Source organism: Pseudomonas sp. zfem002, from assembly GCF_032621685.1.
Taxonomy (GTDB): domain Bacteria; phylum Pseudomonadota; class Gammaproteobacteria; order Pseudomonadales; family Pseudomonadaceae; genus Aquipseudomonas; species Aquipseudomonas japonica.
Window position 1 is genome coordinate 57672 of record NZ_JAVYJH010000024.1, and the last position, 54911, is coordinate 112582.

Consider the following 54911-nt stretch of genomic DNA (forward strand, 5'->3'; position numbering starts at 1 on the left):
TGCACGGCACTGCTCAGGTAGGCGCTGGCCTGTTCGCCGAACTGGCGCTGGACGACGTCCTTGTGGCTGCTGTTGGTCATTTGCAAGTCTCCGGGGCCTCATCGCGGGCAATGCCCGCTCCCACAGGTGTTGTGTACACCACAGCCCCTTGTGGGAGCGGGCGTTGCCCGCGACGGGTTCAACACATCATTTGGCGTCGCGGAACAACCATGGCTGGCTGGCACGGTGACGAGTCTCGAAGGCACCGATGGCATCGCGGTCCTGCAGGGTCAGGCCGATGTCGTCCAGGCCGTTGAGCAGGCAGTGCTTGCGGAACGCATCGATCTCGAAGCCCAGCACCTTGCCGTCGGGACGAGTCACGGTCTGCGCCTGCAGGTCGATGGTCAGCTGGTAGCCCGGGTTGGCCTCGACCTGCTTGAACAGCTCATCGACTTCCGCGTCGCTGAGGATGATCGGCAGCAGGCCGTTCTTGAAGCTGTTGTTGAAGAAGATGTCGGCGTAGCTCGGCGCGATGATGCTGCGGAAACCGTACTCTTCCAGGGCCCACGGGGCATGCTCGCGGCTCGAGCCGCAACCGAAGTTCTCGCGGGCCAGGAGCACGCTGGCGCCCTGGTAGCGGTCGTGGTTGAGGACGAAGTCCGGGTTCTTCGGGCGCTTGCTGTTGTCCTGGTACGGCTGGCCGACATCCAGGTAGCGCCATTCGTCGAACAGGTTCGGACCGAAACCGGTGCGCTTGATCGACTTCAGGAACTGCTTGGGAATGATCTGGTCGGTGTCGACGTTGGCACGGTCCAGCGGGGCGACGAGGCCGGTGTGTTGGTTGAAGGCTTTCATGCTGCGCTCCCTTGGATCAACTCGCGTACATCGATGAAACGACCGGTGACGGCGGCGGCGGCGGCCATGGCCGGGCTGACCAGGTGGGTACGACCACCGGCACCCTGGCGCCCTTCGAAGTTGCGGTTGGAGGTGGACGCGCAGTGCTCGCCGCTCTCCAGGCGGTCCGGGTTCATCGCCAGGCACATGGAGCAGCCCGGTTCACGCCATTCGAAGCCGGCTTCGAGGAAGATCTTGTCCAGGCCTTCCTTCTCGGCCTGGGCTTTCACCAGGCCCGAGCCCGGTACCACGATCGCCTGCTTGATGGTCGCGGCGACCTTGCGGCCCTTGGCGATTTCCGCGGCGGCGCGCAGGTCTTCGATCCGCGAGTTGGTGCAGGAACCGATGAATACGCGGTCCAGCTGGATGTCGGTGATCGCCTGGTTGGCGCTCAGGCCCATGTACTTCAGGGCGCGCTCGATGGAACCGCGCTTGACCAGGTCGGACTCGGCAGCCGGATCCGGCACGCGCTGGTCGACCGCCAGGACCATTTCCGGGGAAGTGCCCCAGCTGACCTGCGGCTTGATCTGCGCAGCGTCCAGCTCGACCACGGTGTCGAATACCGCGTCGGCGTCGGACACCAGGTCTTTCCAGGCCTCGACGGCCAGGTCCCACTGCTCGCCCTTCGGCGCGTACGGGCGACCCTTGACGTATTCGACGGTCTTGGCATCGGTGGCCACCAGGCCGACGCGGGCGCCGGCTTCGATGGACATGTTGCAGATGGTCATGCGGCCTTCGATGGACAGCTCGCGGATGGCGCTGCCGGCGAATTCCATGGCATGGCCGTTACCGCCGGCGGTGCCGATCTTGCCGATCACGGCGAGGACGATGTCCTTGGCGGTGACGCCAACCGGCAACTGGCCTTCGACGCGCACCAGCATGTTCTTCATCTTCTTGGCGACCAGGCACTGGGTGGCGAGCACGTGCTCCACCTCGGAGGTGCCGATGCCGTGGGCCAGCGCGCCGAAGGCGCCGTGGGTCGAGGTGTGCGAGTCGCCGCAGACCACGGTCATGCCCGGCAGGGTGGCGCCCTGCTCCGGGCTGATGACGTGGACGATGCCCTGACGCACGTCATTCATCTTGAATTCGGTGATGCCATACTCATCGCAGTTCTCGTCGAGGGTCTGCACCTGCAGGCGCGACACCTGGTCGACGATGGCCTCGATGCCGTTCTTGCGCTCCGGCGTGGTCGGTACGTTGTGGTCCGGGGTAGCGATGTTGGCATCGATGCGCCACGGTTTGCGCTCCGCCAGGCGCAGGCCTTCGAAGGCTTGCGGCGAGGTCACTTCGTGGATGATGTGGCGGTCGATGTAGATCAGCGCCGAACCATCGTCGCGCTGCTTGACCAAATGCGAATCCCAGAGCTTGTCGTAGAGCGTTTTGCCAGCCATCAGGCGTTCCTCATCAGCGTCTTTCTATGCCAATAACCACTTGGCTTGTGCGGCTGATGGTATGGCGATAGATTGGATAACTCAAATTCATAATTTTTATGCTTTGGATAACCAGAGGGAATCCGAAACCGTGGATCTGGCCAATCTCAATGCCTTCATCGCCATCGCCGAGACCGGCAGCTTTTCCGGCGCCGGCGAACGCCTGCACCTGACCCAGCCGGCGATCAGCAAACGCATCGCCGGGCTCGAACAGCAGCTCGACGTGCGCCTGTTCGACCGCCTCGGCCGCGAGGTCAGCCTGACCGAGGCCGGCCGCGCCCTGCTGCCGCGGGCCTACCAGATCATCAACGTGCTGGACGACACCCGCCGCGCCCTGACCAACCTCACCGGCGAGGTCAGCGGGCGCCTGACCCTGGCCACCAGCCACCATATCGGCCTGCACCGCCTGCCGCCGCTGCTGCGGGCCTTTACCCGGCAGTATCCGGCTGTCGCCCTGGACATTCAGTTTCTCGATTCGGAGGTCGCCTACGAGGAAATCCTCCACGGCCGAGCCGAAATCGCCGTGATCACCCTGGCCCCGGAGCCCCACAGCCTGGTCCGCGCGGTGCCGGTCTGGGACGACCCGCTGGATTTCGTGGTGGCCCCGGAACACCCGCTGGCCCGCAAGGAAGCCGCCGGTCTGGAGGATATCGCCCACCATCCGGCGGTTTTCCCCGGTGGCAACACCTTTACCCACCATATCGTCCGGCGTCTGTTCGAGGCCCAGGGCCTGACGCCGAACATCGCCATGAGCACCAACTACCTGGAAACCATCAAGATGATGGTCTCCATCGGCCTGGCCTGGAGCGTGCTGCCGCGCACGATGCTCGATGAACAGGTCGCTTCCATCACCTTGCCGGGCATACAGCTGACTCGCCAGCTAGGCTACATACTTCATACGGAACGAACATTATCGAACGCAGCCAGAGCCTTTATGGCGCTGCTCGACAGCCATGCGAGAAAACCCTGAGGCCGCCGGTCGCTCCGGGAAGGCCTGTACCAAGGAAGCGTATTCGCCAAAGGTCTGGTATCGATGCCCAAATCAACACGTTTTCCGCGCCTTCCCCGTATCCACGCGGCCGATCCCCAGGAGTCGGAGCAGACCTGGGACAATGCCCCGCAGCTGCTGGCCGCCCTCAACGGCGCCCGCCTCGGTGCCTGGTTCTGGGATGTCGAGAGCGGCCGGATCAACTGGTCCCGCGGCACCCAGGCGCTGTTCGGCTATGACCCGCGCCAGCCGCTGCCGCAGGACCTCGACTACCTCGACCTGCTGCCGCCGGAGGACCGCACCCGCACCCTGCAGGCGTTCCACGCCGTGCTGGCGGGCGAACCGCAGGAACAGGCGATGCGCCATCGCATCCGCTGGCCCGACGGCAGCCTGCACTGGCTGGAGATCAACGGCAGCCTGACCCAGGACCGGCAAGGCCGGCCGCAGATGATCGGGGTGATCCGCGAGATCACCGCGCAGCGCGAGCGGGAAACCGCCCTGATCAACTCGGAAAAGCGCTTTGCCACGCTGTTCCAGCTCAGCCCCAACGTGGTGCTGCTCAGCCGCCGCTCCGACGGGCTGATCCACGAGGTCAACGAGCACTTCGAAAAGAGCCTCGACTGGCCCGCGCGCGAGGTCATCGGCAAGACCACCACGGAAATCGGCCTGTGGGCCAATCCGCAGCACCGCCAGCAGGTGCTGGACGCCACCCGCGACAGCAATGCCGGCCCGGTGATCCTCGAAGTGCAGTTCCGCGCCCGCGGCGGCCAGGTCCATGACGGCATTCTCTCCACCCAGACCATCGAACTGGAGGGCGTGGCGTACCTGCTCAGCACCTTCATCGACACCAGCGAGCGCAAACGCGCCGAACAGGCCCTCAAGGACAGCCAGGAGCGCCTCGACCTGGCCCTGGACTCGGCGCAACTGGGCACCTGGGACTGGCACATCCCCAGCGGCATGCTCTACGGCTCGGCTCGCGCCGCGCAGTTGCACGGGCTGGACCCGGTGCCGTTCCACGAATCCTTCGAGGCGTTCTTCGAAGGGGTGCCGGAAGCCGAACGCAGCAGCATGCGCCAGGCCTACCGCAGCCTGCGCGAAGGCCCCGCGGGCAATTACCAGATCACCTACCGCATCCAGCTGGAGAACGGCAGTTCGCGCTACCTGGAAAGCCGCGCACGGCTGTACCGCGACGAGCAGGGCAATCCGCTGCGCATGGCCGGTACCCTGCTGGACATCACCGACCAGGTGGAGCGGGAACAGCGCCTGATCGCCTCGGAAGAGAAGTTCGCCGGCCTGTTCCAGGTCAGCCCCGACCCGATCTGCGTCACCCGCCAGGACAATGGCCAGTTCATCGAGATCAACCCGGCCTTCACCCAGACCTTCGGCTGGAGCGCTGACCAGGTGCTGGGCCACAGCGCCGAGGAAATCGGCCTGTGGGCGGAATCGGCGGAGCGCGCCCGGCGCATCGAGCAGGTCATTCGCGACCAGGCGCTGAACAACGTTGCCGTGGTGGTCAACCACAAGAACGGCCAGGCCCTGACCTGCGTGATCTCCAGCCGCCTGATCAAGGTCGACCAGCAGACCTGCAGCGTCACCACCCTGCGCGACATCACCCAGCAGCAGCGCGCCGAAGCGGCATTGAAGGCCAGCGAGGAGAAGTTCGCCAAGGCCTTCCACTCCAGCCCCGACGCCATCACCATCAGCGAGCGCGACACCGGGCACTACGTCGAGGTCAACGACGGTTTCTGCCGCCTGACCGGTTACGCCGCCGCCGAAGTGCTCGGCCGCACCGCCAACGAGGTCGGCGTGTGGGCCGACGACAAGCAGCACGACATGCTCGAGGCGGAAGTCCGCGAGCGCGGCCGGGTCAACCATCGGGAAATGCTCGGGCGCAGCAAGAATGGCGACCTGCTGACCCTGGAAGTCTCGGTGGAGCCGATCACCCTCAACGAAACCGACTGCCTGCTGCTGACCGCCCGCGATGTCAGCCAGTTGAAGAACGCCCAGGCGCAGATTCGCCACCTGGCCTACCACGATCCGCTGACCAACCTGCCCAACCGTGCCCTGCTGATGGACCGCCTGAGCCAGCAGATCGCCCTGCTCAAGCGCCACAACCTGCGCGGCGCCCTGCTGTTCCTCGATCTCGACCACTTCAAGCACATCAACGATTCCCTCGGTCACCCGGTGGGCGATACGGTGCTGAAGATCATCACCGCGCGCCTGGAAGCCAGCGTGCGCATGGAAGACACCGTGGCGCGCCTGGGCGGCGACGAATTCGTGGTGCTGCTCAGCGGTCTGGAAGGCAGCCGCGAGGAGGTGACGGACAAGGTCCGCGAACTGGCCGACACCCTGCGCGAACTGCTGGCCGAACCCATGTCGCTGGATGGCCAGCGCCTGCAGGTGACGCCGAGCATCGGCGTGGCGCTGATCCCCGACCACGGCTCGACCCCGGCCGACCTGCTCAAGCGCGCCGATATCGCCCTGTACCGGGCCAAGGATTCCGGGCGCAACACCACCCAGCTGTTCCATACCACCATGCAGAAGGCCGCCAGCGAGCGGCTGCGCATGGGGAGCGACCTGCGCATGGCCCTGACCCGCGGCGAGCTGGCCCTGCACTTCCAGCCCCAGGTGGATGCCCGCGACAACCGCATCGTCGGCGCCGAAGTGCTGTTGCGCTGGCATCATCCGCTGCTTGGCCAGCAGCCACCGGCGCAGTTCATCCAGGTCCTGGAGGAAAGCGGGCTGATCCTCGAAGTCGGCAACTGGATCCTCGACGAAGCCTGCGACGCCTGCTCGCGAATGCTCCAGGACAACCTGATCGACGCCGAGGACTTCAGCCTGTGCGTCAATATCAGCCCGCGGCAGTTCCGCCAGAACGACTTCGTCGAACGGGTGCGGCGCAGCCTCGACGATTACCGCCTGCCCTACCGCGTGCTCAAGCTGGAGATCACCGAAGGCATCGTCATCCAGAACCTGGAAGACACCATCAGCAAGATGCGCGAGCTGAAGGCGCTGGGCGTCAGCTTCGCCATGGATGACTTCGGTACCGGCTATTCCTCGCTGACCTACCTCAAGCGCCTGCCGGTGGATGCCTTGAAGATCGACCAGTCCTTCGTCCGCGATGCGCCGGTGGACCCCAACGACGCGGAAATCGTCCGCGCCATCGTCGCCATGGCCCGCAGCCTGGACCTGGCGGTGATCGCCGAGGGAGTGGAGTTGTCGGAGCAGCTGGATTTCCTGGAGCGCCAAGGGTGCCATCTGTACCAGGGGTATCTGCACAGCCGGCCGTTGCCGTTGAATGCCTTCCGGGCGTTGCTGCTGGAGGCGCCGGCCGATTACTGAAGCCGGTGTTTTGCCCACTCCGTAGGAGCGCGGCTTGCCCGCGAAAGGACCGCAACGCGGTCCCGGGATTCAGGTTGACACCACCTTTGGGGACCGCGTTGCGGTCCTTTCGCGGGCAAGCCACGCTCCTACGGGGGGATGGCCCTCATCAACGAAAAAGGGCGCCGATTCGGCGCCCTTTCTGCATCACCCGCGACTCAGTTCAGCGCAGGCTTGTCCCCGTTGATCGGGATCCGCTTGGCCTTGGCCTCTTCCGGCACCACGCGCAGCAGGTCGATGCTGAGCAGGCCGTTGGCCAGGCCCGCCGACTTGACTTCGATATGGTCAGCCAGGCGGAAGGACAGCTTGAACGCACGCTGGGCAATGCCCTGGTGCAGGTAGGTGACGCTGGCGTTGCTGCTGTCGCGCTTGCCGCCAGTGACGGTCAGCACGCCCTTTTCCACTTGCAGGTCGAGGTCCTGCTCCTGGAAACCGGCCGCGGCAACGACGATTCGATAGTGGTCATCGCCATGTTTTTCGACGTTGTAGGGTGGGTAGCTGCTACCCGACTCATTACGCGCCGCGGATTCGAACAGGTCGTTGAAACGGTCGAAACCAACGGAATGGCGGAACAGTGGAGCCAGAGAAAAAGCGGTAGTCATGGATACATCTCCTGAAAATCAGCGAGTTGGGATTACTACGCGACCCGACTTCGGCATCGCGTACTCCCTAGATGTGGACCACCGAAACGATTTCAAGCGCCAGTATGAAAATTTTCCTGCACGGCGCCGACAGGCGGTGCGACACCGAGCAACAGGCCGACGCGATCGCAGTCGGTTTCCCGGCGCAGCTCGCCGAACAGCGCGGTCGCTTCCGGGTAGGTGCGGGTCAGCATCGCCACCCACTGCTTCAGGCGCCCCGGCGCGGAGCGCGGGGTCAGCTCGACGCGCACCCGGCGCCAGAAGTCCTGGATCAGCGGCAGCAGCGCCTGCCAGTCCATCGGCACGACCTCGACACCATCGCGTACCGCGGCGATCTGCCGGGCCAGGTCCGGACGCGAGACCAGGCCGCGCCCGAGCATGATGTCCTCGACCCCGCTGACCTCGCGGCAGCGCCGCCAGTCGTCGAGGGTCCAGACCTCGCCATTGGCGAACACCGGAACCTTGACCACATCCTGCACCCTGGCCACCCATTCCCAATGCGCCGGCGGCTTGTAGCCCTCGACCTTGGTCCGCGCATGCACCACCAGGTGCGCCGAGCCGCCTTCGGCCAGGGCGCGGCCGCAATCCAGGGCGCCGTCCGGACTGTCGAAGCCCAGGCGCATCTTCGAGGTCACCGGGATATGCGCCGGCACCGCCTTGCGCACCTCGCTGACGATCTGGAACAGCAGTTCCGGCTCCTTGAGCAGCACCGCGCCGCCACGGGACTTGTTCACGGTCTTGGCCGGGCAGCCGAAATTCAGGTCGATCACCGGCGCGCCCAATTCGCAGGCCAGCGCCGCGTTGTCGGCCAGGCAGACGGGGTCGGAGCCCAGCAACTGCACGCGCATCGGCACCCCGGCAGCGGTCCGCGCGCCCTGCTCCAGCTCCGGCGCCAGCTTGCGGAAGGTGGCTTCGGGGAGGACGCGGTCGCAGACACGGATGAACTCGGTAACGCACCAGTCGATGCCACCGACACGGGTCAGAACGTCGCGCATGACGTCGTCGACCAGCCCCTCCATCGGGGCCAGGGCAATTTGCATGGGGAAAGACCTCGGAAAAATTGCGCACATGGTAAACGGGTTTGGCGCAAACGGAAGGGCTGTGCGGGACGCCGGATGATCGGTCAGTCCAGCGCCTTCTCCATGAACACGCGGTTGAAGCCGTGCTCCATACCACGATGGGTTTCGCGGTAACCCAGGCGTTGGTAGAGAATCACGTTCGCCTGCATGGCGGCATTGGTGTAGAGGCGGATCAGCGGCAGATCGAGCGCGCGGGCACGGGCCTCGGCGAAATCGATCAGTTGCCGTCCGTGACCATGCCCCTGATACACCGGATCGACCGCGACATTGACCAACAGCATCGCCTGCGGCTCGGGGCTGAGCACCAGCACCGCACGGATGGCGTCGCCCTGCTCCAGCAGCCAGACCTGCTGCTGGCGGATCATCTCGGCGTAGTCGTCATCGAGCGGCCCCGGGCGGATGCCGATGCTGTCGACATAAGGCAGGTAGGCGGCCCGGACCACAGCGACGACGCCCGCTTCGTCCTCGACCCGCGCCTGGCGAATCACCCCTGTGTCTCCAGCAGCGCCTGGCCGTAACCGTCGAGAAACGCCTGCGGCATGCGCTTGGGCTTGCCTGTGGACAACTCGATGCAGACGAAGGTGGTCTGCGCGCGCAACAACGTGGTGCCGTCGCTCGGGCGGACCAACTGGAAGCGCCGGGTCATTTTCAGGCGCTGGTCCCAGTCGACGATCCAGGTCGCCAGTTGCAGCTCGTCGTCTTCGTAGGCGCTGGCGAGGTAGTCGATTTCATGCCGGACCACCGCCATGGCCCGGTCCAGACGCCGGTATTCGGCCAGGTCCAGGCCCAGGCGCTGGGAGTGGCGCCAGGCGCAGCGCTCCAGCCAGGTGACGTAGACCGCATTGTTGGCGTGCCCCAGTCCGTCGATATCTTCGGCAGCGACCCGCAGGTCGATGACGAATGGCGTTGCCAGATCCCAGCTCATGCCCGCTCCCGTTTGTGATGAACGGGCATGAGTGTAACGGATGATTACGCCGATTGGCGCACCGACCTGACGCTGCGCTGCAGCAGATCGAGAACCCCGGCCACCACCCGCGGATCGGCCAGGACGCGCTGGTGGCCGCCCTCCTCCAGCATCAGCAGGCGGCTGTCGAACCAGGCGTCGTGGATCAGTTGCGCTTCGCTGGCGGGCACCAGTTGATCGTCCATGGCGTGCACCACGAGGCCGGGCAGGTCCAGTTGATAACCGCTGACGTCGAGGCGATCGATCGCCACACCCACATCCCGCTCGATCTTGCGGATGAACGCCGCCCGCGCTCGCGGCGGCATGTTCAGGCGGCGGGCGAAGCCGCGCACCACCCCCAGCAGGCGGGACGGCGCGGCGATGCTGACCACGGCTTCGGCGCGCAGGCCCCACTGCAGGGCAAGCAGGACACTGGCACCGCCCATGGAATGACCGATCACCGCCTTCAGCGGCGGCAATTCCGCGGCGGCTTCCAGCATCGCCCGGGCGAACAGACCGACATGCGCCTCATCCCCAGGCGAACGTCCGTGTCCCGGACCGTCCAGGGCCACGGCGGTGTAGCCCGCCTCGACCAGGGCGTCGATCAGCCGCGCGAACTGCGTTGGCCGCCCCTCCCAGCCGTGCATCAACAACACGGTCGGCCCCTGCCCCCAACGCAGCGCGGAAAGCCCGAAGCGCAGGGTGATGCGTTCGGCCCGCCCCAGCACCGGCAATTCCCAGTCGCGCGGTGGTTGGGTGTAGGGCGTGGTGAACGCCCTGTGCATCTTGCTGGCGATATGCCCCGGGATCAGCCGCCCCAGGGTGCCGTTCACGCCACGAATCCAGCTCAAGGTGTTCATCGCTTCGCTCCAGTGGGGAGATTCAGATCACCGCCGTTTTGGCGGCACGCAGAATGCGGTCGGACAGCTCATCGGTACCCAGGGCACGAGCCAGGGCCAGGCCGCCGACCATCAGGGCGAGGTCGGCGAAAAACTTGTCGGTTTCTTCCGGACTGTCCACCAGCTTCGCCGCCATCAGCTCGATATGCTCGGCCAGGACTTCGCGGAAGGCGTCGGGCAGACGGGTCATTTCGCTCAGGGCATTGGGCAGCGGGCAGGCGTCTTCGGTGGAATCGCGGTGCTTGCGCGACAGATAGAAGGCCGCGACCAGGGCGCGCCGGGACTGCCCGTCCAGCGCGGGGTCGACCTGCGCCAGCAAGGCACGGCGCTCGCCGAGCAATTCGCGGAAGGCTTCCAGCATCAGCGCTTCCTTGCTGTCGAAATGGGCGTAGAAACCGCCCACGGTCAGGCCGGCAGCGCTCATCACCTGATTCACGCTGGGGTCCGCGGGCCCGCGCTGGATCAGCGCGCAACGTGCGGCATCGAGAATGCGTTCGCGGGTCTTGGCTTTCTTGTCGTTCATGGCAGGGCACCGGAAATATTATGTAAGTAATATTATGCTCATAATATTTAAAGGCAAGCCCTGAACCGGCCATTTGTTGGGCCGGGACAAGATTTTTTCGGGGGAAAAAACAAAAGGCTCATTCAATAATCGAATGAGCCTTGAAATTCCGCATAGCGGATAAATTGGCGTCCCCTAGGGGACTCGAACCCCTGTTACCGCCGTGAAAGGGCGGTGTCCTAGGCCACTAGACGAAGGGGACTTGTAACCTTCGTGCAGATCCGTTTTCACGAATCCTGGCGGAATTGGTGGAGCTAAGCGGGATCGAACCGCTGACCTCCTGCATGCCATGCAGGCGCTCTCCCAGCTGAGCTATAGCCCCGGATTTCTAGCCTCTCGGCCCAGCGACCTCTTTCGACATCGCTTGTGCAACACTGGCGTCCCCTAGGGGACTCGAACCCCTGTTACCGCCGTGAAAGGGCGGTGTCCTAGGCCACTAGACGAAGGGGACGCAACCCTTCTACCATTGACCGGCTCTTCGAACCGATCGGATCGCAGTCGCTGGAATTGACTGCAGATCTGGAAATTGGTGGAGCTAAGCGGGATCGAACCGCTGACCTCCTGCATGCCATGCAGGCGCTCTCCCAGCTGAGCTATAGCCCCACAATGTCGCTTTGAACTTGATCCGCTTGGCTGGGTGCTTCGCGTTTCGTTTTCGTTCATCGCTGTGGACGGGGCGCATATTAAGATCGGATTGCAGACCTGTCAAATATATTTTCAACAAAATTCAAAAATTTTTCCCCGGATAACAATCACTTACCGCCCTCCCCTGGCAAAAGCCCCGTATTTGCGGGGGATTGACGTCGTGCGCCAGGCCGCGCAAACGCCGCGGGGCGAACCCCCTGCCCCGGTACAAAGCCCCAGGCAGCGGATTCGCCCCGCGAAAAAACAGGCGACTGCGATCAGGCGATGGTGCCCAGCAGCTTCTCCCATTCCTTGTTTTCTTTCTTCGAAACGCCGCCCAGCAGGTCCAGGGCCTGGCGCAGGCGATAGCGGGTCAGGTCCGGGCCGAGGATTTCCATGGCGTCGAGCACCGAGACCGAGCTGGCTTGACCAGTGATCGCGGCGAACATCAGCGGCATGGCATCACGCAGCTTCAGTTCCAGGGCCTCGACCACGGCCTGGATACAGCCGGTGATACGGTCCTTTTCCCACTGGCGCAGGCTTTCCAGCTTCCACAGGATCAACTGCATGACCTGGCGCACCTGGTCGGCGGACAGCTTCTTGTGCTCGAACAGTTTCGCATCCAGCTTCAGCGCGCCTTCGAAGAAGAAGCCGCCCAGCGGCGCGATCTGGCTGAAGGTTTCCACCCGGCCCTGTACGTGCGGGGCGATCTTCATCATGTAGTCGCTGTTGAACGCCCACTTCTGCACGCGCGCGGCGAACGCTTCCACCGGCAGGTCACGCAGCCACTGGCCATTGAGCCAGGACAGCTTCTCGATATCGAAGATCGGCCCGCCCAGGGATACGCGGGACAGGTCGAAGTGCTCGACCATCTCGTCCAGGGAGAACTTCTCGCGCTCGTCCGGCATCGACCAGCCCATGCGCCCCAGGTAGTTGAGCATGGCTTCCGGCATGAAGCCCATGCGCTCGTAGAAGGTCACCGAGGTCGGGTTCTTGCGCTTGGACAACTTGCTCTTGTCCGGGTTGCGCAGCAGCGGCATGTAGCACAGCTTCGGCTGCTCCCAGCCGAAGTATTCGTAGAGCTTGATCAGCTTCGGCGCCGAGGGCAGCCACTCTTCGCCGCGCAGGACGTGAGTGATGCCCATCAGGTGGTCATCGACCACGTTGGCGAGGAAGTAGGTCGGCAGGCCATCGGTCTTCATCAGCACCTGCATGTCCATGCGGTCCCACGGGATCTCGACGTCGCCACGCAGCATGTCCGGCACCACGCAGACGCCTTCGCTCGGCACCTTCATGCGGATCACGTGGGGCTCGCCGGCGGCCAGGCGACGCTGCACTTCCTCGGCCGACAGCAGCAGCGCGCGACCGTCGTAACGCGGGGTCTCGCCACGGGCCATCTGCTCGGCACGCATCTGCTCCAGTTCCTCGGCGGTGCAGAAGCACGGGAACGCATGGCCCGCATCCACCAGTTGCTGTGCATATTGCTTATAGATCTCACCCCGCTCGCTCTGCCGATACGGACCGTGCGGACCGCCGACATCCGGGCCTTCGGCCCATTCGATGCCGAGCCAGCGCAGGGCATCGAAGATCTGTTGTTCGGATTCGCGGGTCGAACGCAACTGGTCGGTATCTTCGATACGCAGGATGAACTCGCCGCCGTGCTGCTTGGCAAAGCAGTAGTTGAACAGGGCGATATAGGCGGTGCCGACGTGAGGATCGCCGGTAGGCGAAGGCGCGATGCGCGTGCGAACGGTGGTCATGAGAGTCTCGAACAAGAGGTGAAACAAAGCCGGGATGTTAACAGGGAGCGGGCGCCGGGCTCCAGTAATGGGCGCGATCGTCACTTGCACCCTCGGATCCAATCTTTGTTAAATTTGCTTACATTTCTGGAACGATCGTCCCCATGCCTGCCCAACTCAAGCGTCGCCTGCTGATTTTTCTCTTCCTGGTTCTCCTGATTTCCCTTGGTTTCCTGGCTCACTGGTATCTGAAAGGCCGCTTCTACGAAAGCACCGACAATGCCTACGTGCAGGGCGAGATTACCCGGGTCTCCAGCCAGTTGAGCGCGCGTATCGATGCGGTCCTGGTGCAGGACAACCAGCACGTGAACAAGGGCGACCTGCTGGTGCGCCTGGAGGCCGACGACTTCCGCTTTGCCGTGGAACGCGCCCGCGCCACCCTCGATACCCGCGAGGCCGAGCGCCTGCAGGCGGAAAGCCGCCTGACCCAGCAATCGAGCCTGATCGCCGCCGGCCAGGCCCAGGTCTCCGCCAGCCAGGCCACCCTCGGTCGCGCGCAGCTGGACCTGAATCGCGCCCAGGCCCTGCGCAAGCCGGGCTTCGTCTCCGAGGAACGGGTCACCACCCTTTCCGCGGAAAACAATGTCGCCCGCTCCCAGGTCAGCAAAGCCCAGGCCGATCTGCAGGGCCAGCGCCAGCAGGTCAGTGCCCTGGAAGCCGAACTCAAGCGCCTCGACGCGCAGATCGCCACCGCCCGCACCGACCTGGCCCAGGCCGAACTCAACCTGACCCGCAGCGAAATCCACGCGCCGATCAGCGGCATGATCGGCCAGCGCAGCGCCCGCGATGGCCAATACGTGCAGAACGGCGCCTACCTGCTGTCCATCGTTCCCGACCAGGACATCTGGGTGCAGGCCAACTTCAAGGAAACCCAGATCGGCAAGATGCAGCCTGGCCAGCGCGCCGAGCTGGTCTTCGACAGCTACCCGGACACCCCCATCGAAGGCCGCGTCGACAGCCTGTTCGCCGCCTCCGGTGCGCAATTCAGCCTGCTGCCGCCGGACAACGCCACCGGCAACTTCACCAAGGTCGTACAACGGATTCCGGTAAAGCTGACCTTCAGCGCCGACAACCCGCTGCAGGGCCGCATCCGTCCGGGCATGTCGGTCACCGCCACTGTCGATCTGCGCAGCGATGGCCGGTGATCAACTGATCCGTCCCGTCGGCGAACCGAGCCGACGCGACTGGATCGCGGTAATGAGCGTGATGCTCGGTGCCTTCATGGCCGTGCTCGACATCCAGATCACCAACTCCTCGCTCAAGGACATCCAGGGTGCGCTGTCGGCGACCCTGGAAGAGGGTTCGTGGATTTCCACCTCCTACCTGGTGGCCGAGATCATCATGATCCCGCTGACCGCCTGGCTGGTGCAGCTGCTCTCGGCGCGGCGCCTGGCGGTATGGGTGTCGCTGGGTTTCCTGGCGTCCTCGCTGCTCTGCTCCATGGCCTGGAACCTGGAAAGCATGATCGTGTTCCGGGCCATGCAGGGCTTCACCGGCGGCGCGCTGATCCCCCTGGCATTCACCCTGACCCTGATCAAACTGCCGGAGCACCACCGCGCCAAGGGCATGGCGATGTTCGCCATGACCGCCACCTTCGCCCCGTCCATCGGACCGACCCTGGGTGGCTGGCTTACGGAAAACTGGGGCTGGGAGTACATCTTCTATATCAACATCCCGCCCGGCCTGATCATGATCGCCGGTTTGATGTACGGGCTGGAGAAGAAGGAGGCGCACTGGGAGTTGCTGAAAAGCACCGACTACGCCGGCATCGTCACCCTTGGTGTCGGTCTCGGCTGCCTGCAGGTGTTTCTCGAGGAGGGCCATCGCAAGGACTGGCTGGAATCGAGCCTGATCGTCTGCCTGGGCAGCATCGCCCTGGTCAGCCTGATCACCTTCGTCATCATCCAGTTCTCCAGGCCCAATCCGCTGATCAACCTGCGCATTCTGCGCAACCGCAATTTCGGCCTGTCGAGCATCGCCAGCCTGGGCATGGGGGTTGGCCTGTACGGTTCGATCTATCTGCTGCCGCTGTACCTGGCCCAGATCCAGAACTACAACGCCCTGCAGATCGGCGAAGTGATCATGTGGATGGGCGTGCCGCAGCTGTTCCTGATTCCGCTGATTCCGCAGCTGATGAAGGTGATTTCACCGAAGATTCTCTGCGCGGTCGGCTTTGGCCTGTTCGGTCTGGCCAGCTTCGGCTCCGGGGTGCTCAACCCCGACTTCGCCGGCAGCCAGTTCAACCATATCCAGATCATTCGCGCCCTCGGCCAGCCGATGATCATGGTGACCATCTCGCTGATCGCCACCGCCTATATCCAGCCGCAGGATGCGGGATCGGCGTCGAGCCTGTTCAATATCCTGCGCAACCTCGGCGGCGCGATCGGCATCGCCCTGCTGGCGACCCTGCTGGATGCGCGGGCCAAGGTGTATTTCGATTACCTGCGCGAGTCGGTGGTGCCGAGCAACCCGGCAGTGGCAGAGCGCCTTGCGCAGTTGGCGGAGCGACTGGGCAGTGACAATGCCGCCCTGGGCAAGCTGAGCGAGATCACCCATCAGCAGGCGATGATCATGGCTTACAACGATGCCTTCCACTTTGTCGGGATCGGCTTGGCGATCAGCATGGTTGCGGTCTTGTTGACCCGGAAGTTGCCGCAGGGATTGAAAGCGGGAGAAGCTCACTAAGTGCGAACTCCCCCTGTAGGAGCTGGCTTGCCTGCGAAGGGCCGCGCAGCGGTCCCTGACAGCGGTGAAATCTAGGACCGCTACGCGGTCCTTCGCGGGCAAGCCACGCTCCTACAGGTGAAATGAAGCGCTCGCCGGTCAAGCGGTAATCAGCTTCTCACGCAACTTGGCAATCTCGTCACGCATCTGCGCCGCCGCCTCGAACTCCAGATCCCGCGCCAGCTGGAACATTTTCTCTTCGAGCTGCTTGATGCGCTTGGTGATCTCCGCCGGCGAACGCAACTCGGCCTCGTAGCGCGCGTTCTCCTCCGCCGCCTTGGCCATGCCCTTGCGCTTCTTGCTGCGCGAACCGGGCACGTTGGCGCCTTCGAGGATGTCGGTGATGTCCTTGACCACCCCCTTGGGCACGATGCCATTGGCTGCGTTGAAGGCGATCTGCTTGTCGCGGCGGCGCTCGGTCTCGTCGATCGCCCGCTGCATCGAGCCGGTGATCTGGTCGGCATAGAGGATCGCCCGGCCATTGAGGTTGCGCGCGGCGCGGCCGATGGTCTGGATCAGCGAACGCTCGGAACGCAGGAACCCTTCCTTGTCCGCGTCAAGGATCGCCACCAGCGACACCTCGGGCATGTCCAGGCCTTCGCGCAGCAGGTTGATCCCCACCAGCACGTCAAAGGTGCCGAGACGCAGGTCGCGGATGATCTCGACCCGCTCCACCGTATCGATATCCGAATGCAGGTAGCGCACCCGCACATCGTGATCGGCGAGGTAGTCGGTGAGATCCTCGGCCATGCGCTTGGTCAGGGTGGTGACCAGCACCCGCTCCTCCATGGCCACGCGCTTGCGGATTTCCGAGAGCAGGTCGTCGACCTGGGTCAGCGCCGGACGGATCTCCACCTGCGGGTCGACCAGACCCGTCGGGCGCACCACCTGCTCGACGACCCGCCCGGCGTGCTCGGCTTCATACGGCCCGGGGGTGGCGGACACGAAGATGGTCTGCGGGCTGACGCTCTCCCACTCGTCGAAGCGCATTGGCCGGTTGTCCAGCGCGGAAGGGAGACGGAAGCCGTACTCCACCAGGGTTTCCTTGCGCGAACGGTCGCCCTTGTACATCGCCCCGACCTGCGGAACGCTGACATGGGATTCGTCTATCACCAACAGCGCGTCCGGCGGCAGGTAGTCGTACAGCGTGGGCGGCGGCGCCCCGGCTGGCCGGCCGGAGAGGTAGCGCGAGTAGTTTTCGATACCGTTGCAGTAGCCCAGCTCGAGGATCATCTCCAGGTCGAAGCGGGTGCGCTGCTCCAGGCGCTGCGCCTCGACCAGTTTGTTGGCCTTGTGCAAGTACTCCAGACGGTCCTTGAGCTCGTCCTTGATCCCGTCCACCGCCTCCAGCAGGGTTTCCCGCGGGGTGACGTAGTGGCTCTTGGGATAAAAGGTGAAACGCGGCAGTTTGCGGATCACTTCACCGGTCAGCGGATCGAAGGCGGCGAGGTTCTCCACTTCGTCGTCGAACAGCTCGATACGGATGGCTTCCAGGTCGGATTCCGCCGGGAACACATCGATCACATCGCCGCGCACGCGGAAGGTGGCGCGGGCAAAATCCATTTCGTTGCGGGTGTACTGCAGGTCGGCCAGGCGTCGCAGCAGGGCGCGCTGGTCGAGTTTGTCGCCACGGTCGACGTGGAGGACCATCTTCAGGTAGGTCTCCGGGCTGCCCAGGCCGTAGATGCACGACACCGTGGTGACGATGATCGCATCGCGGCGCTCCAGCAGTGCCTTGGTCGCCGACAGGCGCATCTGCTCGATATGGTCGTTGATCGAGGCGTCCTTCTCGATGAAGGTATCGGACGACGGCACGTAGGCCTCGGGCTGGTAGTAGTCGTAGTAGGAAACGAAATACTCCACCGCGTTGTTCGGAAAGAACGCCTTGAACTCGCCGTACAGCTGCGCGGCCAGGGTCTTGTTCGGCGCCAGCACCAGGGTCGGACGCTGCACCTGGGCGATCACGTTGGCGATGCTGAAGGTCTTGCCCGAGCCGGTCACACCGAGCAGGGTCTGGTGCGCCAGCCCCGCCTCGATGCCTTCGACCATCAGGCGGATGGCTTCCGGCTGGTCGCCGGCCGGCTGGAAACGGGTGACGAGCTGAAACTCGGACATGACGGACCTCTGCGCAAGTGCGGATACAGGCAACTGTATTTTTAGCCAGTAGTTATACCCAATTAAAGGCGTCCTGCGCCAGTTTCAACCGAACGCTCGACGGATTTCCCACGGTTGACCGGGGGATTCGACTAACGGTCGAAAAATATTCCCTGAAACAGCGGGAAAAGCTGCGACAGACTGTCGCCGTGACCGACCGGTATCACTATACTGACTCCCCGTTTGTGCACCGCTCTAGTGCATTCGGCTGGAGCGTGCGGACCCTATCACCCTCCATTCAGAGCCAAGGTAATAATGAGCCTGTTTTCCGCTGTCGAGCTGGCACCACGCGATCCCATTCTGGGCCTCAACGAAGCATTCAACGCCGACCCACGCACCGAGAAAGTCAACCTCGGCGTAGGCGTCTACTGCAACGAAGAAGGACGCATCCCACTGCTGCGTGCGGTCATCGAAGCCGAAACCCAACGTGCCGCACAGCACGCTTCCCGCGGCTACCTGCCGATCGACGGTATCGCCGCCTATGACCAGGCCGTGCAGAAACTGCTGTTCGGTGCCGAGTCGCCACTGCTGGCCGAAGGTCGTGTGGTCACCGTCCAGGCCGTCGGCGGTACCGGCGCCCTGAAGATCGGTGCCGACTTCCTCAAGCAGCTGTCGCCGAACGCTGTCGTCGCCATCAGCGACCCGAGCTGGGAAAACCATCGCGCCCTGTTCGAAACCGCCGGTTTCCCGGTGCAGAACTACCGCTACTACGACGCGCCGAGCAACGACGTGAACCGCGCCGGCATGCTGGAAGACCTGAACAACCTGCCATCGGGTTCGATCATCGTCCTGCACGCCTGCTGCCACAACCCGACCGGTGTCGACCTGAGCCTGGCCGACTGGAAAAACGTGCTGGAAGTGGTCAAGGCCAAGGGCCATGTGCCGTTCCTCGACATGGCCTACCAGGGCTTTGGTGACGGTATCGCCGAAGACGCCTTCGCCGTGCGCCTGTTCGCCGAGTCGGGCCTGAACTTCTTCGTCTCCAGCTCGTTCTCCAAGTCGTTCTCGCTGTACGGCGAGCGCGTCGGCGCCCTGTCGATCGTCACCAACGCCAAGGAAGAAAGCGCTCGCGTGCTGTCCCAGGTCAAGCGCGTGATCCGCACCACCTACTCCAACCCGCCGACCCACGGCGCCAGCATCGTTGCTGCCGTGCTGAACAGCGCCGAGCTGCGTCAGATGTGGGAAACCGAGCTGGGTGAAATGCGCGGCCGCATCCACGGCATGCGCAAGCAGATGGTCGATCTCCTCGCCGAATACGGCGCCAAGCGCGATTTCAGCTTCGTCGGCCGTCAGCGCGGCATGTTCTCCTACTCGGGCCTGAGCGTTGAGCAGGTAGCCCGCCTGAAGAACGAATTCGGCATCTACGCCCTGGACACCGGCCGCATCTGCGTGGCAACCCTGAACCAGAGCAACATCCACGTGGTCACCAAAGCCATCGTCGAAGTGCTGTAATCGAGCAACTCCCAAGGGGAGCTTGACTTCCCCTTGGGAATCAGTAAGATACGCCCCAGATTCCGCGATAGCTCAGTCGGTAGAGCAAATGACTGTTAATCATTGGGTCCCTGGTTCGAGTCCAGGTCGCGGAGCCAAATACTGAAAACCTCCAGATGCGCAAGCACTGGAGTTTTTTCATTGCGGCGTGGAAATGCCCTTCTCTCCTTTCGGTGCCCGCCTTCACGGGCACCGCTGTTGCGCTCACTCCCGCCCGATAGGGTAGAACTCGCCCGAACTCCACACCCCCAGCCAGGACTCGCCGGCAATTTCCCGCGAGACCGCCAGATCCACCAGTTGATAGAACACATTGCGGTGAATCAGCGCCTCCAGGTTGGCGCGCATATGCACGTAGGGTGACGGCTCCTGGGTCAGCGGATCGATGACGAAACGCAGTGGGTGCTCGGCGCCAGCCTGGACCCGGTCCTCGACATTGCTGGTGAAGAACAGGGCCTGCTGCTCGCCCTCGCCCTCCACTTCCACACTCACCGCCACGAAGGGCGCGTCATCGACCTTGATCCCGACCTTTTCCACCGGTGTGATCAGGAAGTAATCGTCGCCATCCCGGCGAATGATGGTGGAGAACAGGCGCACCATGGGCTTGCGCCCGATCGGTGTGCCCAGGTAGTACCAGGTGCCGTCGCGGGCGATACGCATGTCGATATCGCCACAGAAGTCCGGATTCCACAGATGGACCGGCGGCAGGCCCTTTTCCGCCTTGGGAATCTGTGCAAGTAGATCGTTGGCCTTGCCTGTATCGACCATATTCCTGTGTCCTCAGCGACTCATGCCCAGAAGGGTTCGAGCGTAATCTTCCAGGGGTGGGCCGAGCAAATCTTCCGGCTTGTTGTCATGGAACGTCAGCAAACCGCCGCGGCTGCGAATCCGTGCGGTGTCGATGAGGTAACGGGTATTGGTCTCGATCAGCATCATCTGCACCACACCGGTATCGACCCCCAGACGGTCGACCGCCTGCTCGTCATACCATTCGTCACCATTGCCGATACGGTTGTCCGCCTTGGCGAAGCGGGCATACAGCAGGTAGTGAGCACCGACCGAGCGCGCCTGGACCAGCGCGTCCTCCAGGCCGACCGGGCCTTCGGCGCGACGCACCAGCGGAAAATACTCGACGAAGCCCTTGAATGCTTCCTCTGCCACCACATTGGGCCGCGGGTAAGCGCCGCCGGGCGGCACGAAAGCCCCCTGGGCGATGAAAATGAACGAGTCGGGTTGCAGGCGCAGCGATATCGAGCGCTGGGTATCGCTATGATCAAGCAGACCCGCATCGCTCATGTGATAGCGGGCACCTTCGCCCATGTCGCTGACATTCATGCAGCCACCCAGCGCGATGAACGCCAGCAGCAGAACCAGGCTACGCATCTTTCCTCCAGAGGCCGGCGACGGAAAACCGGCGAACAGCCCGCTAATGCAGGTTCTGCGCCAGCTTGCCCGCTCAGCCGCCGATGATCTTCATCACCGTGGCGCCGCCGGAGAAGGCCACGCTCTGCTTGTCACCCAGGGCCTTGACCAGCAAGCCCTGGAGGGCCGGCAATGCCTGGTGACGCGGGAGGTCGAGCAGATCGCCGATATAGTGCCGATTGCTCGACGACAGGCAACCGTGCAGCCAACCGGTGGAAGACAGGCGCAGGCGCGAGCAGGTACGACAGAACGGCACGCTTTCGTTGGCGATCACACCGAAGCAGCCCCGCCCCGGAATTCGGTAGCGCAATGCCGTGGCATCCACCGGCGCATCCGCCTGGGCGTATTCGAAGTGCTCGCCGATCACTTGCAGCAGCTGTTCGAGGCCGACGAACTGCTGCAGGAACTGGTTGTTGTCCCGGGCCAGGTGCCCCATGCGCATCAGCTCGATGAAACGCAGCTCGTAGCCGTGCTCCAGGCAGTACTCCAGCAGCGGCAGGACCTGATCGAGGTTCTGCCCGCGCAGCGGCACCATGTTGACCTTGATCTTCATCCCAGCCGCCGCGGCCTGCGCCATGCCATCGAGCACAGTGGCCAGGTCGCCACCACGGGCGATGCCACGGAAGGCCTGGGCATCGAGGGTATCCAGGGAGACATTGAGGCGACGGATGCCGACATCCACCAGCAGCGGCAGCTTGCGCGCCAGCAACTGGCCGTTGGTGGTGAGGCTGATGTCGTCGAGGCCGAAGCCAGCCACGGTTTTCAGGAAGGTTTCCAGCTTGGGGCTGACCAGCGGCTCACCTCCGGTAACCCGCAGCCGTTCGATGCCGGCGGCCTCGATCAGGTAGGCCACCCCACGCGCCAGAGCCTCGGCAGACAACTCATCCTGCGCGGCGACCAGTCGCTTGCCGTCAGGCACGCAATAGGTGCATGCGTAGTTGCAGGCGGCGGTAAGGCTGACACGCAGATTGCGAAAACGCCTGCCTTGACGGTCGACGATCATGGAAAACTCCGGCATGGATGAATCGGGCCCGCAAAACCTGACTCAAAAATCAGGTTTTTGCAAGCCTTGTCTCCAAGTATATTCCTGAGCTGTCGCGCCTAGTAGCGCCGGTGTCGCCCGCGACTATCAGTTGGCGGACGGCTCCGGATCGCGCTTGCGCTTGTTGCCCATGCGCACGCCGATGTCCATCAGGAACTGGAAGAAGCCTTCCTGATCCTCGAGGACATTGCTCCAGAACGGCGAGTGATACAGCGCCACGGCGCCATGCACCAGGGCCCAGGCGGCGCAGTAGTGGAAGTACGGCGGCACGTCCTCGAGCTTGCCTTCGCTGATGCGGCCCTTGATCAGCAGGGTCAGGCGGTCGAAGTTCGAGGCACGGATCTTGTGCAGCTCCTCGACCATGTCCGGCACCTGGTGGCCCTTCACCACCTTCTCTTCCAGACGGTCGAACAGGCGGTAACGCTGCGGATCGCGCATGCGGAATTCGAAATAGGCGCGCGACAGGGCTTCCTTGTCACGGTCGACATCGGCGGAGTGCAGCAACTGGTTCAAATCCCGCTCGTAGTCGAGCATCAGGCGCAGGTAGATCTCCGCCTTGGACTTGAAATGCTTGTAGATCGTGCCTTTGCCGATACCCACAGCATCAGCGATCATCTCGACGGTGACGCTGTCTTCACCCTGTTCGAGAAACAGCTTGAGTGCGGTATCGAGAATTTCCTGCTCACGGCGACGAAATTCACGGACCTTGCGAGGTTCTTTCTGCATAAGAAGGTCTGGATCAAAATCGAAGCCAAGTATTATGCCTAACTTGCGGCAAAATGCACGGATCATGAAGAGTTCGAAGCGCCTCCCACCCCGCAAGACCCGGACCATGCCGATTTCGCCCACTCAGGGCGAGCGATGAGTGCTCAGCAGCGACAGCCGTATTCCAAATCTGTTTAAAAAACGAGCAGTGAGCGCTGGAAGCCCTTCAATCCTGATTAATACTTGAAGTGTTGGCGAGGCATACCCCCCAAGTGTCACGCCGATAAAGGTGATCAGGGAGTGTTCGCCTTTGTTTTACTCCTAATGGTCTTAACCCGGATTCCCCCCCCAGAACCCGGGTTTTTTTTGTCCGCCTGGCGGGCTCAGGCGCCGCCCACCCGGGCCAGCGGGAACAGGCGGCGGAAGTTCGCCGTGGTCTGCTCCGCCAACTGCTCGTAGCGCTCACCGCGCACCAGCGCGATGAATTCGGCCACGTCACGCACGTACTCCGGCAGGTTCGGCTTGCCGCGATGGGGAATCGGCGCCAGGTACGGCGAGTCGGTTTCCACCAGCAGGCGGTCGGCCGGCACCTGCCGCGCCACATCGCGCAGGGCATCGGCATTGCGGAACGTGACGATGCCCGACAGGGAAATGTAATAGCCGAGATCGAGGGCGGCCCTGGCCATGTCCCAGTCTTCGGTGAAACAGTGCAATACGCCCGCCTGGGGCAACGCCGCCTCGCGCAGCAACGCCAGCGTATCGGCCCGCGCCGCGCGTGTATGGATCACCACCGGCTTGCCGGTGATCCGCGCAGCCTCCAGGTGCAGGCGGAACGACGCCTGCTGCAGCTCGGCCGCCTCCGGCTCGTAGTGATAATCCAGACCGGTTTCGCCGATCGCCACCACATGGGGGTGATTCAGTTCCTGGAGCAGCCAGTCCAGCGCCGGCTCGGCACCGGGGGCCAGGTCCAGCGGGTGAACACCCACCGAGCAGTCGACGTCCGCGTATCGCTCAGCCAGCGCCTTGACCTGCGCGGCGTTGTCGGCGCTGACGCCGATGCACAGGAAGTGCCCGACCCCTCTGGCGCGCGCAGCATCCAGGGCAGCATCGAGGGAGCCGTCGTGGGCGGCAAGGTCAAGACGGTCGAGGTGGCAATGGGAATCTACGAGCATGGCGAAATACGATCTGCAAAGGAAATTGAAATGCCGGCGACTCAGCGCTGGCCCGGCAGCATGGCCCAGGAAGCCAGCAGGGCTTCGAGCAGCAGTACGCGGTTGAGGTTGGCCTTGCCAAGTACCTTCTGACGCTGGGCGAGGATCCAGTCCTGGATTTCCAGCACCTTGCCCTGCGGGCTTTTCTGCGCGAGGTACTGCACCACCTTGCGCATGTCGGCCAGACCAAGGCCCTCTTCGTCCTGGGTCAGCTGATAGCGCAGGATCAGGTTCGACCAGTCGCAGAACCAGTCGAACAGGTGCAGCAGGGAGATGGCGTTCCAGGATTCGGCGAGCTGGCTGGGTGATTGCTGCTGCTTGAGCAGTTTCTTCACGCCGTCGACCACCTGCGCACGCTGCTCGCGGACGCCCTGCTGCTGCAAGCTCAGCGCCATCAATGGCGAACCGGCGGCCAGGCTCAGCAGTTCGCTGCGCTCGCGCTCCTCGCAATCCGGCAAGGCCGACGCGAGCCAGGTCAGGCTCTGCGCTTCCAGCGGCTGCGGGCAGGCGATCTGCTGGCAGCGACTCTTGATGGTCGCCAGCAAGCGGCTCGGCTGATGGCTGACCAACAGCAGCACGGTATCGCCGGAGGGCTCCTCGAGGCTTTTGAGCAAGGCGTTGGCAGCGTTGACGTTCATCGCCTCCACCGGCTCGATCAGCACCACCTTGCGCCCGCCGAGCTGGGCAGTCTGGGTGACGAAGCCGACCAGGTCGCGGACCTGGTCGACCTTGATCGGCTTGTCGGCTTCTTCCGGTTCCAGCACGTAGTTGTCAGGATGGCTGCCGGCCGCCAGGAGCATGCACGACTTGCACTGCCCGCAGGCCTGCAGGGCTGCGGGACGCTGGCACAGGAGCAAGGCCATGAGACGCTCGGCCAGGGCACGCTTGCCGATACCTTGCGGCCCATGCAGCAGGTAGGCGTGCGCATGCCGGGCGCGCCCGGCCAGTTGCTGCCAGAGCGTCGCCTGCCAGGGATAGGCCTCAGCCACGAACGCGCTCCACGATCTGCCCGACCAGCCCGTCCAGCGACTGCTGCACCGCGACCAGCGGCTGCGCCGCGTCAATCAGGCGATAGCGCTGCGGATCGGCCTTGGCCCGGTCGAGATAGGCCTGGCGCACCGCCTCGAAGAAGGCCTGGCCTTCCTGCTCGAAGCGGTCCAGGCGACCGCGAGCGGCGGCGCGGGACAAACCGACTTCCACCGGCAGGTCGAACAACAGGGTCAAATCCGGCTGCAGCCCAGCCTGGACGAAGCGCTCCAGGGTAGCGATGCGCTCCATGTCGAGACCACGGCCACCGCCCTGGTAGGCATAGGTGGCATCGGTGAAACGGTCGCACAGCACCACCGCGCCACGGGCCAGGGCCGGACGGATGACCTCGGCCAGGTGCTGGGCACGGGCAGCGAAGACCAGCAGCAGCTCGGTGTCGGCATCCATCTTCTCGTCGCTGGGGGCCAGCAGCAGTTCGCGAATGCGCTCGGCCAGCGGGGTACCGCCAGGCTCGCGAGTCAGCAGCACATCCAGGCCGCGATCGCGCAGGTGTCCGGCCAGGTAGTCACGGTTGGTGCTCTTGCCCGCGCCTTCCGGACCTTCCAGGGTGATAAACAAACCGCTCACTCGGCATCCTCGAAAAAATTCATTGCGTGGTGGACTCGCCGCTGGCCGGCGCTTCAGGCGCCTCCGCGGGTGCGTTGTCGGGGGCAACCGCAGGGGGTTCGACTGGCGCCTCCTGATCCACGGGAGCGCTCGGCAGCGACTGGCCGTTGCCGTTGGGCAGCGGTGTCGGACTGGAGCGATAGTCCGCACGCCGCTTCAACTGATACTCGCGAACCGCGGAGTTGTGCGCATCGAGATCGTCGGAGAAGACATGGCTGCCATCGCCACGGGCGACGAAATACAGGCTGCTGCCCGGCGTCGGGTTGAGCGCCGCGTGAATCGCCTCGCGTCCGACCATGGCGATCGGTGTCGGCGGCAGACCGGAAATCACGTAGGTGTTGTAAGGGGTGGACTCGCGCAGGTCGGCGCGGGTGATCTTTCCGTTGTAGCGCTCGCCCATGCCATAGATGACCGTGGGATCGGTCTGCAGCAGCATGCCGATCTGCATGCGGCGAACGAACACCCCGGCGATCTGCCCGCGCTCCTGCGGCACGCCGGTTTCCTTTTCCACCAGCGAGGCCATGATCAGTGCCTGGTAGGGATCCCGGTACGGCAGTTCGGCGGGGCGATCAGCCCACTCCTTCGCCAGTACTTCCTCCAGGCGCGCATAAGCCTGCTGCAGCAACTCGACATCGGTCATGCCGCGAACGAACTTGTAGGTATCGGGGAAGAAACGCCCTTCGGGGAAGACCGCGGGATGACCCAGCTTGTCCATGACCTCGGCGTCACTGAGGCCGGCCAGGGTCTGGGTGATCTTTTCGTGCTTGGCCAGGGCCCCACGAACCTGGCGGAAGGTCCAGCCCTCGACCAGGGTCAGGTTGTACTGCACCACATCGCCACGGCGCCAGTCTTCGAACAGGTCGCGCACGGTCATGCCAGGGGTCATGCGATATTCACCGGTGTGCAGAGGCACCCCAGCCATGTTGAAACGCCAGTAGATGCGCAACCAGAACGCATCCTTGATCAGGCCGTCGCTCTCCATCCGGTAGAACATGCGATTGGGGTTGGTGCCGGTGGGGACGTCCAGCAGTTCCTCGCCGGAAAGATGCAGCGGCTGCTCCACCGACGAGCTGACTTTCCAGGCGGAATAGCCAAGTACCAGGCCGGCCAGGATCAGACCGATCTCCAGCAACAACAGCAATTTACGTCTCACGAAATCAGGCATCCAGTAGCGTACGGGCAATGGCCTGCAGTTTACGGGTGAGAGGCCCCGGCGACCAGTTCAGCGATGCAAATGAACGCACCGGCCAGACACCGTAGACACTGTTGCAGAGAAACAATTCATCGGCCTGCTCGAGATCGCTCAGGGACAGGTCGCCAACATGGGTCGGGATGCCTTCATCCGCCGCAGCATCCAGCAGCGCGGCACGCATGACTCCGGCCACGCCACAGCGACTCAGGTCGGCAGTGAACAACTGCTGGTCACGGACCAGGAACAGATTGCTGTACACCCCTTCGATCACCCGGCCGGACATATCCAGCATCAATCCTTCGGCGTACTCGGCGCCCTGCCACTCGGCGCGGGCCAGCACCTGCTCGAGGCGATTGAGGTGCTTGAGCCCGGCCAGCAGCGGTTGCTCGGCCAGTCGCGTCCGGCACGGGAACAGACGCACGCCCTGCTCGGCATTTTCGGCGGGATAAGCGGGAGCGGGATTGCCCTGGAGGATCCTGCGCGGTGCGGCACCGACGGCCGCGGCATAACCGCGCTGGCTATCGCCACGGGTGAGAATCAGCTTGAGCACGCCATCCCCGAGCAACGCGGCATAGCGACTCAGCTCGTCTTCAATCAACAGGAAATCGGCCTCGATCGCCAGGCGCTTGCAACCCAGCGCCAGACGATCGAGGTGGTAGTCAAGCAGGGACAGGCGCCCCGCCTTGACGGCAATGGTCTCGAACAAACCATCGCCATAAGCCAGGCCGCGGCTCTGCAGCGCCAGGGAATCGGCGCCCTGCCCGTCGACCCAGGCCTGCATCAGCCGACGAACCGACGGAACACCAGCGAACCGTTGGTACCACCGAAACCGAAGGAGTTCGACAGCACGACATCGATCGGCATGTTGCGCGCCTCATGGGCGACGAAGTCCAGATCGCAACCAACATCGGGTTCGTCGAGGTTGATGGTGGGCGGTGCCACCTGGCTGTTGATCGCCAGGACGCTGAAGATCGCCTCCACCGCGCCCGCCGCACCCAACAGGTGACCGGTCATGGACTTGGTCGAACTGACCGCCAGCTTGTAAGCATGCTCGCCGAACACCGACTTGACCGCGGCGACTTCCGCCAGGTCACCCGCCGGGGTCGAGGTGCCATGGGCGTTGATGTAGCTCACCTGGCTCGGGTCGATCTTCGCGTCACGCAGGGCGTTGGCCATGCAACGCGCCGCGCCGGCACCGTCCTCGGGAGGCGAGGTCATGTGGTAGGCGTCGCCGCTCATGCCGAAGCCGACCAGCTCGGCATGGATGGTCGCACCACGGGCCTTGGCGTGCTCCAGCTCTTCCAGCACCAGGGCACCGGAGCCATCGGACAGCACGAAGCCGTCGCGCCCCTTGTCCCATGGGCGACTGGCCCGGGTCGGGTCGTCATTGCGGGTCGACAGCGCGCGGGATGCGCCGAAACCACCCATGCCCAGACCACAGGCAGCCATTTCCGCCCCGCCGGCGATCATCACGTCGGCTTCGCCGAACGCAATGTTGCGCGCTGCCATGCCGATACAGTGGGTACCGGTGGTGCAAGCGGTGGCAATGGCATAGTTCGGTCCCTGTACGCCCAGGTGGATGGACAGGAAACCGGAAATCATGTTGATGATCGAACCTGGCACGAAGAACGGCGAAATACGCCGCGGACCTTGCTCGTGCAGGGTACGACTAGTTTCTTCGATATTGGTCAGGCCGCCAATACCCGAGCCCATGGCAACACCGATACGCTCGCGATTGGCATCGGTGACCTCCAGGCCGGCATTGCGTACCGCCTGAAAACCGGCCGCCAGGCCGTACTGGATGAACAAATCGAGCTTGCGAGCTTCCTTGACCGACAGATACTGCTCGACCTCGAAGCCCTTGACCGAGCCGCCAAAACGGGTGGAGTAGGCAGAAAGGTCCGTATGCTCGATCAGACCAATGCCACTGCGGCCAGCCAGAATGCCCTGCCAACTGCTCGGCACATCGGTACCCAGTGGCGACAGCATACCCATACCGGTGACCACGACGCGTCTACGCGACACAGCGCTCTCCTTATTCTATATGTCTACATCTCTTGCAAAGAAAAAACCGCACGCCGGCAAAGGCAGTGCGGTTTTTCCCTGACAAGAAGCGACGACTATGAAGTCTTAGCCCTGGTGGGCGTTGACGTAGTCGATAGCAGCTTGAACAGTAGTGATCTTCTCGGCTTCTTCGTCAGGAATCTCGGTTTCGAATTCCTCTTCCAGAGCCATCACCAGCTCAACGGTGTCAAGGGAATCGGCACCCAGATCGTCAACGAAGGAAGACTCGTTCTTCACTTCTTCTTCCTTGACGCCCAGTTGCTCGGCAACGATTTTCTTGACGCGTTCTTCGATGGTGCTCATACCTTGTTTTCACTCCTAATGGACATATGTCAGGCAGCTGGCCGGTGTGTAAGTTTATAGAAAGGCGTCTGCATTTCAAGCTCAACGCATCCCTCCCCTACAGCACCCGCCGACTCCCCTGGAATTAGATTGCAGCTTTATAACGGATTTTAGTCAGCACGTATGACATTTTTTTAAAACAATCCGTCACATTTGACTACATGTACATCCCGCCGTTGACCGGAATGGTGGCGCCGGTTACGTATGCCGCACCGTCGGATGCCAGGAATGCGACCACTTTCGCGATCTCATCGGCCTGACCCAGACGGCCCAGCGGAATTTGCGTCGTCAGCGATTCACGATGCGCTTCAGGCAGCTCGCGGGTCATATCGGTGTCGATAAAACCTGGAGCGACCGCGTTCACGGTAATCGCACGGGAGCCCACTTCGCGGGCCAGTGCGCGACTGAAACCTTCCAGACCGGCCTTGGCGGCGGCGTAGTTGACCTGGCCCGCGTTACCCATGGCACCGACCACCGAGCCGATGCTGATGATACGACCCCAGCGTGCCTTGGTCATGCCGCGCAGCACACCCTTGGACAGACGGTAGAGGCTGTTCAGGTTGGTGTCGATGACATCGAACCACTCGTCATCCTTCATGCGCATCATCAGGGTATCGCGGGTGATGCCGGCGTTGTTGACCAGGATCGCCGGCGCACCGAATTGCTCCTGAATGGCAGCCAGCACCGCGGTCACCGACTCGTCGCTGGTAACGTTCAGTTCCAGACCGGTACCGGCGATACCATGTTCCTTCAGGGTCGCGGCGATACGCTCGGCGCCCGAAGCGGATGTGGCGGTACCGATCACGGTCGCGCCCAGGCGGCCCAGCTCCAGGGCAATGGCCTGACCGATGCCACGGCTGGCGCCGGTGACCAGTGCAACTTTACCTTGCAGACTCATGCAAGCTCTCCTAATTAAGCCAGCGCCGCGCGCGCAGCGGCGACGGCATCCGGGGTGTTGAGATTGTAGGTGGTCACGCCATCGGCACAACGCTTGTTCAGACCGGCCAGAACCTTGCCCGGGCCACACTCGACCAGTTGCACCGCGCCCTGGGCGGCCAGGGTCTGCACGCACTCGACCCAGCGAACCGGCTTGTACAGCTGCTCCAGCAGGTCGCGCTTGAGGATTTCCAGGTCGGCGGGTACCGCTGCGCTGACATTCTGTACCACCGGGATTTCCGGGGCCTTCCACTCGATGGCATTGACCGAGTCAGCAAAACGCTCGGCGGCCGGACGCATCAGTTCGCAGTGCGATGGCACGCTGACCGGCAGCGGCAGGGCACGCTTGGCACCACGGGCCTTGCAGCCTTCGATGGCGCGCTCGACCGCGGCCTTGGCACCGGCAATGACCACCTGGCCCGGAGAGTTGAAGTTGACCGCACTGACCACATCGCCCTGCGCCGCTTCGGCACAGATGGCGACGACATCGGCGTCGTCCAGACCGAGGATGGCCGCCATGGCGCCCTGACCGGCCGGCACGGCTTCCTGCATCAGTTGACCGCGACGCTCGACCAGCTTGACCGCATCAGTCAGGCTCAGGCTGCCGGCAGCGACCAGCGCGCTGTATTCACCCAGGCTGTGCCCGGAAACGAATGCCGGACGCGCGCCACCTTCGGCCAGCCACAGGCGCCACAGGGCGATCGAGGCGGTGAGGATGGCAGGCTGGGTTTTGTCGGTTTGGTTGAGTTGCTCTTCCGGACCGTTCTGGACCAGTGCCCAGAGGTCGTAGCCCAGAGCCTCGGAGGCCTCGCTGAAGGTATCGATGACCAGCTGATGCTGGGCGCCCAGCTCGGCGAGCATGCCGAGAGACTGCGAACCTTGACCAGGAAAGACGAATGCGAGGGATGCAGACATTGAACAAGCCCCTAGTGATCTTGTCGTCGAAAATGAGTGTCCAGCCGCAGCTGGACACAAGAAAACCGAAAGTTTGGATGGTCACGAAAACCAAGCGGTCACATTTAACCACTTCCTGGCGAATATGCCTAAAGCAACAGATCCTCCAGCCGACCGTGCAGACGCTGGGGCAGGTTTTCCTGGATTTCGATCAGCGCGCGCTGGATAGCGCTCTGGAAACCCTGCACCCCGGCTGAGCCGTGGCTCTTTATGACGATACCCTGCAGGCCGAGGAAACTCGCGCCATTGTGGCGCGCCGGCGCCAGATCGGCCTGCAGACGCCGCAGCAGCGGCATGGCCATCGCGCCGACCAGACGCGACGCGACGCTGCTACGGAACAGCGCCTCGATGCGGGCACCGATCATGGTGGCCAGACCTTCGCTGGACTTGAGCAGGATGTTGCCAACGAAACCGTCGCACACCACCACGTCCGCCTCGCCACGATACAGGCCGTCGCCCTCGACGAAGCCGATATAGTTGAGGCCGCGGGCCTGCTGCAGCAGGCTGGCCGCCAGCTTGACCTGCTGGTTGCCCTTGATGTCTTCGGTACCGACGTTGAGCAATGCCACCCGCGGCCGGGAAATCCCCAGGGCCTGGGCCGCGACCGAGCCCATCACGGCGAACTGGTACAGGTGCTCGGCGCTGCAATCGACATTGGCGCCGAGATCGAGCAACTGGCAGTAACCGCGCTGGGTCGGAATCGCCGCCACCATCGCCGGACGATCGATGCCGGGCAAGGTCTTGAGCACGTAGCGAGACAACGCCATCAGCGCACCGGTGTTGCCAGCACTGACGCAGGCCTGAACCTTGCCATCACGCAATAATTCGAGCGCCACGCGCATCGACGAGTCGGGCTTGCCACGCAACGCCTGGGACGGCCTCTCGTCCATGCCGATCACTTCGCTCGCCGCAACGATCTGCAGGCGTGCGCGATCCGCAGCCGACTGGCCAGCGATCAGGTCTTCAAGGAGGGAGGGTTGACCGACGAGGGTCAGGTGAAGCGAGGGGGTAGCCGAGAGACAAGCAAGGCTTGCCTGGACAATGCTGCGGGGACCGAAGTCCCCGCCCATTGCGTCGATCGCAATGATCTGAGCGGACAAGGATTACTCGTCGGCGCCCTTGTCGATCACTTTACGACCACGGTATACGCCTTCTGGCGAAACGTGGTGACGCAGGTGAACTTCACCGGTGGTTTTCTCTACGGACAGGGCGTTGGCTTCGAGGGCATCGTGCGAACGGCGCATGTCACGGGCAGAGCGGGATTTTTTGTTCTGCTGAACAGCCATAATTGATTAACTCCTAAACGTTTGGGTCACGCTTTAACTGCGCCAATACACTGAACGGGTTGGACCGCTTTACCTCGTCCTCGCTCGGTTCGGGCTCATCGGCGCCCGCCGGCTGCTGGCATTCTTCCGGATGATGAGCAGGCACGATGGGCAAGGCAAGCAACAGCTCTTCCTCGACCAATGCCTGCAGATCCAAAGGATCCTCGCCCAGTTCCAGCACGTCATAACCTTTCGGCAACGACTGGGTATTCGCACCCTCCTTCACCACGGCGTAAGTACATTCGCTGTGGATCGGCAGGGTGACCAGCTCAAGACAACGCTGGCAAACCATCTTGACGTCGACGTTGAGATCGGTGTGGACAACCACCGTACCTTGCTCGTCTCGTTCAAAATCGAATTTGGCCTGCACCGTACCGACATTGTCGGAAAGCGGGTCGCAGAGTCTCTCCAAATCGGCGAGCGGTACGCTTCCTTCGATGGAAACGCCACGATCGGCCAATTTGCGCGGGTCAACGTGAGGTGGAATCGGGTCATTCAACATAGGCGCAGCATTCTAGGGATGCCCCCCGCCGCTGTCAAAGGAAATTCCGCCAAGATCCGGCATGTTAGAATCGACGAACCTGCACTGGAGTACCTCATGCTACCGCTGATCCTGGCTTCCAGCTCTCCCTACCGGCGCGAACTGCTGGCGCGCCTGCATCTGCCATTCGATTGGGCCTCGCCGGATATCGACGAACGGCGCCTGGCCGACGAGCCCGCGATCAACCTGGTCAAGCGTCTGGCCCGGGAAAAGGCCCGCGCCCTGGCGGATCGCCATCCCGCCCACCTGATCATCGGCTCCGACCAGGTCGCCGTGCTCGGCGAACAGATACTCGGCAAACCGCACACCTTCGACAAGGCCTGCGAGCAGCTGCTGGCCGCCAGCGGCAATCACGTCACCTTCCTCACCGGCGTCGCCCTGCTCAACAGCGCGACAGGCGAATGCCAGGTGGATTGCGTGCCGTTCAGCGTGTACATGCGCGATCTCGACCTGCCACGCATCGAGCGCTATCTGCGCCTCGAACAACCCTACGACTGCGCCGGCAGCTTCAAGTGCGAAGGCCTCGGTGTCAGCCTGTTCCAGAGCACCCATGGCTGCGACGCCACCAGCCTGATCGGCCTGCCACTGATCCGCCTGGTGGACATGCTAATAAAGGAAGGCGTCAACGTTCCCTGAGCAGCCCACACGCCAATAAAAAGCCGACCCCGAGGTCGGCTTTTTCAGTGACGACGACAATCAGCGCAGGGTCGGCCCCTGGAAGCCCATCCACATCGCCAGATGCTCGGCGACACTGGCACCGAGACGCTTGGAGAAGCGATCGAACGGCGATTCCTCGATGGTGAAGTCCACCAGATCCTTCTCGCCCACCACTTCCCGAGCGACGTAACCGGCGCTGCCCAGGGCGTCCACCAGGCCCAGGTCGACAGCCTGCTCACCAGACCAGATCAGCCCACTGAACAGCTCGGGATGCTCCTTGTCCTTCAGGCGCTCGCCACGCCCCTGCTTCACGCTGGCAATGAACTGCTTGTGGGTGGTCTCCAGCACCTGCTGCCAGAAGCGGGTTTCTTCCGGCTTCTCCGGCTGGAACGGATCGAGGAACGACTTGTGCTCACCCGCCGTATAGCTGCGGCGCTCGACACCCAGTTTTTCCATGGTGCCGACAAAACCGTAACCTGCCGCGGTAACGCCGATGGAGCCCACCAGGCTGGCCTTGTCGGCATAGATGCGGTCCGCCGCGCTGGCGATGTAGTAGGCACCGGACGCGCCGAGATCGGTGATCACCGCATACAGCTTGATCTCCGGGTACTCAGCGCGCAGGCGCCGGATCTCGTCATACACATAACCCGCCTGGACCGGACTGCCACCAGGACTGTTGATGCGCAGGACCACGGCCTTGGTCTTGGGATCCTTGAACGCCGCGCGCATGCTGCCGATGATGTTGTCGGCACTGGCCTCTTCCTTGTCGGCGATCACGCCACGGACTTCGACCAGGGCCGTGTGCCCGCTGCCACCGACCGCACCCGCCTCCATCTTCGCCAGCGGCGAGAACAGGAACAGGATGCCGAACAGATAGAAGAACGTCAGCAGCTTGAAGAAGATCCCCCAGCGCCGCGCCCTGCGCTGCTCCTGGACACTGGCCAGCAGGGTCCTTTCCAGCAGTTGCCAGCTCTTCTGCTCTTCGTTCTTCTCTTCGCGGGGTGCCTTCCACTCATCGACCATGTTTTACCTACCCTGGAAATACCGCTGCAGCCGCCCGTCCAAGCCAGGCCTGCAACTGTGAAAAGTGATCGATAGACAACCGTGGCCGATGAACGCTCAACGCCTCCAGCGACATCGCACCATAACCCACCGCCACCGAATGCATTCCGGCGTTGTTCGCCATGATCAGGTCGAACGCCGAATCACCCACCATCAGCGCCCGCGAGGCCGGCACTTGGCAGTGCGCGAGAATTTCTTCCAGCATCAGCGGATGTGGCTTGCCGCGGCTTTCGTCGGCGGCACGGGTGATATCGAAGAAGTTTTCCCAACCATTGGCACGCAGCACCCGATCCAGCCCACGCCGGGCCTTGCCGGTGGCCACCGCCAGACGGTAGCCCTCGGCGCGGAAGGCGTCCAGCGCCTCGAGCACGCCAGGGAACAGCGGCGAAGGCTGGTCGTCCAGGGCCATGTAGATATCGGCGTAGTGCTGGCGGAAGGTCATGACCTCGGCCTCGTCCAACTGCGGATACAACACGCTGATCGCTTCCGGCAGGGCCAGGCCGATGATGCCCTTGACCGCGTCCTCACTGCACAGCGAGTAACCGGCACGCTCGGACGCGCCATGCATCGCCTCGACGATGCGACCGATGGAGTCGGCCAGGGTGCCATCCCAATCGAAGATCAGCAGGTCGTAATCACGTTGCACTCAGGCGCTCCACAGTCTGGGCCCACATCTCGTCGACCGGCGCCTCGAGCTTCAGCTCGCCGCCATCCGGCAGCGGCACGGTCAGGGCGTAGGCGTGCAGGAACAGGCGCTTGCCACCCAGCTCGCGAATCTCGCGGGTGAAGTCCTCGTCACCGTACTTGCTGTCGCCGGCAATGGAGTGCCCGGCATGCAGGGCATGCACACGAATCTGGTGGGTGCGTCCGGTGATCGGGCGAGCCTCGACCATGGTGGCGAAATCGCCGAAGCGGCGCAGTACGCGGAACACCGTCAGCGCCTCCTTGCCCTCGTCGTTGACCTCGACCATGCGCTCGCCGGAACGCAGGTTGCTCTTGAGCAGCGGCGCGTTGATCTGCTTCTTGGCGGTCGCCCAGTGCCCACGCACCAGTGCCATGTAGCGCTTGTCGACACCGTCGCCACGCAGGGCGGTGTGCAGATGGCGGAGCATGCTGCGCTTCTTGGCGATCATCAGCAGGCCGGAGGTGTCGCGATCGAGGCGGTGCACCAGCTCCAGCTCCTTGGCGTCCGGGCGCAACTGGCGAAACGCCTCGATCACGCCAAAGCTCAGGCCACTGCCGCCGTGCACCGCGATGCCCGCCGGCTTGTTCAGCACGATCAGCGCCTTGTCTTCGTAGACAATCGCCGCTTCCAGGCGCTGCAACAGCCCCTGGGCCACCGGAACCGGCTCGTCGCGTTCGGGCAGACGAACGGGCGGGACACGCACGACATCGCCAGCCTGGATCTTGTATTCGGGCTTGATACGGCCCTTGTTAACCCGCACTTCGCCTTTGCGCAAAATGCGATAAATCAAGGTCTTGGGAACACCCTTGAGGACATTGACAAGGAAGTTGTCGATACGCTGGCCGGCAAGTTCCGGCGGGACTTCGATCAGTTGGACACTGGAAGTCGGAGGGGTATTGGTCGTCATTTGCGAATCATAACAATTTTTTATGGATTTGAAGCACTTAATGATTGCTGCTATAGTCGCGAACGCCGCCAAAAGCGGCTGGCCAGCGGACCAGTGGCTTCAAGCCGGTCCTGACCTACGCAAATCTCGAGGACGCGAGGCCGTCCGACGGGGTTTTCGCCAGTTTACAGAAATGCCTGGAATCGCCACCAGCGCCGATGAGAGAAGACCGATAAAAAACAACAAGAGCGGCTTTTGACCCTCCCACCCCGTTTTTTTCGATGCCACTCTTTCCAGTGCCAGCGCTTTCACGCAGTCATGGCGAATGCTTCGGAAATACCTGCCTCAGCCATAAACTGCGCGGGCTCCCGAACCGAGCCGGCGCTAAATGCAACCCGTTGCGGATTCAGCGCGCGGCAGCACCCGATTATCAGGGATACGTGTAGGGTGGAGATGCACAACCGTCGGACCGTGTAGTACTGCGTCCAGCCCGCGGCCACAGGCCAGCGACCGGACCCGTTCTCGATCACGGATGCCCCCCGGGCGTCCACGGACGAAGGCTGATTCCTCCTCCTGACTGACGTGCATTTGACACAACAGCAAGCAGGACGCGTCGTCGCGGCTTCGGCAGCACTGGTCACCAGTCAGTCGAACCCCGCTGGACACGGGATGGCCCCGCCACCCCTGACGCACCTGACACCGACCGTGAGAAGTCGTGTGTGCCGCACGCCGTTTCCGGCAGCCCGGAAACCGACGGTATTACATGAAAAGAATGCTGATTAACGCGACTCAACCCGAAGAGTTGCGTGTTGCTCTGGTAGACGGCCAGCGCCTCTACGACCTGGACATCGAATCCGGTGCGCGCGAGCAGAAGAAGGCCAACATCTACAAAGGCCGGATCACCCGCATCGAACCCAGCCTCGAAGCCGCCTTCGTCGACTTCGGCTCCGAACGCCATGGCTTCCTGCCGCTCAAGGAAATCTCCCGCGAATACTTCAAGAAGGCCCCGGAAGGTCGGGTCAACATCAAGGAAGTACTGAGCGAAGGCCAGGAAGTCATCGTCCAGGTCGAGAAGGAAGAACGTGGCAACAAGGGCGCCGCCCTGACCACCTTCATCAGCCTGGCCGGTCGTTACCTGGTGCTGATGCCGAACAACCCGCGTGCCGGTGGCATCTCGCGCCGCATCGAAGGCGAAGAGCGCAACGAACTGCGCGAGGCCCTCAACGGCCTGGTCGCCCCTGCCGACATGGGCCTGATCGTGCGCACCGCCGGTCTTGGCCGCAGCAGCGAAGAGATGCAGTGGGACCTCGACTACCTGCTGCAACTCTGGACCGCGATCAAGGAAGCCTCCCAGGACCGCGCCGCGCCATTCCTGATCTACCAGGAAAGCAACGTCATCATCCGCGCCATCCGCGACTACCTGCGCCAGGACATCGGCGAAGTGCTGATCGACAGCATCGACGCCCAGGAAGAAGCCCTGACCTTCATCCGCCAGGTGATGCCGCAGTACGCCAGCAAGGTCAAGTTGTACGAAGACAGCGTCCCGCTGTTCAACCGTTTCCAGATCGAAAGCCAGATCGAGACCGCCTTCCAGCGCGTCGTCGACCTGCCGTCCGGCGGCTCGATCGTGATCGACCCGACCGAAGCCCTGGTCTCCATCGACATCAACTCGGCGCGCGCCACCAAGGGTAGCGACATCGAGGAAACCGCCCTGCAGACCAACCTGGAGGCGGCCGAGGAAATCGCCCGCCAACTGCGTCTGCGCGACATCGGCGGCCTGATCGTGATCGACTTCATCGACATGACCCCGGCCAAGAACCAGCGCGCCGTGGAAGAGAAAGTCCGCGAGTGCCTGGAAGCCGACCGCGCCCGCGTCCAGGTTGGCCGCATCTCGCGCTTCGGCCTGCTGGAAATGTCCCGTCAGCGCCTGCGTCCGTCCCTGGGCGAAAGCAGCGGCATCGTCTGCCCGCGCTGCAGCGGCACCGGCATCATCCGTGACGTCGAGTCGCTGTCGCTGGCGATCCTGCGCCTGATCGAGGAAGAAGCCCTCAAGGACCGCACCGCCGAAGTCCGTGCCCAGGTACCGATCCCGGTCGCCGCGTTCCTGCTCAACGAAAAGCGCAACTCGATCACCAAGATCGAACTGCGTACCCGCGCGCGCATCGTCATCCTGCCGAACGATCACCTGGAGACGCCGCACTTCGAAGTCCAGCGTCTGCGCGACGACAATCCGGAAGCCCTGAGCGGCCAGTCCAGCTACGAAATCGCCGCCACCGAAGTCGAGGAAGCGCCGCAAGCCGCCGCCACCCGCACCCTGGTTCGCCAGGAAGCTGCTGTGAAGACCGCTCCGGCCCGCCCCAACGCGCCAGTGCCGACCACCGTCGAGCAACCGGCTCCCGCCGCCCCGGTTCACGTCGCGCCTGAGCCAAGCCTGTTCAAGGGCCTGGTCAAGTCGCTGGTGAGCCTGTTCGCCGGCAACAAGGAAGAGCCTGTCGCCCCGGCCGCCGCCGAGAAGCCTGCCGCCACCGAGCGCCCGCAGCGCAACGAGGAGCGTCGCAACGGTCGTCAGCAGAGCCGCAACCGCAACGGCCGTCGCGAGGAAGACCGCAAGCCGCGTGAAGAGCGTGCCGAGCGCGCACCACGGGAAGAGCGTCAGCCACGCGAGGAAGCCCAGCCACGCGAGGAGCGCGCACCGCGTCCACCGCGCGAAGAGCGTCAACCACGCGCCCCGCGCGAGGAGCGTCGCTCCCGCGAAGAGCGCCCGGTCCGCGAACTGCGCGAGCCGCTGGACGCCGCACCGGCCGTTCGTGAGGAACGCCCGGAACGCGCCCCGCGTGAAGAGCGTCAACCTCGTGAAGAACGTGCCCCGCGTGAAGAGCGCGCACCACGTGAGGAACGCGCTCCTCGCGAAGAGCGTGCCCCTCGTGAAGAACGCCAGCCACGCGAAGAGCGTCAGCCGCGTCCGCCGCGTGAAGAGCGTCAGCCACGCCCTGCCGAGCAGGCCGCCGAGGCTGCCGAGGAGCAACTGCCGAACGAAGAACTGCTGGATGACAATCAGGAAGGCGCCGAAGGCGAACGTCCACGTCGTCGCTCCCGTGGTCAGCGTCGTCGCAGCAACCGTCGTGAGCGCCAACGCGACGCCAACGGCAACCTGGTCGAAGGCAGCGAAGACGGCGCCGACGAAGGTCAGGAGCCGAGCGGCGCCGAACTGGCTGCCGGCCTGGCCGTGACCGCCGCGGTTGCTTCCAGCGCCATCAGCGCCAACGCTGAAGCCGAGGCTCACGCCCAGGCCGAACGCGCCACCGCTACCGTCGAGGAAAGCGCACCGCAGGTCGAGCCTGCACCCGTGCAATCCCAGGCCGCTGAAATCGCTGAAGTCGCCGAGGCGGTGAAGCCTGCCGAGGAAGCAGCGCAAGCCGACATCGCACCGGTCGTCGAGCAGCCTGCCAGCGTCGTCGAAGCTGTCGAGCCGAGCGTCGCTCCTGTGGTCGAGGTCGCTCCAGCGCCTGTCGAGCAGCCTGCCGAAGAGCCTGCACCTGCCGTTGAAGCACCGGCCGAGCCAGTAGCTGCCGCCCAGCCTGAAGTAGTGGAGCCGGTGGTGGAGGTTCAGCCACAAGCCGAGCCTGCGCCAGTGGAAGCCCCGGCCGTCGTGGAAGCGCCAGCCCCTGTGGCCGAAGAAGCCGCTGCGGAGCCTGCGGTCACTGAAGCGCCAGCAGCGACGCTGTCGAATGGCCGTGCCCCGAACGACCCGCGCGAAGTGCGCCGTCGCAAGCGTGAAGCCGAAGCAGCCGCTGCTGCCGCGGCCGCCGCAGCGGCAGCCGCCGAAGCCCAAGTCAGCGAAGCACCTGCCGCCGCGGACAGCGCTGAAGTTGTCGAAGAAGCACCCAAGGCCCTGGAAACCACTGAAGAGCACAAACCGCACTTCTGATTCCAAAGGCTGAAAAAAAGCCCCGCCAGTTAAAACTGGCGGGGCTTTTTATTGCCCGTTGGCTGGCGGGCTGAAGCCTCTCAGTAGAGATTTGGCTCCATCTCCAGCTCAACGCCAAAGCGCGCAAGGATATCGTCCTGGATCTTCTGCGCCAGCACGTGCAACTGCTCGCCAGTCGCCTGGCCGTAATTCACCAGCACCAGCGCCTGTAGCCGATGCACGCCGGCATCGCCGTCGCGGTAGCCCTTCCAACCCGCCTGCTCGATCAGCCAGCCCGCGGCCAGCTTCATCTCGCCATTGGCCTGTGGATAAGCCACCAGCCCGGGATGCTGCCCGCGAATGCGATCGGCCAGCGTGGCGCTGACCACCGGATTCTTGAAGAAGCTGCCGGCATTGCCCAGCTCGGCCGGGTCAGGGAGTTTTTCCCGGCGAATGCTGCAGATCGCCTCACCGACATCCGTCGCCGTCGGCTGCTCGATTCCTCGCTCCGCCAGGCGCTGACGCACCGGACCGTAGTCCAGATGCAGCGGCGCCACGCGGCTGAGGGCAAAGCGCACGCGCAGGATGATCCAGCGTCCGGGATTGCGCTTGAAGTGACTGTCGCGATAGGCGAAACCACACTCGTCGAGGCTGAAATCGCGCAGGTCGCCGGTCTGCCGGTCCAGCGCGGTAAGGCCGGCGAAGACATCCTTGATCTCCACGCCATAGGCGCCGATGTTCTGCATCGGCGCCGCGCCCACGGTACCGGGAATCAGGCTGAGGTTTTCCAGACCGACCAGGCCCTGTCCCAGGGTCCATTGCACGAACGGATGCCAGGCCTCGCCCGCTTCCGCCTCGACCACGACGCGCTGGCCATCATCGGACAACAGGCGGATGCCGCTGCTGCTCATGCGGATCACCAGCGCCGTGACATCCTGGGTCAACAGCAGGTTGCTGCCACCACCGATCACCAGCACCGGCAGATCCTCGGTCGCGGCGTAGGCCAGCAACTGGCGAATCTCGTCGTCGCTGCGGGCCTGGGAGAAATGCCGTGCCATCGCCTCGATGCCGAAGCTGTTGTAAGGCTTGAGGGAAATATTCGATTCGACCCTGGCGCTCATAGCCGTCCCTTCAGTTCGATGACCAGGCCGCGGCAGGCCGCCTCGATCAGGTCGAGGACATGCTCGAAGCCCTGCTCGCCGCCGTAGTAAGGGTCCGGTACCTCGTCCAGCGCGCCTTCGTAGCGGCGCAGGAACAGGTCCAGCTCGGCGCTGGCATGACCCGGACGCATGGCCTGCAGATGGGCCAGGTTGCTCTTGTCCATCGCCAGGATCAGGTCGTAGTGACTGAAATCCTCGCGGCTGACCTGCTGCGCGCGCTGCGCCGACAGATCATAACCACGCAGTTGCGCGGCACGTCGGGTGCGGCTGTCCGGCGGGTTGCCGACATGCCAGTCGCCGGTTCCGGCCGACGCCACCTGGATGACATCGGCCAGGCCGGCCTCGATCAATTGATGGCGCAACACGCCTTCGGCGGTCGGTGAACGACAGATATTGCCCAGGCACACGAACAGGACGCGCATCAGGCCTCCAGCAAGCGCCGGACGCGCTCCAGGTCTTCTGGCGTATCGACACCCACCGGCGGCGCCTGCAGAGCGTCGGCGACATGAATGCGCACGCCGTGCCAGAGCGCGCGAAGTTGCTCCAGCGCCTCGGTACGCTCCAGCCAGCACGGCCCCCAGCCGACGAAGTCCTGGAGGAAGCCGGCGCGGTAGGCGTACATGCCGATGTGGCGGCGATAGGGCACACCTTCCGGCAGGCGCTCGCGACTCTGCGCCAGCGCATCCCGGGCCCAGGGCAACGGCGCGCGACTGAACGTCAGGGCCAGGCCATTGCAGTCGGCGACCACCTTGACCACGTTGGGGTTGAACAGCGCCTCGACCTCGTCGATCGGCTCGCCGAGGGTGGCAATGCCGGCTTCCGGGTGGGCCGCCAGGTTGGCGGCCACCTGGTCGATGATCGCGGGCGGAATCAGCGGCTCGTCGCCCTGCACGTTGACCACGATGGCATCGGCGGGCAGCTGCAGGGCAGCGGCGACTTCGGCCAGACGGTCGGTGCCGGACTCATGGTCGTCACGGGTCAGCAGGACTTCCGCGCCAAAGGCCTTGCACGCCTCGACGATGCTCGCATCGTCGGTGGCGATCACCACGCGGCTGGCGCTGCTCTTGCGGGCCTGTTCCCAGACATGCTGGATCATCGGCTTGCCGGCGATCGGCAGCAGCGGTTTGCCCGGCAGGCGCGTGGAGCGCAGGCGGGCCGGAATCACGACGGTGAAGGCCAGGCTCATTTGTCCAGGCGCTCGTCGTCGGTCAGGGTGCGTGCTTCACTTTCCAGCATCACCGGGATGCCGTCGCGGATCGGGTAGGCGAGACCTGCGCCCTTGCTGATCAGCTCGGTCTTGTCGGCGCTGAGCTTGAGCGGGCCCTTGGTGATCGGGCAAGCGAGGATATCGAGCAGTTTGGTGTCCATGGGGTATTCCTCAGGCCTGTGGCCGGAAACAGAAAAGAATCAGGGCTGCCGGGAGTGCGGCAGCAAGCGTGCCAGTTGCTCGTCGAGCCAGCTCGTGAAGGCCGGCGACGGCTGCGCATCGACGGCAAGATACCACCAGTGCGCTGCGGCGAAAGCGCGGCATTTCACAGCATCCTTCTCGGTCATCACCACGGGCAGCGGCGGACTGAAATTCAGGGCTTCGGCGCTGAACGCGGCATGATCGGCGAAAGGATGCTCCAGCGGCTTCCAGTCTAGTCCGCGCAGGGTATCGAAGAAACGCTTCGGGTTGCCGATACCGGCCACGGCGTGCAGGGCCTGGCCGGCGGGAAAGTGATCCAGCGCGCGGCGCTCGCCGCTCTGCAGATTGACCAGCGCGGTGGGCTGCAGGGTGAAGGCGAAACCGTCATCCCGATCGGCGAGCGCGCCGTTGTACAGCACGGCATCGACCTCGCGCAGGCGCTCCACCGGCTCACGCAGCGGCCCCGCCGGCAGGCAGCGACGATTGCCGAGGCCACGGGCGGCGTCGATCAGCACCAGCTCCAGATCGCGGGCGAGGCGGTAGTGCTGCAGGCCGTCGTCGCAGAGGATCAGGTCCAGCGGCTCGGCCTCGAGCAGGGCGCGTACCGCCTGCGAGCGGTCCGGATCGATCATCAGCGCGACGCCGCTGCGCTGCACGATCAACAGGGGCTCGTCCCCGGCGTGTTCGGCCGGCTGGTCGGCGCGTACCCGCCATGGCAGTTGCGGCGGTTTCGCCCCGTAGCCACGACTGACCACGCCGACGCGCAGGCCGCGCTGCCGACAATGTTCGATGAGATAGAGGATCAGCGGCGTCTTGCCAGTACCGCCGACCGTGATGTTGCCCACCACCAGCACCGGCACCGGGGCGCGGTAGATGCTGCCCTCCCCGGCCAGGAAACGCTCGCGCTTGCCGAGCACCACCTTGCGGTACAGGGCCTCCAGCGGCGAAAGCAGCGCGAGCAGCGGATGGCCCTTGTACCACGCCTCCAGCAGACGATCGGCGAAAGCCATCAGGGCGTCCCCGGTGCGGCCTCGACCGTGGTCATGCGCAGGTGGCTGAAGCCGAGCTTGCCGGCCGCGTCCATCGCGGTCACCACGGCCTGGTGCGGCGTCTTGCCATCAGCGCTGATCGCCAGCGGCAGCTTGTTGTCACCCGCGGATTCCTTTTGCAACGCCTCGGTCAGGGTCGCCAGGTCGCTCTTGGGCAGCAGGTGGTTGTTCACCGAATAGACGCCTTCGGCGCTGATGGTGATTTCCACCAGCTTCTGCTCGGAGTCCTCCGGCGGCGTGGCACTGGCGGCCTCCGGCAACTCGACGCGCAATTGGGTTTCGCGGGTGAAGGTGGTGGTGACCACGAAGAACAGCAACAGGATGAAGACCACATCGATCAACGACGCCAGATTGATGTCAACGTTCTCGCGTTGCTTGCGCCGGAATTTCACGCCTTGCCCTCGGACAGATCGACGTCACGGTCACCCTGCAGCACTTCGACCAACTTGATCGCCTCCTGCTCCATGCCGACAACCAGTTCGTCGATGCGGCGTTGCAGGAAACGGTGGAAGAACACCGCCGGAATACCGACCATCAGGCCCGCGGCGGTGGTGATCAGCGCCTTGGAGATACCGCCGGCGAGCACCGCGGCGTTGGCGGTCATGCCCGAGCCCATGAACGAGCTGAAGATGTCGATCATGCCCAGCACGGTGCCGAGCAGCCCCAGCAGCGGCGCCATGGCGGCGATGGTGCCGAGCGCGTTGATGTAGCGTTCGAGTTCGTGGATGACCCGGGCGGCGGCTTCCTCGATGCATTCCTTCATGATCTCGCGGCCATGGCGGGAATTGGCCAGGCCGGCGGCAAGAATCTCGCCCAGCGGCGAATCGGCGCGCAGCGCCTTGAGTTTCTCGGTGTTGAGTTGCTTGTCCTTGATCCAGCGCCAGACCTGGCCCAGCAGGTGCGGCGGTGTCACGCGGCTGGCACGCAGGGTCCACAGGCGCTCAGCGACGATAGCCATGGCAGCGATGGAACTCAGAATGATCGGCAGCATCATCCAACCACCGGACTTGACCAATTCCCACACAGTAAGGATCCCCTCGGAAAAAGTTCTGCACTCTACCATAGGGGCCGTGGCTGCCGAAGGCTGTCATGTCGGTTCGCGCCAGAATCGCCGTCGTTCGCGCAATCCGCGCGGTTCGCCGAAGCTGCCGAGGCGCAGATGCACGGCGCCGAGCAGCGCGCTGTCATAGGTGGCGATTTGCCGTGCCGCGTAACGGGCCATGACGATCGGCGACGGATGGCCGAACGCATTGTGGCGACCACGGGAAATGAAGGCACCGCGCGGCTTGAGGGTTTCCAGGAAACGCGCGCTGGAAGAGGTGCGACTGCCGTGGTGCGGCGCCTGCAGCCAATCCACCGGACCGGCTTGCGGCCCCTGCAGCCAGGCCTCCTCGGCCAAGCGGTCGATATCGCCGGCGAGCAGCAGGGTTTCACCTGAAGCCTCGACCTTCAGCACACAGGAATGCTGGTTGCTGTCATCGGCGTCCTGCCACTGCCAAAGCGAGAAGCGCACGCCGTCCCACTCCCAGCTTTCACCGCTGCTACAGGGCTGCGCCGGCAATGCTTCGCCTGGCTCGCCGGCGATCACCCGACGCACGGGCAGGCCGCGCTGAACCGCCAGGGCACCACCGGCATGGTCGGCATGGGCGTGGCTGATCAGCATCAGGTCCAGCGCATCGATACCCAGCTTGCGCAGGCTCGGCAGCACCACCCGCTCGCCCAGGTCCAGTTCCTCGCGGGCCGGACCGGCGTCGTAGAGCAACGTATGCTCGCGGGTGCGCAAGACGAAGGCCAGGCCCTGTCCTACATCCAACTGCCAGATATCCACCTGCCCCGGCGGAATCGCCTCGCGCGGCGTGAAGCCGGCCAGCAGCAGCAAGGGCCAGCCCAGCACCCGCATGGGCAGACCCGCGGGCAACAACAGAAGCAAGGCCCCCAGACAGACCAGCAACCAACTCCACAGCGGCAGCGCCGCGGGCGTCCAGGCAGGACGCCAGATCGCCATCCACCCCAGCAGATCGAAGAGCAGGCCGAGCAAACCACCAGCCAGCCACAGCAACGCCTCCCCGAGAAACGGCAGCGGCAGGAGCAGGGTACCCAGCAGCGCCAGCGGCAATACCAGAATGCTCAACCAGGGCACCGCGACCAGATTCGCCAGCGGTGCGCTGAGACTGACCGGCAGCCCCAGCACCAGCAGCGCCGGCAACAGGCCGATGGCCATGCAGCATTGCGCCCTGCCCCAGGCCCGCCACATCGACCAGGCGCCCAGGCGGCCGCTGAACACCAGGACCAGCACCGCCACCGCGGCGAAGGACAGCCAGAAACCCGGCAGCAGGCTGGCCAGTGGCTCGAACAGCAGCACGCCGCCCAGCGCGATCAGAAGCGGCCAGGCGATGCCCAGGTGACGAAAGCGCAGACGCCAGAGCAGCACCACCGCGAGCATGATGCAGGCTCGCTGCACCGGCACCTGGAAACCGGCCAGCAGGCCATAGCCGAGGGCCGCGGCGAAGGCCAGGCCGCAGGCCCAGGGCAGCCAGGGCAGGCGTTGCGGCCACCAGCCAAGGCGGAACAGGACGACCACCAGGCCATAGACCAGCCCGGCCAGCAGGCCGATATGCTGGCCGGAAATCACCAGCAGATGAACGGTGCCGGTCGCCTGCAGCACCTCCCAATCCTCTCGCGCCAACCCGCCACCGTCGCCGAGCACCAGCGCCGCGAGGGCGCCCTCCCGGCCATTGGCGTCCACCGCGAGCAGGCGCTGGCGGATGGCGTCGCGCCAGGCACCGCTGGCGCCGGCCAGGCGCTCGCCGTCCTTCACCGAACCCGCCGCCCCCGTGCGCCGTGCCAGCATCGCCGCTTCGGAATCCGCGCCGTGCGGATTGAGCAAGCCCGAGGGACGCTTCAGCTTGACCGCCAGTCGCCAGCGTTCGCCCGCCTCGATCGGCGGAGCGTCCAGCCAGGTCAGGCGCAGGCGCTGTGGCAGTTCGGCGCGGCGCGACTGCGCCTGATCCAGTTCGAAACGAACCCTCCGCTCGTCCTGCTCCGGCAACCCGATCACCCGCCCCTCGAGCCACAGGGTGCGGCCGTCGAGGGCGGGATCGAGACGATCGTCCAGCGCGCTCTGCGCCGACAGAGCGGCCCAGCACAGGCCCGCGACGAAGAATGCCAGTGGGAAAAACCGCCGCCACAGGCAAACCAGCCCCAGCGCAGCGAACAACAGCAGCATGCCGACGGATGGCAACTGCGGCAGAAATACCGGACACAAGAGTCCGAGAACGAGCGCCAACATCCCTGTATGCGTCATCTGAGCCCCGGGTAAAACGAAACGACCTCGCAGGCTTAGTCCATCACGAGGCCGGGCTCACTTATTAATTGTCACAAAGTCTGAATAGGCACCCGTTGTAATACGTGCATACTTGCCACCTTCTGCACGCCGAGACCCCACATGCCGCGTCGACTTTTCAAACGCTACATGCCCGATCCGACGGTCATCCGGGAACACAAGTCCTTACGATTTCTCGGTCGGCTGCTGCATGACGCCAACCTCTGGCACCTGAATCGGCACTCGGTGGCACGGGCCATGGCAGTGGGGCTGTTCGCGGCGTTCATTCCGATTCCGCTGCAGATGCTGCTGGCCGCCAGCCTGGCGGTGGTGGTCCGCGGCAACATGCCGATCGCGGTCAGCCTGGTCTGGCTGACCAATCCCATTACCATGCCGCCGGTGTTCTATTGCACCTATCAGATGGGCGCCTGGCTGATGGGGATTCCGCCGCGTACCCTGCCGGAAGAAATCACCTTCGACTGGATCACCGAGCAGCTGTCGACCCTGTGGCAACCCTTCCTGCTCGGCTCGGTGGTCTGTGGACTGCTGCTTGGCGCCCTCGCCTACTGCCTGACCATGCTCTATTGGCGCTGGTGGGTGGGCAGGCAGTGGCGCCGGCGCAAGGCGAAATCAGCTGCGCATTCCGCGCCCGCTGACCAGTAGGCGCACACAGCCGAAATACAGCACGGCGGTGGCGATCAGCATGAAGGTGATGGCGACGCCGATACGGATGTCGGACACGCCGAGAATGCCGTAGCGGAACGAGTTGACCATGTGCAGCACCGGGTTGGCCATGGACACGGTCTGCCAGAACGGCGGCAGCAGGTTGATCGAGTAGAACACCCCACCCAGGTAGGTCAGCGGCGTCAGGACGAAGGTCGGGATGATCGAGATATCGTCGAAGTTGCGCGCGAACACCGCATTGATGAAGCCCAGCAGCGAGAAGATGGTCGCGGTCAACAGGACCACGAGGATCGTCACGCCCAGGTGATGCACCTGCAGGTGGGTGAAGAACAGCGACAGCAGGGTCACGATCACTCCCACCGCCAGCCCGCGCAGCACGCCGCCGAGGGTGTAGCCGATGAGGATGGTGTGCGGCGACACCGGCGAGACCATCAGTTCCTCGATGGAACGCTGGAACTTGCTGCCGAAGAAGCTGGAGACCACGTTGCCGTAGGAGTTGGTGATCACCGCCATCATGATCAGGCCCGGGACGATGTACTCCATGTAGGTGAAGCCGCCCATGTCGCCGATCTGCCGGCCGATCAGGTTACCGAAGATGACGAAGTACAGGACCATGGTGATCGCTGGCGGCAGCAGGGTCTGCGGCCAGATCCGGGTGAAGCGGCGCACTTCGCGGTAGACGATGGTATTGAGGGCGACCAGGTTGGCGCGCAGCTCCGAACTCATACCGCCACCTTGGACAGATTCTTTTCAACCAGGGACACGAACAGCTCCTCGAGACGATTGGTCTTGTTGCGCAGGCTCGTCACTTCGATGTTCTGCAGGGCCAGTTGGCCGAACAGTGCGGTGATGCCCACTTCCTTGTCCACCTGGACCTCCAGGGTATGCGGATTGATCAACCGGCACGGATAACCGGCCAGTTGCGGCGCCTGGGCCAGGTCATGCCGGAGATCGAGGACGAAGGTCTCGACATGCAGCTTGCCCAGCAACTGACGCATGCTGGTGTTCTCGACGATGGTGCCATGGTCGATGATGCCGATATTGCGGCACAGCTGCTCAGCCTCCTCGAGGTAATGGGTGGTCAGGATGATGGTGATGCCCTGCTGGTTCAGCTCGGTGAGGAAACTCCACATCGAGCGGCGCAGTTCGATATCCACGCCTGCGGTGGGCTCGTCGAGAATCAGCAGGCGTGGCTGGTGGATAAGCGCGCGGGCGATCATCAGGCGACGCTTCATGCCACCGGACAGGGAGCGCGAGGGTACATCGCGCTTGTCCCACAAGCCCAGCTGGGTCAGGTACTGCTCGGCGCGCTCGTTGGCGACCCTGGCCGGAATGCCGTAGTAGCCCGCCTGCGTGACGACGATGTCGAAGGTCTTCTCGAACTGGTTGAAGTTGAACTCCTGCGGCACCACGCCGATGCTGCGCTTGAGCGCGGCGGGCTGGCGGTCGAGGTCATGACCGAAGACGCTGACGCTGCCGCTGGTCTTGTTCACCAGGGTAGAAAGGATGCCGATGGTCGTGGATTTGCCGGCGCCGTTGGGGCCGAGCAAGGCGAAGAAGTCACCTTCGGCGACATCCAGGTCGATGCCCTTGAGGGCCTGGAAGCCGTTGCCGTAGGTCTTGGTTAGCTGCCGAATGGACAGGGCTGAACTCATAGCGGGTCTGTGCACCGTTCGAATTGTTCGTGAATCAGGCTGTGACCGGGCATTCCGATCATGATGGATGTGGCCATGGTGCAAGCCCCGGCCACACAAGTACAGTCAAGTCTATCGATAATAACTATCGCATTGAGCGAAACGATCAGGTCAGCGCAGTCATCACCGCCGCCTGATAGGCCGGACGCTCGCGCAGACGCTCGTACCAGGCACGCAGGTGACGCATCTCCGGGCGCTCGATGGGCATCTCGAACCAGGCGTAGGCGAAGCAGCCCAGGGGAACGTCGCCCATACCCGGCTCCTGTCCGGACAGGAACGGCTGCGAGGCCAATGCCTCGTCGGCGATCGACAGCAATTGCGCGCAGGTCTTGTGCGCGGCGTTGATCGCCACCCAGTCCTGCTGGTCCGCCGGGGTGCGCAGAATGCCCCAGAACAGCGGACGGAACGGCGTGGCGAGAGACGAGGTGGTCCAGTCCATCCATTTGTCCGACCTGGCCCGCGCCACCGGGTCCTCGGGGTACCACGACGTACCCGCTGCATACCTGGCCCCCAGGTAACGCACGATGGCATTGGACTCCCAGAGCACCAGGCCATCGTCCTCGATCATCGGTACCAGGCCGTTGGGATTGAGCGCCCGATAGTGCGGCTCGTTGACCACACCGAAGGCGCCGCCGGCATCCACCGCCTGGTAATCCAGCCCTAGCTCCTCGGCGCACCACAGCACTTTGCGCACGTTGCTGGAATTTTTCCGGCCCCAGATCTTGAGCATGTTCACGTCCTGTCATCTGCAAGGGAGGCCCAGTCTACTCCAGCACAACGCCCAGGCAATCGCCGGCGAACTCCATCGGCCAGCGCCGGTCACTGTTCAGACGAGGCCGTTCGGCAGAGCCGTCTACGCTCTGATGGACGAACCGACACCTGAAAGGCTTCCAGGAGGAAAGACTATGTTGCTGTTGTGGTTAGTGGTGCTCGTGCTGGGTTCGGCCTGGCTGGCGCATCGACGGATACCGGCCTTGCCGGCCCTGGCGCTGGTCGCCGTGTACGTCATCGCGATGGGCACGTTTTCGTCGGCACCGGTCTGGCTGACCGTCCTGCTGTTGCTGGCGATCGCCGCCATCGCCCTGCCCCTGCTGCTCCCCGACCTGCGCCGCAGGCTGCTCAGCGCACCGCTGTTCGGCTGGTTCCAGCGCACCCTGCCGCCGATGTCGAGCACCGAACGCGAAGCCATCGACGCCGGCACCGTATGGTGGGACGGCGAGCTGTTCAGCGGGCGCCCGGACTGGAACACCCTGCTGGGCTACGCGAAACCCGAACTGACCGCGGAAGAACAGGCGTTCATCGACGGCCCCACCGAAGCACTCTGCGCCATGGTCAGCGACTGGCAGATCGGCCAGGACATGGACCTGCCCCCGCAAGCCTGGCAACACATCAAGGAGCACGGCTTCTTCGCCCTGATCATCCCCAGGGAATATGGCGGCAAGGGCTTCTCCGCCTATGCCCATTCCCAGGTGGCGATGAAACTGGCGACCCGCAGCGGTGACCTGGCGTCCACGGTGATGGTGCCCAACTCCCTCGGTCCCGCCGAACTGCTGCTGCACTACGGCACCGACGAGCAGCGCAAGCATTACCTGCCGCGCCTGGCCCGTGGCGAGGAAATCCCCTGCTTCGCCCTCACCGGCCCGCTGGCCGGCTCCGACGCCGGGGCCATGCCTGACACCGGTATCGTCTGCCGGGGACAATGGAACGGCGAGGAGGTCATCGGCCTGCGCCTGACCTGGGAAAAGCGCTACATCACCCTCGGACCGGTCGCTACCCTCCTCGGCCTGGCCTTCAAGGCCTACGATCCCGAGCACCTGCTGGGCGATGAAGAGGACCTGGGTATCAGCCTGGCGCTGATCCCGACGGACATCCCCGGCGTCGAGATCGGCCGGCGCCATCTGCCGCTGGGTGCGGCCTTCATGAACGGCCCCAACTCGGGCAAGGACGTGTTCGTCCCGCTGGACTTCCTCATCGGCGGTCAGGCCATGCTCGGCAAGGGCTGGATGATGCTGATGAACTGCCTGTCGGTGGGGCGCTCGATTTCCCTGCCGGCAGTGGGCACCGGCGCGGCCAAGTTCACCAGCCTGGTCAGCGGTCAGTACGCGCAGATCCGCGAGCAGTTCAATGTGCCGCTGGCGGCATTCGAAGGCATCCAGGAGTCCCTCGCGCGCATCGGCGGCAATGCCTGGCTGATGGACAGTGCTCGACTGCTGACCGCCAAAGCGGTGGACCTCGGCGAAAAGCCCTCGGTACTGTCCGCGATCCTCAAGTACCACCTCACCGAACGCGGTCGCGAATGCATCCAGCACGCCATGGATATCCACGGCGGCAAGGGCATCATCATGGGCCCGAACAACTACCTGGGACGCAACTGGCAGGGCGCGCCGATCTTCATCACGGTGGAGGGCGCCAACATTCTCTCGCGCAACCTGATGATCTTCGGCCAGGGTGCGATCCGTTGCCATCCGTTCGTGCTCAAGGAAATGGCCCTGGCCGGGCGCGAGGACCATGACCAGGCCTTGCGGGAATTCGACAGCCTGTTGCTGCAGCACATCGGTTTCGCCGTCGACAACGCCGCCAGCACCCTGGTACTGGGCCTGGGTCTGGGACACTTCGAGAAAGTACCGGGCGATCCGCTGAGCCAGGGCTATTTCCGCGCGCTGAACCGCCAGGCCGCGGCCTTCGCCCTGCTCGCCGACCTGTGCATGATGCTGCTGGGGGGCGAGCTCAAGCGTCGCGAACGCCTGTCGGCGCGCCTGGGCGATGTCCTCAGCTACCTCTACCTGAGTTCGGCGGCGCTCAAGCGCTATCACGACCTCAACTCGCCTTCGCACCTGCAACCCTTGCTGCGCTGGGCCATGGAGGAAAGCCTCGGGCAGGCGGAACAGGCGCTGGATCGCCTGCTCGACAACTTCCCCAACCGTCTGCTTGGCTGTGCCTTGCGGGTGATCGTGTTCCCCTTCGGCCGTCGGCATACCGGTCCGAGCGATGAACTGGATGCGGAAATCGCCGCGCTGATCGGCCGCGGCGCCGGCGATCCAGCCCTGGAAGCCTTGCTCGAAGGCTGCTATCGGCCGACCGACCCGGACGATCCGGTGGGCGCCCTGCAGCACGCCAGCCAGCATCTGGGCGACAGCGGCGAACTGCACAGGAAATTGCGCCACGCCCTGAAGAACGGCGAATTCACGGCCGAGGCCGGCGAACCGCTGATCGACGCGGCGCTGCGCGCCGGCATCCTGGATACCGTCCAGGCGCAACAGTTGCGCGACGCCGAAGCCGCGCGGCGAAAAGTCATCGATGTCGATGCCTTCACCAAGGAGGAACTGCTGCCAAGCGCCGGCAAGGTGCGCTGAGCACATTCGACCGGGACATCGGGCGCGGGGGACCGTATACTCCCGCGCCCGTTTCTGCTTTAGAGGTTTGCCGCATGGCCAATGCACATCTGGACTACCATCTCGTCCTGCTCAACCACCTGCGCAGCATCCTCGCGGCCCTGGGCGAAGCCGAACAGGTACCGGAAGAAAGCCACGCCCTGTTTCTCGAGCGCTTCGACGAACTGCTGGAACAACTGCCGAAGGATCCACTGGAAAGCCAGTACCTGGGCCAGGACCTGATGTGCCAGGTCATCCAGCGTTATCCACAGATCGCCCACCTGGTACCACGCGACCTGCTGTGGTTCTTCGGCGGCGACTGCCTGCACTTCATGCCGGACGAGGAGCTGGACCTGTACCAGGCCCTGGAAGAGCGTCGCTACGAAGCCGAGCAGAACGACGAACCGTTCGACTGGAATCAGGAAAAGCAGCTGCTGAGCATGTCCGATCGGGACAGCCGTCACTGATAAGAAAAACGCCGCTCATCGAAGCGGCGTTTTTTGTGCGAGGATTTTCTTGCGAATCGAGTAGGAGGCGGATTCACACCCGCCGTCCTCTCACACCACCGTGCGTACGGTTCCGTACACGGCGGTTCAGGTCATGCGACTAAGCCGGTTGATCGTATCCAGTATCGAGACAAGCCCAAGCCGATCCCATAGTAGAGAGGTGTACTGCCAACTCTTATGGTCAGGCTCGCCGCCTGGCTGCCCGTCGCGGTATGTGTCGTAGCAGTGGTTGAAACCCTTCGGGGTGCCGATCCGCAGCGCATGTCCGCCTTTCCGCGACTCCCCGGTCTGGGGAATCGTGTATTGGCAGGTCGAAAGCATCGGCCGGAGAACTTCTTCCCAGGCCGCCCACGGGCAGTCTGCCCATTCGTCCACCAGGACAAAGAACAGGCCGGAGCCCCGCAGGTTGTCGTAGTTGTCCAGGCCGACCACTCGCATGATGTGGCCGGACTTGAGGGTGATCGAGCACTCTGTCTCGTTCGGCCGTGCAGCGCGCCAGGCTTCTGGGATTGCCTGCTTCAGCCGCCGCCAGAAGACCCGCTTGGCCTGCTTGAATGTCGGCGCGCCATACCAGATCTCGTCCTCGATACTCACGCCCCATTCAGCAGCCAGCCGGGCCGCGCGGCGCATCTCCGCCTTACCGAGAAAGGTCTTGCCGAATCGCCGGCCGCATACTGCATCGCGGAAGCGCGCTTCGGGTTGAAAGCCCCAGATGTAGATGTTCGCCTGCTTCGGCGTCAGCTTGACCGGAGCCTCATAGGTACGGGGTAGTCGGGACATTCTCATCTGGCTCCAGCGTGTACTCAGCAACGGCGTGCTGCTGGTCCGCCTGGGAGCCCAGGGGTTTGTCGGGTTCGATCTTGCGGTTGACGTACATGTCGCCGCACTCCTTGGCGGCCTGCTCCAGGAGCTGAGCACTCAAGGCCATGTTCTTCATGGTCTCGGCTTTCTCGGCCATGCGGCCCAGTGCACGCAATCTAAATGCACGGTTGGCGATCGGGATGTCAGCCGTCTCCTCACGGAAGCGCTTTCGGGTGTCTTCGAACAGGGTCACCCAGCGTTTGGCCAGGTCTCGCCCGGCGCGCTTGGTAGGATCGTGCGCCTCACACTTCTGCCGGGTTACCTCGATGCCGAATTCTTCTCGGACAGCTGCCGCTACTTGCGAGGGGGTATCGAAGCAGGCCAGGGCCTGAACGATGAAGGCTTTCACCTCGTTGCTCAGGGCCGCCATAGGTTTCCATCCGTCTTGGGTCTGTCAGGGGTCAGGCAGACTTGAGCAGACAGGTTCCGCAGGCCCTCGATATGTTGATCTTGGCCACTTCAGGCGGCCGGCTTGCAGCGTCGATCAGCTGCTGTATGTCGTGCCCAGCACCGTAGCGGCGGACCACACCGACGAACTCCTCCACATCGTGTCCCCGGAGCGTCAGGCTGGGCAGGCCGTCCTGGGTGAACTTGGGCGCGCCGTACTGATCGAGCTTCTGGGCTATGTGGTAAAGCTCGTGTTCGATGAGCGCGCAGAACTCGGTGTCGGAGCACTGTGAGCAGTAA

General features: G+C 63.9%; 54 protein-coding genes and 5 tRNA genes (2 of these 59 cut by a window edge). 11 read left to right on the forward strand and 48 right to left on the reverse strand.

Annotated elements, in window-relative coordinates; genetic code table 11:
* The 3 genes from RTI28_RS23945 to leuC all read right to left on the reverse strand — a co-directional run.
* Positions 1–80, reverse strand: partial view of a methyltransferase domain-containing protein gene (locus tag RTI28_RS23945; RefSeq protein ID WP_316922768.1) — the start only. 685 nt of this gene lie to the left of the window's left edge; only the first 80 of its 765 coding nucleotides appear in the window; the start codon lies at positions 78–80; the stop codon falls past the left edge of the window.
* Between the two features lie 106 nt (positions 81–186).
* Positions 187–834: a 3-isopropylmalate dehydratase small subunit gene (leuD, locus tag RTI28_RS23950; protein ID WP_316922769.1), complete on the reverse strand. Its 648-nt coding sequence runs from the start codon at positions 832–834 to the stop codon at positions 187–189.
* Complete coding sequence (gene leuC / locus RTI28_RS23955; RefSeq protein WP_316922770.1) at positions 831–2264, reverse strand: 3-isopropylmalate dehydratase large subunit; 1434 nt, start codon at positions 2262–2264, stop codon at positions 831–833. Before leuC ends, leuD begins: the two co-directional genes overlap by 4 nt.
* A gap of 130 nt (positions 2265–2394) precedes the next feature.
* Here leuC and RTI28_RS23960 point away from each other — a divergent pair, with 130 nt between their 5' ends.
* Together RTI28_RS23960 and RTI28_RS23965 are read left to right on the forward strand one after the other, a co-directional pair.
* A complete protein-coding gene (locus RTI28_RS23960) occupies positions 2395–3273 on the forward strand; it encodes a LysR family transcriptional regulator (RefSeq protein WP_316922771.1) in 879 nt (292 codons plus the stop codon).
* A 63-nt stretch (positions 3274–3336) separates the two neighbouring features.
* Entirely contained in the window at positions 3337–6633 is a 3297-nt protein-coding gene (locus RTI28_RS23965) for a PAS domain S-box protein (RefSeq protein WP_316922772.1), read from the forward strand.
* Positions 6634–6830: 197 nt separating this feature from the next.
* On the opposite strand, the gene RTI28_RS23970 is transcribed toward RTI28_RS23965, so the two are convergent.
* The 11 genes from RTI28_RS23970 to gltX form a co-directional block, all read right to left on the reverse strand.
* Complete coding sequence (locus RTI28_RS23970; protein WP_316922773.1) at positions 6831–7274, reverse strand: Hsp20 family protein; 444 nt, start codon at positions 7272–7274, stop codon at positions 6831–6833.
* Positions 7275–7366: 92 nt separating this feature from the next.
* A complete protein-coding gene (locus RTI28_RS23975) occupies positions 7367–8353 on the reverse strand; it encodes a tRNA-dihydrouridine synthase (protein WP_316922774.1) in 987 nt (328 codons plus the stop codon).
* A gap of 83 nt (positions 8354–8436) precedes the next feature.
* Positions 8437–8880: a GNAT family N-acetyltransferase gene (locus RTI28_RS23980; RefSeq protein ID WP_316922775.1), complete on the reverse strand. Its 444-nt coding sequence runs from the start codon at positions 8878–8880 to the stop codon at positions 8437–8439.
* Positions 8877–9317 carry a thioesterase family protein gene (locus RTI28_RS23985; RefSeq protein WP_316922776.1) on the reverse strand — a complete coding sequence of 147 codons (441 nt, stop codon included), beginning with the start codon at positions 9315–9317 and terminating at the stop codon, positions 8877–8879. Before RTI28_RS23985 ends, RTI28_RS23980 begins: the two co-directional genes overlap by 4 nt.
* A gap of 44 nt (positions 9318–9361) precedes the next feature.
* On the reverse strand, positions 9362–10195 hold the full coding sequence (locus tag RTI28_RS23990; protein WP_316922777.1) for an alpha/beta fold hydrolase: 834 nt from the start codon (positions 10193–10195) through the stop codon (positions 9362–9364).
* A gap of 22 nt (positions 10196–10217) precedes the next feature.
* Positions 10218–10757, reverse strand: coding sequence for a TetR/AcrR family transcriptional regulator (locus tag RTI28_RS23995; protein ID WP_316922778.1), 540 nt, complete (start codon positions 10755–10757; stop codon positions 10218–10220).
* Between the two features lie 165 nt (positions 10758–10922).
* Positions 10923–10998, reverse strand: a tRNA-Glu gene (locus RTI28_RS24000).
* A 44-nt stretch (positions 10999–11042) separates the two neighbouring features.
* Positions 11043–11118 (reverse strand) — tRNA-Ala (locus RTI28_RS24005).
* A 53-nt stretch (positions 11119–11171) separates the two neighbouring features.
* Positions 11172–11247, reverse strand: a tRNA-Glu gene (locus RTI28_RS24010).
* Between the two features lie 76 nt (positions 11248–11323).
* Positions 11324–11399 (reverse strand) — tRNA-Ala (locus tag RTI28_RS24015).
* A gap of 299 nt (positions 11400–11698) precedes the next feature.
* Complete coding sequence (gltX, locus tag RTI28_RS24020; RefSeq protein WP_316922779.1) at positions 11699–13180, reverse strand: glutamate--tRNA ligase; 1482 nt, start codon at positions 13178–13180, stop codon at positions 11699–11701.
* A gap of 143 nt (positions 13181–13323) precedes the next feature.
* On the opposite strand from gltX, the gene RTI28_RS24025 reads away from it, so the two are divergent.
* Positions 13324–14364 carry an HlyD family secretion protein gene (locus tag RTI28_RS24025; RefSeq protein ID WP_316922780.1) on the forward strand — a complete coding sequence of 347 codons (1041 nt, stop codon included), beginning with the start codon at positions 13324–13326 and terminating at the stop codon, positions 14362–14364.
* The gene (locus RTI28_RS24030; protein WP_316922781.1) at positions 14354–15904 is read left to right on the forward strand and encodes an MDR family MFS transporter; all 1551 of its coding nucleotides are present in this window, start codon (positions 14354–14356) and stop codon (positions 15902–15904) included. Before RTI28_RS24025 ends, RTI28_RS24030 begins: the two co-directional genes overlap by 11 nt.
* A 138-nt stretch (positions 15905–16042) precedes the next feature.
* Here RTI28_RS24030 and uvrB read toward each other — a convergent pair whose 3' ends face one another.
* The gene (gene uvrB / locus RTI28_RS24035; RefSeq protein ID WP_316922782.1) at positions 16043–18058 is read right to left on the reverse strand and encodes an excinuclease ABC subunit UvrB; all 2016 of its coding nucleotides are present in this window, start codon (positions 18056–18058) and stop codon (positions 16043–16045) included.
* A gap of 294 nt (positions 18059–18352) precedes the next feature.
* Here uvrB and RTI28_RS24040 point away from each other — a divergent pair, with 294 nt between their 5' ends.
* Positions 18353–19549 (forward strand): amino acid aminotransferase, encoded by a 1197-nt coding sequence (locus RTI28_RS24040; RefSeq protein ID WP_316922783.1) that lies wholly within the window; start codon positions 18353–18355, stop codon positions 19547–19549.
* Positions 19550–19610: 61 nt separating this feature from the next.
* Positions 19611–19686, forward strand: a tRNA-Asn gene (locus tag RTI28_RS24045).
* Between the two features lie 106 nt (positions 19687–19792).
* On the opposite strand, the gene RTI28_RS24050 is transcribed toward RTI28_RS24045, so the two are convergent.
* The 16 genes from RTI28_RS24050 to RTI28_RS24125 form a co-directional block, all read right to left on the reverse strand.
* The gene (locus tag RTI28_RS24050; protein WP_316922784.1) at positions 19793–20353 is read right to left on the reverse strand and encodes a DUF1285 domain-containing protein; all 561 of its coding nucleotides are present in this window, start codon (positions 20351–20353) and stop codon (positions 19793–19795) included.
* A gap of 12 nt (positions 20354–20365) precedes the next feature.
* A complete protein-coding gene (locus tag RTI28_RS24055; protein WP_316922785.1) occupies positions 20366–20968 on the reverse strand; it encodes a DUF4823 domain-containing protein in 603 nt (200 codons plus the stop codon).
* A gap of 73 nt (positions 20969–21041) precedes the next feature.
* Positions 21042–22010: a GTP 3',8-cyclase MoaA gene (locus tag RTI28_RS24060; RefSeq protein WP_316922786.1), complete on the reverse strand. Its 969-nt coding sequence runs from the start codon at positions 22008–22010 to the stop codon at positions 21042–21044.
* A gap of 126 nt (positions 22011–22136) precedes the next feature.
* Complete coding sequence (locus tag RTI28_RS24065; RefSeq protein ID WP_316922787.1) at positions 22137–22775, reverse strand: TetR/AcrR family transcriptional regulator; 639 nt, start codon at positions 22773–22775, stop codon at positions 22137–22139.
* A 362-nt stretch (positions 22776–23137) separates the two neighbouring features.
* Complete coding sequence (locus RTI28_RS24070) at positions 23138–23926, reverse strand: TatD family hydrolase (protein ID WP_316922788.1); 789 nt, start codon at positions 23924–23926, stop codon at positions 23138–23140.
* Positions 23927–23967: 41 nt separating this feature from the next.
* A complete protein-coding gene (locus tag RTI28_RS24075; protein WP_316922789.1) occupies positions 23968–24954 on the reverse strand; it encodes a DNA polymerase III subunit delta' in 987 nt (328 codons plus the stop codon).
* Complete coding sequence (gene tmk, locus RTI28_RS24080; RefSeq protein ID WP_316922790.1) at positions 24947–25579, reverse strand: dTMP kinase; 633 nt, start codon at positions 25577–25579, stop codon at positions 24947–24949. Before tmk ends, RTI28_RS24075 begins: the two co-directional genes overlap by 8 nt.
* A gap of 19 nt (positions 25580–25598) precedes the next feature.
* Positions 25599–26771, reverse strand: a complete 1173-nt coding sequence (mltG, locus tag RTI28_RS24085; RefSeq protein ID WP_316922791.1) for an endolytic transglycosylase MltG — start codon at positions 26769–26771, stop codon at positions 25599–25601.
* Positions 26772–26775: 4 nt separating this feature from the next.
* Positions 26776–27591 (reverse strand): aminodeoxychorismate lyase, encoded by an 816-nt coding sequence (gene pabC, locus RTI28_RS24090; protein ID WP_316922792.1) that lies wholly within the window; start codon positions 27589–27591, stop codon positions 26776–26778.
* Positions 27591–28835: a beta-ketoacyl-ACP synthase II gene (gene fabF, locus RTI28_RS24095; RefSeq protein ID WP_316922793.1), complete on the reverse strand. Its 1245-nt coding sequence runs from the start codon at positions 28833–28835 to the stop codon at positions 27591–27593. Before fabF ends, pabC begins: the two co-directional genes overlap by 1 nt.
* A 105-nt stretch (positions 28836–28940) precedes the next feature.
* Positions 28941–29177 (reverse strand): acyl carrier protein, encoded by a 237-nt coding sequence (gene acpP / locus RTI28_RS24100; RefSeq protein ID WP_011532887.1) that lies wholly within the window; start codon positions 29175–29177, stop codon positions 28941–28943.
* A 196-nt stretch (positions 29178–29373) separates the two neighbouring features.
* The gene (gene fabG, locus RTI28_RS24105) at positions 29374–30114 is read right to left on the reverse strand and encodes a 3-oxoacyl-ACP reductase FabG (protein ID WP_316922794.1); all 741 of its coding nucleotides are present in this window, start codon (positions 30112–30114) and stop codon (positions 29374–29376) included.
* Between the two features lie 14 nt (positions 30115–30128).
* Positions 30129–31067, reverse strand: a complete 939-nt coding sequence (gene fabD, locus RTI28_RS24110) for an ACP S-malonyltransferase (RefSeq protein WP_316922795.1) — start codon at positions 31065–31067, stop codon at positions 30129–30131.
* A 128-nt stretch (positions 31068–31195) separates the two neighbouring features.
* Positions 31196–32206 (reverse strand): phosphate acyltransferase PlsX, encoded by a 1011-nt coding sequence (plsX, locus tag RTI28_RS24115; RefSeq protein ID WP_410479035.1) that lies wholly within the window; start codon positions 32204–32206, stop codon positions 31196–31198.
* 3 nt (positions 32207–32209) lie between these two features.
* Positions 32210–32392, reverse strand: a complete 183-nt coding sequence (gene rpmF, locus RTI28_RS24120) for a 50S ribosomal protein L32 (RefSeq protein ID WP_009406838.1) — start codon at positions 32390–32392, stop codon at positions 32210–32212.
* Positions 32393–32405: 13 nt separating this feature from the next.
* Entirely contained in the window at positions 32406–32933 is a 528-nt protein-coding gene (locus RTI28_RS24125; RefSeq protein ID WP_316922796.1) for a YceD family protein, read from the reverse strand.
* 96 nt (positions 32934–33029) lie between these two features.
* Between RTI28_RS24125 and RTI28_RS24130 the strand changes: the two genes are divergently transcribed.
* Positions 33030–33608: a nucleoside triphosphate pyrophosphatase gene (locus tag RTI28_RS24130; RefSeq protein WP_316922797.1), complete on the forward strand. Its 579-nt coding sequence runs from the start codon at positions 33030–33032 to the stop codon at positions 33606–33608.
* Positions 33609–33668: 60 nt separating this feature from the next.
* Here the strand turns inward: RTI28_RS24130 and RTI28_RS24135 are convergent, their stop codons facing one another.
* Genes RTI28_RS24135 through rluC form a run of 3 tightly spaced genes read right to left on the reverse strand, consistent with a single transcriptional unit; the run spans position 33669 to position 36283 of the window.
* Positions 33669–34652, reverse strand: coding sequence for a S49 family peptidase (locus RTI28_RS24135; RefSeq protein ID WP_316922798.1), 984 nt, complete (start codon positions 34650–34652; stop codon positions 33669–33671).
* A gap of 7 nt (positions 34653–34659) precedes the next feature.
* On the reverse strand, positions 34660–35337 hold the full coding sequence (locus RTI28_RS24140) for an HAD-IA family hydrolase (RefSeq protein ID WP_316922799.1): 678 nt from the start codon (positions 35335–35337) through the stop codon (positions 34660–34662).
* Positions 35327–36283, reverse strand: a complete 957-nt coding sequence (gene rluC, locus RTI28_RS24145) for a 23S rRNA pseudouridine(955/2504/2580) synthase RluC (protein WP_316922800.1) — start codon at positions 36281–36283, stop codon at positions 35327–35329. Before rluC ends, RTI28_RS24140 begins: the two co-directional genes overlap by 11 nt.
* A gap of 742 nt (positions 36284–37025) precedes the next feature.
* On the opposite strand from rluC, the gene rne reads away from it, so the two are divergent.
* Positions 37026–40190, forward strand: a complete 3165-nt coding sequence (rne, locus tag RTI28_RS24150) for a ribonuclease E (RefSeq protein WP_316922801.1) — start codon at positions 37026–37028, stop codon at positions 40188–40190.
* Between the two features lie 80 nt (positions 40191–40270).
* Here rne and murB read toward each other — a convergent pair whose 3' ends face one another.
* The 8 genes from murB to RTI28_RS24190 all read right to left on the reverse strand — a co-directional run bounded on the left by murB (position 40271) and on the right by RTI28_RS24190 (position 47075).
* Positions 40271–41290: a UDP-N-acetylmuramate dehydrogenase gene (murB, locus tag RTI28_RS24155; protein WP_316922802.1), complete on the reverse strand. Its 1020-nt coding sequence runs from the start codon at positions 41288–41290 to the stop codon at positions 40271–40273.
* A complete protein-coding gene (locus RTI28_RS24160; protein WP_316922803.1) occupies positions 41287–41751 on the reverse strand; it encodes a low molecular weight protein-tyrosine-phosphatase in 465 nt (154 codons plus the stop codon). Before RTI28_RS24160 ends, murB begins: the two co-directional genes overlap by 4 nt.
* A complete protein-coding gene (gene kdsB, locus RTI28_RS24165; protein ID WP_316922804.1) occupies positions 41751–42515 on the reverse strand; it encodes a 3-deoxy-manno-octulosonate cytidylyltransferase in 765 nt (254 codons plus the stop codon). The genes RTI28_RS24160 and kdsB overlap by 1 nt, the downstream gene beginning before the upstream one ends.
* Positions 42512–42697, reverse strand: a complete 186-nt coding sequence (locus RTI28_RS24170; RefSeq protein WP_003247142.1) for a Trm112 family protein — start codon at positions 42695–42697, stop codon at positions 42512–42514. Before RTI28_RS24170 ends, kdsB begins: the two co-directional genes overlap by 4 nt.
* Before the next feature lie 39 nt (positions 42698–42736).
* Positions 42737–43747 (reverse strand): tetraacyldisaccharide 4'-kinase, encoded by a 1011-nt coding sequence (lpxK, locus tag RTI28_RS24175; RefSeq protein ID WP_316922805.1) that lies wholly within the window; start codon positions 43745–43747, stop codon positions 42737–42739.
* Positions 43747–44178, reverse strand: a complete 432-nt coding sequence (locus RTI28_RS24180) for an ExbD/TolR family protein (protein WP_042122314.1) — start codon at positions 44176–44178, stop codon at positions 43747–43749. Before RTI28_RS24180 ends, lpxK begins: the two co-directional genes overlap by 1 nt.
* A complete protein-coding gene (locus RTI28_RS24185) occupies positions 44175–44810 on the reverse strand; it encodes a MotA/TolQ/ExbB proton channel family protein (RefSeq protein ID WP_316922806.1) in 636 nt (211 codons plus the stop codon). Before RTI28_RS24185 ends, RTI28_RS24180 begins: the two co-directional genes overlap by 4 nt.
* 63 nt (positions 44811–44873) lie before the next feature.
* The gene (locus RTI28_RS24190) at positions 44874–47075 is read right to left on the reverse strand and encodes a DNA internalization-related competence protein ComEC/Rec2 (RefSeq protein WP_316922807.1); all 2202 of its coding nucleotides are present in this window, start codon (positions 47073–47075) and stop codon (positions 44874–44876) included.
* Positions 47076–47231: 156 nt separating this feature from the next.
* Between RTI28_RS24190 and RTI28_RS24195 the strand changes: the two genes are divergently transcribed.
* Positions 47232–47771 carry a DUF2062 domain-containing protein gene (locus RTI28_RS24195; protein ID WP_316922808.1) on the forward strand — a complete coding sequence of 180 codons (540 nt, stop codon included), beginning with the start codon at positions 47232–47234 and terminating at the stop codon, positions 47769–47771.
* Here the strand turns inward: RTI28_RS24195 and RTI28_RS24200 are convergent.
* The 3 genes from RTI28_RS24200 to RTI28_RS24210 all read right to left on the reverse strand — a co-directional run bounded on the left by RTI28_RS24200 (position 47739) and on the right by RTI28_RS24210 (position 50216).
* Positions 47739–48518: an ABC transporter permease gene (locus RTI28_RS24200; RefSeq protein ID WP_316922809.1), complete on the reverse strand. Its 780-nt coding sequence runs from the start codon at positions 48516–48518 to the stop codon at positions 47739–47741. The two genes, RTI28_RS24195 and RTI28_RS24200, sit on opposite strands and share 33 nt — an antisense overlap.
* Positions 48515–49447, reverse strand: a complete 933-nt coding sequence (locus RTI28_RS24205; RefSeq protein ID WP_316922810.1) for an ABC transporter ATP-binding protein — start codon at positions 49445–49447, stop codon at positions 48515–48517. The genes RTI28_RS24200 and RTI28_RS24205 overlap by 4 nt, the downstream gene beginning before the upstream one ends.
* Before the next feature lie 145 nt (positions 49448–49592).
* Positions 49593–50216 carry a glutathione S-transferase gene (locus tag RTI28_RS24210; protein WP_316922811.1) on the reverse strand — a complete coding sequence of 208 codons (624 nt, stop codon included), beginning with the start codon at positions 50214–50216 and terminating at the stop codon, positions 49593–49595.
* A 175-nt stretch (positions 50217–50391) separates the two neighbouring features.
* Here RTI28_RS24210 and RTI28_RS24215 point away from each other — a divergent pair, with 175 nt between their 5' ends.
* Together RTI28_RS24215 and RTI28_RS24220 are read left to right on the forward strand one after the other, a co-directional pair.
* Positions 50392–52839 carry an acyl-CoA dehydrogenase gene (locus tag RTI28_RS24215; RefSeq protein ID WP_316922812.1) on the forward strand — a complete coding sequence of 816 codons (2448 nt, stop codon included), beginning with the start codon at positions 50392–50394 and terminating at the stop codon, positions 52837–52839.
* 74 nt (positions 52840–52913) lie between these two features.
* Positions 52914–53324 (forward strand): PA2817 family protein, encoded by a 411-nt coding sequence (locus tag RTI28_RS24220; protein WP_042122331.1) that lies wholly within the window; start codon positions 52914–52916, stop codon positions 53322–53324.
* 126 nt (positions 53325–53450) lie between these two features.
* Here RTI28_RS24220 and RTI28_RS24225 read toward each other — a convergent pair whose 3' ends face one another.
* The 3 genes in view from RTI28_RS24225 to RTI28_RS24235 are tightly spaced (at most 31 nt apart) and all read right to left on the reverse strand, a layout consistent with a single transcriptional unit that may run on beyond the window.
* Positions 53451–54143, reverse strand: a complete 693-nt coding sequence (locus RTI28_RS24225) for a hypothetical protein (RefSeq protein WP_316922813.1) — start codon at positions 54141–54143, stop codon at positions 53451–53453.
* Positions 54118–54594 (reverse strand): DUF2280 domain-containing protein, encoded by a 477-nt coding sequence (locus RTI28_RS24230; RefSeq protein WP_316922814.1) that lies wholly within the window; start codon positions 54592–54594, stop codon positions 54118–54120. Before RTI28_RS24230 ends, RTI28_RS24225 begins: the two co-directional genes overlap by 26 nt.
* A gap of 31 nt (positions 54595–54625) precedes the next feature.
* Positions 54626–54911: the final stretch of a putative metallopeptidase gene (locus RTI28_RS24235; protein WP_316922815.1), read on the reverse strand. Its footprint extends 338 nt past the window's final position; only the last 286 of its 624 coding nucleotides appear in the window; its start codon lies off the right edge, out of view — the gene reads right to left on this strand; it ends in the stop codon at positions 54626–54628.

Excerpts from the sequence above, each read along its gene's own strand:
- RTI28_RS24050 (WP_316922784.1), bottom strand. The coding sequence starts at position 20,353 with ATGGTCGATACAGGCAAGGCCAACGATCTACTTGCACAGATTCCCAAG.
- uvrB (WP_316922782.1), bottom strand. The coding sequence starts at position 18,058 with ATGTCCGAGTTTCAGCTCGTCACCCGTTTCCAGCCGGCCGGCGACCAG.
- RTI28_RS24225 (WP_316922813.1), bottom strand. The coding sequence starts at position 54,143 with ATGTCCCGACTACCCCGTACCTATGAGGCTCCGGTCAAGCTGACGCCG.
- RTI28_RS24125 (WP_316922796.1), bottom strand. The coding sequence starts at position 32,933 with ATGTTGAATGACCCGATTCCACCTCACGTTGACCCGCGCAAATTGGCC.
- RTI28_RS24060 (WP_316922786.1), bottom strand. The coding sequence starts at position 22,010 with ATGATCGTCGACCGTCAAGGCAGGCGTTTTCGCAATCTGCGTGTCAGC.
- murB (WP_316922802.1), bottom strand. The coding sequence starts at position 41,290 with ATGAGCGCCAGGGTCGAATCGAATATTTCCCTCAAGCCTTACAACAGC.
- RTI28_RS24205 (WP_316922810.1), bottom strand. The coding sequence starts at position 49,447 with ATGAGTTCAGCCCTGTCCATTCGGCAGCTAACCAAGACCTACGGCAAC.
- RTI28_RS24040 (WP_316922783.1), top strand. The coding sequence starts at position 18,353 with ATGAGCCTGTTTTCCGCTGTCGAGCTGGCACCACGCGATCCCATTCTG.
- fabG (WP_316922794.1), bottom strand. The coding sequence starts at position 30,114 with ATGAGTCTGCAAGGTAAAGTTGCACTGGTCACCGGCGCCAGCCGTGGC.
- rne (WP_316922801.1), top strand. The coding sequence starts at position 37,026 with ATGAAAAGAATGCTGATTAACGCGACTCAACCCGAAGAGTTGCGTGTT.
- fabD (WP_316922795.1), bottom strand. The coding sequence starts at position 31,067 with ATGTCTGCATCCCTCGCATTCGTCTTTCCTGGTCAAGGTTCGCAGTCT.
- RTI28_RS24135 (WP_316922798.1), bottom strand. The coding sequence starts at position 34,652 with ATGGTCGATGAGTGGAAGGCACCCCGCGAAGAGAAGAACGAAGAGCAG.
- lpxK (WP_316922805.1), bottom strand. The coding sequence starts at position 43,747 with ATGGCTTTCGCCGATCGTCTGCTGGAGGCGTGGTACAAGGGCCATCCG.
- kdsB (WP_316922804.1), bottom strand. The coding sequence starts at position 42,515 with ATGAGCCTGGCCTTCACCGTCGTGATTCCGGCCCGCCTGCGCTCCACG.
- rluC (WP_316922800.1), bottom strand. The coding sequence starts at position 36,283 with ATGACGACCAATACCCCTCCGACTTCCAGTGTCCAACTGATCGAAGTC.
- RTI28_RS23965 (WP_316922772.1), top strand. The coding sequence starts at position 3,337 with ATGCCCAAATCAACACGTTTTCCGCGCCTTCCCCGTATCCACGCGGCC.
- RTI28_RS24025 (WP_316922780.1), top strand. The coding sequence starts at position 13,324 with ATGCCTGCCCAACTCAAGCGTCGCCTGCTGATTTTTCTCTTCCTGGTT.
- RTI28_RS24065 (WP_316922787.1), bottom strand. The coding sequence starts at position 22,775 with ATGCAGAAAGAACCTCGCAAGGTCCGTGAATTTCGTCGCCGTGAGCAG.
- RTI28_RS23995 (WP_316922778.1), bottom strand. The coding sequence starts at position 10,757 with ATGAACGACAAGAAAGCCAAGACCCGCGAACGCATTCTCGATGCCGCA.
- RTI28_RS23985 (WP_316922776.1), bottom strand. The coding sequence starts at position 9,317 with ATGAGCTGGGATCTGGCAACGCCATTCGTCATCGACCTGCGGGTCGCT.
- RTI28_RS23990 (WP_316922777.1), bottom strand. The coding sequence starts at position 10,195 with ATGAACACCTTGAGCTGGATTCGTGGCGTGAACGGCACCCTGGGGCGG.
- RTI28_RS24130 (WP_316922797.1), top strand. The coding sequence starts at position 33,030 with ATGCTACCGCTGATCCTGGCTTCCAGCTCTCCCTACCGGCGCGAACTG.
- gltX (WP_316922779.1), bottom strand. The coding sequence starts at position 13,180 with ATGACCACCGTTCGCACGCGCATCGCGCCTTCGCCTACCGGCGATCCT.
- RTI28_RS24195 (WP_316922808.1), top strand. The coding sequence starts at position 47,232 with ATGCCGCGTCGACTTTTCAAACGCTACATGCCCGATCCGACGGTCATC.
- RTI28_RS24160 (WP_316922803.1), bottom strand. The coding sequence starts at position 41,751 with ATGCGCGTCCTGTTCGTGTGCCTGGGCAATATCTGTCGTTCACCGACC.
- RTI28_RS24030 (WP_316922781.1), top strand. The coding sequence starts at position 14,354 with ATGGCCGGTGATCAACTGATCCGTCCCGTCGGCGAACCGAGCCGACGC.
- RTI28_RS24230 (WP_316922814.1), bottom strand. The coding sequence starts at position 54,594 with ATGGCGGCCCTGAGCAACGAGGTGAAAGCCTTCATCGTTCAGGCCCTG.
- RTI28_RS24220 (WP_042122331.1), top strand. The coding sequence starts at position 52,914 with ATGGCCAATGCACATCTGGACTACCATCTCGTCCTGCTCAACCACCTG.
- RTI28_RS24055 (WP_316922785.1), bottom strand. The coding sequence starts at position 20,968 with ATGCGTAGCCTGGTTCTGCTGCTGGCGTTCATCGCGCTGGGTGGCTGC.
- RTI28_RS24210 (WP_316922811.1), bottom strand. The coding sequence starts at position 50,216 with ATGCTCAAGATCTGGGGCCGGAAAAATTCCAGCAACGTGCGCAAAGTG.
- leuC (WP_316922770.1), bottom strand. The coding sequence starts at position 2,264 with ATGGCTGGCAAAACGCTCTACGACAAGCTCTGGGATTCGCATTTGGTC.
- RTI28_RS24070 (WP_316922788.1), bottom strand. The coding sequence starts at position 23,926 with ATGCTCGTAGATTCCCATTGCCACCTCGACCGTCTTGACCTTGCCGCC.
- leuD (WP_316922769.1), bottom strand. The coding sequence starts at position 834 with ATGAAAGCCTTCAACCAACACACCGGCCTCGTCGCCCCGCTGGACCGT.
- RTI28_RS23970 (WP_316922773.1), bottom strand. The coding sequence starts at position 7,274 with ATGACTACCGCTTTTTCTCTGGCTCCACTGTTCCGCCATTCCGTTGGT.
- RTI28_RS24215 (WP_316922812.1), top strand. The coding sequence starts at position 50,392 with ATGTTGCTGTTGTGGTTAGTGGTGCTCGTGCTGGGTTCGGCCTGGCTG.
- rpmF (WP_009406838.1), bottom strand. The coding sequence starts at position 32,392 with ATGGCTGTTCAGCAGAACAAAAAATCCCGCTCTGCCCGTGACATGCGC.
- RTI28_RS24190 (WP_316922807.1), bottom strand. The coding sequence starts at position 47,075 with ATGTTGGCGCTCGTTCTCGGACTCTTGTGTCCGGTATTTCTGCCGCAG.
- RTI28_RS24200 (WP_316922809.1), bottom strand. The coding sequence starts at position 48,518 with ATGAGTTCGGAGCTGCGCGCCAACCTGGTCGCCCTCAATACCATCGTC.
- acpP (WP_011532887.1), bottom strand. The coding sequence starts at position 29,177 with ATGAGCACCATCGAAGAACGCGTCAAGAAAATCGTTGCCGAGCAACTG.
- RTI28_RS24170 (WP_003247142.1), bottom strand. The coding sequence starts at position 42,697 with ATGGACACCAAACTGCTCGATATCCTCGCTTGCCCGATCACCAAGGGC.
- pabC (WP_316922792.1), bottom strand. The coding sequence starts at position 27,591 with ATGCAGGCCTGGGTCGACGGGCAGGGCGCCGATTCCCTGGCGCTGCAG.
- RTI28_RS23975 (WP_316922774.1), bottom strand. The coding sequence starts at position 8,353 with ATGCAAATTGCCCTGGCCCCGATGGAGGGGCTGGTCGACGACGTCATG.